A 57,671-nucleotide genomic window follows, 5' to 3' on the forward strand; every position below is an offset into this window, starting at 1 on the left:
ATTAGCCCGCGTGCCCGTGGCAGTTTTGTCGACCAGCCAGTGGTCACGTGGTGCCCAGCATGGGTAGGCGTCATGTCGGTCTTGGCCAGGTCTCTTCGATGATGCCCAGGCCGGACGGATCGATCAAACCGTTATAGGTGTAGCCGCTGGGCATGGCGGGGACTTAGACCAGGGCGGTCTTTACCGCGCGGCCAGCGCCATTTTTGAACGTGAGTCGGCGCAAGTACCGGCCCAAGGTTGAGGTATGGCCCCAGGCAGCGTCCGGCCAAGGGCGGCCCAAAGATTGACATCGGCTGACCGCCGAGGCTCTCACTAAGACGAACCTTCAGAGGCAGGTCACCAACTACAAGCTGGTTCGCCGGTAAACTGAGATGTGACCTTTGGATTCATTGGTGAACGCGCCCCTCGCCCAATCTCCCCAACGCTCCGCCAGCTCCAGCCCAACGCATTCGGCCATTGTATCGAGCTCCTGGTGATAAACGTACCGAACGCGTTGTGGTAAACGTCTGACGGATGTACCAGAAAACCAGAGGATGGTTGAAGTCAAGTTCTGGTTTACTGGGTCATGGAGTACCGCATTGACAAAGGTATTCTCATGATCAACGTACATCGTAGTAGTTTTCTGGCCGCCGACAAAACCGTCCAAGGGTGGAACACGAACTTCTATTACCACAACCCCCTTCTCTGTTAGCGCCTCCGCAGCCGATCGAAGGCAGGCTATTTGCTCTTCGCGCGTGGAGAGCAGGGTGAATGTGCCATAAACACAATAGACCAGATCGTAGCGTTGTTCTGAGCTGAAATCGGAAATGTCCCCCTTCCAGGCTTTGATCACATCAGTACGTTTGGCGAGAAGTTTTAACATGCTTTCTGAATTGTCGATGCCTTCGACCCTGACTCCCCGCTCGCTCAACGGCACCGCTACGCGCCCATTGCCAATACCGAGCTCAAGAGCCCCTCCTCCTCTGGAAAGTTGCTCGAGGAGGGCAGCAGTTTCGTCTGCCTCCGCAACTTTCCCTAATAAGCTGGTAAATTTTTCATATGTGGAAGCCCTACTCTCGTCATAGGCAAAAATGTCTGACATGCTATTCTCCACATTGAACCTTCGTTGTTTTTTACAAGTAAATTAAGGATGTTTTTCCGAGTTTTGCCAAATATGACCTCTTCGTTCTGGCTGTCGCACATCATTCAACGAACTTAATAGTCTTCGGATAATCAGAGATGTTCGTGTATGTTTGTGTTATTTCCTCGTCCGCCTTTATGTCTCTAATTGCTACAAGGCTGGCCCATGCGCCGGATTCTTCATCAGCCCAAACCGTTTCTGAATTAGGGTTCACAGAATGATTTACCAACGACGCGAGTCCAAAAACAACATAGCGCGCCAAAGGACCAATTTTTTGATTTTTGTCGCCCCGAACGAAGTAATATTGAAGTACCCCTGTGAGATCTATGACATTTGCTTGTCGATCGTCAAATTCCCACGTTGGAGCTCGCTCAATTAAATCTCCAATCTTAAAATTAATATTGGCGAATAAACCACGCCCTTTTCCGGGCACTGTCTTCACATAGAGAGCGTTACTGCGATCAAAAACCCTATCGACCATCGTGTGTACCTTCTTAATCCTGAGTTTGGAGCTGATGGGCAGCGTTGAGCTTCCGGACGCGATTCACCAGCAATTACTTCAACGAAAGTCGGCGGCGTGTTGACCGAGCGCTCAGCTACGAGGCCCACTGTTCTCGCCCCAAACCTCCTCCTCACGGAGGTGCCATTGAGGCCTCGACCAAATCCAAGTATACTTTCGCCACTTCGCGTCCTCTGATAACCGGCATCCCCACTAAGGAGCGCATCGGTGGGATCGGCAAAGCGCTTCTAGGGGACGAGGTTCAATGGCTCATTCCACAACTTGTTCTCCGTGAGAGAACATAGCTAGTTCTCAACCTCGTCATACCTACCAATATGCGTGGGTTCGTTAGTTGACTTACGTTTCGCTCCAACCAACCCGGTTCACGCATTCCAAGGCCGGGACCACGTACTCGAATGGGAACCGATCGGCGAGCGCATCAAAGACGCCTTGGGAAACGAGAACGATCTTGGGTACGAACGGCAGGCATTCTATCATCCGGCCCGAACGGCGATAGGATCGGCCCGATCGAACCAGGCGAGTTCCTTGGGACTTACAGCTTCCGATCTCACGATGCAGCATCTACAACGAGATTCATCACCAGCCAACAGCGAACTACATCTCGATCTATTCACACCCCTGTTGAGTCGTCGGCGTAATGTCGGGGATCTGAGGTTCGACTCCAAAGCCTCGTTTCGCGATGATATCTTTCACGCCTGGGTCGAGCGCAACGATCCGGTGCCGACCTCGGGGATGGCCCGTATCATTCTTTCGGCGAAGTCAGAATGTGGATACGTCTTCGGTCAGTCCGCTCGCCACCGGTCAGCGCGTTATTTCGGTGACTAACCTCACGAGGTGGGCCGCCGGGCTCACATCACCTCAAGTCAGCGACCCGCACGCGCCGCAAGGCCCCAAACGTCGCCTGCACCGAAATGCTTGCCGCCAATGACCTAGGCGGTGGTAAGCGGTGTTTCCTGACCACCTTTCGGGAGTGGTCGCGATCTGTGAGGTTGCCGATCCTGTATTGGGATCGGAGATCGGCTTGTGTCTGGACTTGACCTTACGCTTGACCCGGAGCGGCAGCTTCGGCGTTTCGAGGTGATCAACGGTGCCGGCGGTCGGCGTCACTGGTCGGTGGATGACAAGGCGCGGATCATCGCAGAGACGCTGGAGCCGAATGCGATCATTTCCGAGGTCGCCCGCCGTTATGGTCTCAGGCCGCAGCAGGTCTTCGCCTGGCGCCGCGAAGCGCGCAAACAGGTCGCTTCGGTGCAGCAAGATTCTCCTGCCTTTGTGCCGGCGGTTGTGGCGGCGGCGGAACCTGTAGCCAGCCGTTCACCGAAGCAGCGGAAACGGCAAGCCACCCGAGATGCCGGCATGATCGAGCTTGAGATCGACGGCGTCGCGATGCGCGTCGGCCGGGGCGCCGATACCAAGACGGTGGCCGCAGTGATCCGCGCGCTGAAGGCGACGTCGTGATCGGGCCGACGGGTGCGGTCAAGGTCATGGTGGCGACGAAGCCCGTCGACTTCCGCAAGGGTGCGGAGGGATTGGCGGCGCTGGTGCGAGAGACAATGGGGGCCGATCCGTTCAGCGGGGCCGTCTACGTCTTCCGGGCGAAGCGGGCTGACCGGATCAAGCTGATCTTCTGGGATGGCACCGGGGTTTGCCTCTATGCCAAGCGTTTGGAGGATGGGGAGTTCCGCTGGCCGAAAGTGCATGACGGCATGATGCGGCTGACGGCCGCGCAGCTCTCGGCGCTACTCGAAGGTCTCGACTGGCGGCGAGTCCACGAGGCGCGCCGGACCCGCGTTCCAGCCCAGGCGGGCTGACCCGCGACGAAGTGAATCAGCCTGGATTCCGCTGTCGCGGGCTGTCGGCGAATATGGTCTGATCCGCTCATGGCGATGACGGCTGACCAGCTTCCCGACGATCCGGACGCGCTGAAGGCGATGGTCCTGGCGCGCGACGTCGAGAATGCCCGTCTGATTCAGATCATCAAGGAATTGCAGCGTCACCGCTTCGGCCGGCGTGCCGAGACGCTCCCCGAGGATCAATTGCTGCTGGGGCTCGAAGAGGCCGAGCAGATCGAGGCCGCCGACGAGGAAGAGAACGAACAAGCATCTCCCGCAGAGCGCCTGGAGCGCGCCAGGAAGCGCCGGACGAACCGCGGCGCGTTGCCATCCCATCTGCCGCGGGTGGAAATGATCGTCGACATCGAGGACCATGCCTGCCCATGCTGCCGCAATGGCTTGCATCGGATCGGCGAGGACGTGAGCGAGCGGCTCGACATCGTTCCGGCGCAGCTGCGTGTAATCGTCGTGCGGCGGCCCAAATATGCCTGCCGCGCCTGCGAGGACGTCGTGGTTCAGGCTCCCGCGCCGGCCCGGCTGATCGAGGGTGGTCTTCCGACCGAGGCAACGGTCGCCCAGGTGCTGGTCTCAAAATATGCCGATCACCTTCCGCTCTATCGTCAGGCGCAGATCTACGCCCGGCAGGGTATCAATCTCGATCGCTCTACGCTCGCCGACTGGGTCGGCCGCGCCGCCTGGCACCTGCGTCCGGTGCATGAGCGGCTGCTTGGCAAGCTGAAGTCCTCGCCAAAACTCTTCGCCGACGAGACGACCGCGCCGGTGCTCAATCCCGGCCGCGGCAAGACTAAGACAGGTCAACTCTGGGCCTATGCCCGCGATGACCGACCATGGGAGGGGAGCGACCCGCCGGGCGTCGCCTATGTCTATGCGCCGGACCGAAAGGCCGAGCGTCCGATCGCTCATCTCGCAGGCTTCACCGGAATCTTGCAGGTCGACGGCTATGGCGGCTATCGCGTGCTGGCCGACAAAAGCGGCGTCACGCTCGCCTTCTGCTGGGCGCATGTCCGTCGGCGCTTTTATGAACTGGCAGCAGCCGGTCCCGCGCCGATCGCCAGCGAGGCGCTGAGACGGATCGCCGAACTCTACAAGATCGAGGATGACATCCGTGGCCGATCGGCCAACGAGCGCCGCGCGATGCGTCAGGACAAAAGCCGCGCCATCGTCGCCGATCTCGAACCCTGGCTGCGTGAGAAGCTCGGCCTGATCAGTCAGAAGACCAAGCTCGCAGAGGCAATCCGCTACACGCTCTCACGCTGGGAAGGCCTCTCGCGCTTCCTTGACGACGGCCGCATCGAGATCGACAGCAACACCGTCGAACGCTCGATCCGTCCGATCGCGCTCAACCGCAAGAACGCGCTCTTCGCAGGCTCTGACGGCGGCGCCGAACACTGGGCAGTCATCGCCTCGCTGATCGAAACCTGCAAGCTCAATGGTGTCGAACCGCTCGGCTATCTCGCCGATGTCCTCACCAGGATCGTCAACGGCCACCCCAACAGCCAGATCGACGATCTCCTGCCTTGGGTCTACATCAACAAGCTCGAGCTCAAGGCCGTGGCCTGAGAACACCGCTTACAGGCGGTGATGCCGAGCCCTTGGATGAACGACACGGGTTAGGCGAGCCCTTGCATCTCGGGGGCGGTAGGCTTTTGCTCACAAGCCGAGCCGAACCCTACTGCGGCACAGATACGCGGTATCGTCGAGAATATGGCAGCCGCTCCCGGGCTCCCCCATGAACGGCTGAACGACTGCGGTTTCGGAGTGATGTAGCCCGCAGCCCCTCGTCGATGAAGCGCCGCGCCAGCAATCCTCGTGATGCGGATACTGCGCAGAATGATACTTGGCGCACTGTGGGCCGTTAGCAAAAGGCACGAGGAGGCGATGAAGCTCTATCGCAGAATATACTCTGAACCGAAATCGATGACGTGCATGTGAAGGCCTTGTGCCCTCGCCCGAACCGCGTGATCCTTGTCAGTCGCGGCAACGATAACCTGCCCCCCTTCCTGCAAACGTCTGCGACGATATCGAAGAACTTGAGGTAATCTTGTCGGTCGATGTTCTGCTGGGCAGGCTCGTCGAAAACAGTCAGATTCGGATGGTTGCTTTTCTGGGAGTTATCACGGCTGGCGTGAAGGGCGAGCACGAAGGCCGTTATGATGCGGATCCAGTCACTAGCCGAGGTCCCGAAATCGGCCCGAACCCGCCGGTCACGATCGTTTACGATGACTCTCGGCATGAAAGAGCCCTCATCGATCACCATGGAGCCGATCTCGAAAGAATTGAAACCTAGGCGCCCGAGATAATCTCTGAACGTTCTTTGGAATTGCCGTAGAAGGCTTTGGTCGTCAGCGCTCAGGTCACTCCTCAGTTTCGAAAGCTTTCCAGCAACGTCAAGATACTCGTTCCAAATGTTCAGAAGAGCGGCAAGCTCGCTGCTAGTCTGGTCGAGCAGATCGCGATAGCTCCCTATCGCGTTCTCTATTCGCGCGATGTCGCGGGCACGCGCCATTAGTTCCGATGGAATTGCACCAGCCAGGCTTTTTTGGATTTCCGACTGCTGGGTCAGAGCAATACTGATTTCGTTTCCAAGCTGCTCTGATTCGACCTGGTGACGCTCACGCCTGGCGATCTCGACGCTAATGATGTCCTGCAAGAGGTTTCGTTGGTCGGTAATGTATTCGACATTTTCATCGATTGACATGGTCGGAAAGCTGCGCATCTGCGACAGTAGCGTGCCATCGATCGACTGCTCGCAAACCGGGCACGCACTTGTGATCGCCCATTCGTCCCGGTTGAACAACCGGCGGATTTTCAGCTCCTCCTTGTTCTTTTGCAGGTCCCGTGCGAGCACCTCCAGACGCTGCTGATAACGACGAACGTTGCCGCGAATGGCCGCTATCGCGTTGTCGAGCTCGCTCTTCCTGGTGACCAGCGCTGTGATCCTTTTTGAGATCTCGTCTATCCGACTTTGCAGGCTAGGATCTGGAGGCGTAAGATCGGCTAGTGCGATTTTGCTGGCGAGATCTGCCTCAGCGGCTGACAGCAAATCTGCCAGGGATTGCTGTTTTTCTCCCTCCGTCACTCTGAATATCTGCGGGCTGAATGAACCTACGCCGATGTCCGAGGGAATACCCTTAATTGAAAACTGTCTGCCGTTTACGTGACGTCTAACAATGGCGATTCCGGTGTCGTAGCGCGCCTTCAGCCGTTGCTCGTCCAGCCTAAGGGCATTCCGTTGCAGATTGTTCCTGATGTAGTCGAGTCCCAGAAGTTCGGCGATGGTGGATTTCTTGGGATCACGGACCCGATAATAAGGCATGTTCGCCATGATATCCGCCCATCCGCGCTTTTGTTCGATGAAAATCGCGGAGAATATGTATTCCAGATAAAGCCGCATCACGCCGTCGTCTTGAGAGATAACTTGAACCTCCGGGAAGCCGATGAACTCGGAGAGCAAACGGTGGAAACCTCTAGTGTCCGTGTAAGATCCTGACCCCAAATAATATTCCTCCAATCCGGCCTCGCTCCATTGGCTGAGCGGCCCGCGCCGAACCAGCATCCCGCGTGACAATTCCGGTTTGACGGATCGACGGATGGTCAAGAGTTCATTAGAAGCGTTGGCAATCTCGAGGAGAATTGCCGCTTCGACAATCCTTTGATCCCCTTGTGCGCCCCTCAATGTGTCCTTTACCAGAGCGGCAACATTGCCTTTCACGAGATCGTCTAATCCTAGCCCGACCGCGAGAGCGTTGACGAGCGTGCTTTTGCCTTGTGTGTTGCTGTCCGTCAGGATGAGGTTTGCGCCGGGACGAAGTTCGACCTCGCATGAGGCGAGCTTACCGTTGAAAAGCTTCGCCTCGAGGCGTACTCGACTATATCTGAGATGCATTTAGATGCCCTCCCTCATGACGGTCTGAACTTCGTTCTCAGAGATCCTGCCTACTTCCCTGGCCAGTGCAAATACGTCCAGCGCCAGTTGTTGGCTCCTGAGGCTTTTCACAAAGTCCGTTCCCTTATCGGTCAGTTCCACCCTAAAGCCACGCTGAACGTCCTTCTGATCGAGGAGACCCGCTCCCATGGCATAGTTCACACATCGGTTCAGGTAGGGGTCGGCAGACGGCGCAAGGATCCTTGGCGAAAATCTGACCGATCTGAACTCCATGTACGGACCTCGGAAATCCTCGTTTATGAATAGCGAATTGATAAAATGAAGCTGCTTGAACGATGCGGAGCCGGCGCGGCAGCATTCCGACACGGAGATGCAGACCATGGCTAGCCGCCGATAGAGCCTTAGGTCGGCGGGCACATCGACGGGTCGCTGGGTGAACTCGATTTCGATCTTTTCGGCAGGGTTCACTGCAGCGACCTTTTCCTCTTAAACCTCAAAGGGCAGCGAACCAGCCAGTCTGCAATCGTAAACTTCCTGATCCTGCTCAGCGTCTTGGTGCCGAGACGGCTGCCTACGACAGCGTTGAGACGGGCCTCGAGCGTCGTTTTAACGTGGGAGAATGAGTTCCAGGAGCCGACCGCGATGCTGCCCTGCTCGGCATCATTTTCGATGTCTGAACGAATTTCCTCAATTTGGCTGAAGAAGTCAGGTTCTCGGCGTTGGATTTCGCTGAGCTGAATCGAATTTTCCAGAAAGTTTTTCAATTCGAAATAGGCAAGTTGCTCAGCCTCCTCATCATTGTCCGTAATGAGACGGAACTTTTCATAGACGAGCTTAAAATTTTCATTTTGTCGCAAAACGACGAGCGCGGGGACGGGCTGATCCTCAACCGTGACTTCTATCCTGTCGTCGCGCCGTTTTTGATACTCCAGCCATTCCGTCTCAAGAAACGATGGTGTCTGAATGGATACTTGAAAGTCCGGATCTATGATGGAAAGGCCCCACGATTTGACCTCTGTCTCTTTTTGCTTTGCGTATCGATGCAGGTCGTTGTGGGGAGTTTCCTTGTTAAGGAGCAGGGCCCAGTTCCGAAGCTTCTTACTACCAATGATCGCGGCTATTTCGCTTTCGTTCAGTTGCAGCTTCTTGAGGTCAGTTCCGATCTTTTTGCGAACGCCGGATACTGGATCCTTGTTTTCAGGCTCCTGCCCGTACGCCTGGTATGCCGTACCGGCTCGTAGATTGAGCCCGTCCAATCCTAGATCGCCACCCTTGTCGCCGATGGGCTGATAATCCGTCCCGTATTTCGTGCCGAGGAGAACGTTGCAAATGCCTTCCCAAGCATCCCCATTATAATCCAGATACCAAAGACTCAATTTACCGCCCCGAATTCAGCACTGTTCCCGCGACGGTAGAAGGCACGTCGTCCTCTAAACAGCAAAGACATAACACAACGTCAGGCTGCAAACGTCGGACTATGCGTCGCGGAGTACCAGAAGATTCGTAAATCCGCCAACACGGCCTCTGCAAATAACGGAATACGGTCTGCTCATTCCTGCGGACGGCTAAGACTAGCTCTCTTCACGTCCGCGTCGTATCGCGCCGGCGTAAGACTTCGTGACGGATCAGGACGTATGTGTCAGGTGCGGCTCAACGCTTACAGACAATACGCCCGCGATGCAGCACCACGACCGTCGATGTGAACAGCGCCTCTTCGAAGCGGGAGGTGCCGCTGTTCATGTCAATTAATGTGAGCGCATCGTGTCGGCAGCCTTGTCTCCGCGCTCAAACGTGGTCGGCCGGTCCGGCGAAACCCTCATCCCGGCCGGAGTTCGCGCGGATCGGAAGCGAGGCCCTCGAGGTACTACCGTCCGTGAGTTCGAGTGTGCTCGATCGACCGCATCACCTCGAAGTGCCTGAACGTTGTCGAGAGGTGCAGGCAATTCAGGTTCTATCATAAGCTCGCTCAAAATTTCAGTCTTGCATGCTGCTACCGCATTTGCGGCGTAGGCGTTCAAGCCCTTTTACAAAGTTGGGACGCCTATCTGCGGGGTGTTCGTGAGGATTGATGGCCGCGCAGCCTATGTCAAATTCAGTTTGCATATGCTAACGATCTAGACGCAAGATGGGCGTTCAGACAGAGCCTGGGGTTGGCCGCCAAGCGACATTCTTCGCATGGTCTTGCCCCCCACGGGAACGGTGCCGTGCTCCAGTTCGGCAATGACGCGGTTTGACCTGCTGATGAGGCAAGCGCCTGAGCGCCCGCCCTCGGCGGCGCCAGCCTCTCGGCTGCCGGAACACTTGTTGTTTGCACGCATTGTCTGGTCCTCCGTTCGCCAATCGCGCCCTCCCCCCGGACGCGGGGTGGGCGAAAGCGACCGGAAAGGCCGCCGTAGAAGGCGGACCACATTCGAAAGACCGGAACGAAGAGGACCCGGAGCGGCCACGCAGTCGCGCTGCCACAAGAGACGCGGATGCGTCGCGCACGTAATCGCGAGGATAATTCAAGTCGGACTGGACGCGCCCCGTTCGCCGAAGAGCGCCTTAGCGAAGGCGGGATGCTTCCAGCTAGTGATCCGAGCGCACGAAGAATGGTCGGTCAGGCGCCACGTCGTTCAATAGCCGAAAGGCTGCCGCCCGTCAGCGGCGCGCTGGATGCCTGAGACGCATGAGCTTGCCGAAGAAGAGCCGGCGCTCCGCGGCAGCCGGTGCGCTTCGCGATCCCGCCGGCGCCAGCTATGATCGTAGGCTCAACAGGATCTCGCACGGGTCAGCGTCAAGGGCCGCGGTTACGTCGAGAAACTCAATGACATCGAGACGCCGCTCTCCACCCTCATACTTGGCCACGAAGGATTGCGGCCGGCCAAGCTTCTCGGCCACCTGCTCCTGGGCCATGCCTTTTGCATTGCGCAGCGATGTCAGCTGGGCCAGAAACCGCTGGTGGCGGGGAGATCGAAGAGATTTGGGCATGTAGGCGAACCGGTCAGGTGAAGACCGGCTCAGCCACTAATGTCGGTTTCGGATTATCCCATTTTGGGATATTTTGCCTTGAATCCAGCGATTAACATGCGAGGTTCACGGCAGACATGAATCGATCAACGGGAACAGATGGGACTCAAAGCTCAACACTGCGCGACGAAGTCCCCTGGTCAGACAGCATCACGGGCTACGACAGGCAACATCGCACCATTTACCTGCGCATCCTCGACGCCTGCGTCGATAATGCCAGCGTAGAGGAAATGGCCGAACTCATTCTCGGCATCGACCCGGCCCTTGAACCGATCCGTGCCCGCAAGGCTGTTCGCAGCCATATCGATCGCGCGAATTGGATGGTGACAACCGGTTGCAAGCAACTGTTCGCCGGCTGAATTACAGCGCGGGTTGCGACGCCTTTTTAGACGAGGAAATCTCGGTACCCGCTATTCATCAGCGCGTGACTACGAGAGACGGCGCGGCTGGCGCGATCGCGCAGATGACCGCCAGGATCCCTCAAATTGGCCTCGATGAGCCCTTCGTCGATCAGCGCCTCAACAATCTCGCGGTGGACGCGAGCGACCCGTCGAGGGCCCGAAGAACGAATGGCAACCGGGCTGCAAATTTTTGAGGGAAACAAGCGGCGGGCAGTTCTCCATCGAGACAAAGGGCATTGACCCATTCGAGCGCCGCGAAGCGATGCTTCGAAAGTGCTGCGGGCCAGATCGCCTCAGCACGCAGGCAAGCGGCCGCAGGATGTCCGCCGGGTAAATGCGAGCTGGATGGTGTGCCCAGCTTTGCGGAGAGGGACGTGCTGACACTGGCCGGTTCCCAGCAGGACTGTCGTCCGACATGACAATGACCTCATTTCGAAGGGAGTTGGCGACGCGGACGTCTGTTTCGCGACGACCGACAATACATGGGCGCACCGACGCACACCAGAACGACCGCACTGCGAGCGGGCGAAACAAAACTCCTAATTAGCGCGAGAGATCGCGGAGAGGCGATCACGTCGACAAGGGCTCCGCGAGACAGTGTATTGGCCTCCTGGAGCGCAGCGAGCAGAAAGCGTCGGAATGCCGGTTTGCGACGCAAGAACTCCCAGGCCTAGCCACTCGACGTCAAATGAGCGGTGAAGTCATAGGAGCAGCGATCCTGCCAGTCCATCGGCATCTGGAAGGGGCATCCGCCGACGCGGGCACGCACGATGACGGGGTCGATGCTCTGGTACTGGTGCTCGAGATAGCGCGCTGTCCAGGGCGCCGGATAGTTGGAGATCAGCCTGGGCTTGTCACCTGGCCGCGGCGGTAGCGAGAGATAGGCGAAGGCGAGCAGGTCGGGTTGTGAGCTCACATCGGCCAAGGCGCTGTGGAAATCGACCTCATCGACGCCTTCCGAAAGCTGTTCCAAAAACCTTCGAAGACAGATTGCATGTCTGCGTGTCAGAACCTTCACTGGGTCTCCGGCCACTTGCTTGGGGGTGGAAACAAGCCCGGGTCCTCGGCATCATAAGCGTGCCTTGCGGAGCATGGTTATTCGTCTCAATATTCATTCACTGGCGCGATGGTGGACCTGCTACGTCTCAGAAATACGCCCTGCCGGCGGGGAGGTGCGCCGGCAGGGCTTGCCGCGTAACGCCAGCGGTCAATGGGAGGACCGGACGACAGCGGCAAAACAAAGTCGTTTGGCGCTCACGAAGATTATACGGCCCTTCCGCCTTCGAAGCGGGGTACCTTGTGTCAACTGACTTCGCCGTCGCGTCGACGATTATGTCGACTTCGTATTCCTGGCGATGATCAGTGGCGGGGCAAAGCCGGGGGTATCGCTGTGCGGGCCCCCTTGCGGCAGCTCGCCTCAGCACCAGCGGGTACGTCGTCATGATCCAAATTTCTCCAATCGGCGGGACACGCTAGCTATACGGGTCACGAGCAGACGGGTCACGGAACTCAGATCGTGGCATATCTTAGCGAGATTGGGCATACCGGGCATACCGGGTATCGTTTCTTCAGTCGGACGGAGAAATTGCATAGTACATCAAAGCAAGGCCGGTGGACCGATACCTGGCGACGGTACCGTTGGGGAGCCTATGCATTCTCCTCTTGCCCGAGAATACGCACGACCATCCACTGTCACCTCGAGCAGTTGCCCTGGATCAATGCATATCATCTCGTCATACCATAGTGTCCACTCGAAGTCAGAATCTCGAAGATACGTGATGCCTGAAGCTAGAGGTGAGTCGTCTTTCTCGTTGACAAACTCATGCCACGACGTACCCCTGTGGTTGTAGTTTTGCTCGACGTCCGTGGGCTTAAACAGTTTGACTTCAGGCACGTAGTTCTCCTGAGTATTCGGGACGAATGGTGGGGTCTTTGTGCATGCTTACGATATCAGCCGTCACCGGCTGTTTTGCTGCAAACCATATTCGGCTGATGCAGAAAAAAAGCGTCTCTCTGACTTTCTGGGTTGTGTTAGCCGCGCTGCGACGAAGCAATGTCGAGCGCGAAGCGGCTGCTTTCCAATATATTCGGATGCTCAGCGCCGTCTTTCCTTCCAACAGCCGGAAAATGTCGCAAAGCATAGTCGGCCCTGTGGAGGGCAGGAGGCGCACGCAACCATCGACGGAACCGTCGATACCGCGGAGGAGCAGTTAATGAGCTCTCAACACGTTAAGGCGAGTAGGTCGAGTCGTGAGGTCACATAGGCCAAGGCGCTGTGGAAATCGACCTCATCGTCGCCATCCGAAAGCTGTTCCAAAAAATCTTTCGAAGACAGATTGCATGTCTGCCCTTGTCAGAACCTTCACTGGGTCTTCGGCAACTTGCTTAGGGGTGGAAGCAAGTGCGGGTGCTCGGCATCGTAAGCGTTTCTTACGAAGCATAATTGTTCTTCTCAGCATCCATTCACTGGCGCGATGTGGTGGACCTGCAACGTCTCAGAAATACGCCCTGCCGGCGGGGAGGTACACCGGCAGGGCTCGCCGCGCAACGCCAGCGGTCAAATGGGAGGACCGGACGACAGCAGCAAAACAAGTCGTTTGGCGCTCACGAAGATTATACGGCGCCTTCCGCCTTCAAGGCCCGGTACGTCGTGTCAACTGACTTCGCCGTCGCATCGACGATGATGTCGATTTCGGCCCGGGTGATGATCAGTGGCGGTGCAAAGCCGAGGATATCGCCATGCGGCATGGCGCGGCCGATGACACCGTTTTCAAGCAGAGCAGCGGCGGCACGCGCGCCGACCTGCAGCTCGGGCTCAAACGGTACGCGCGCCTTGGGATCCCGCATCAGCTCTACTGCTGACAGGATTCCAACGCCGCGAACTTCGCCGACAATGGGATGTCCCTCCAATTCGGCTTTCATGCGGGAAAGCCAATACGGCCCGACATCCTGGACATGCTCCAGGATCTTTCTTTCCTTAAGTACTTGAATGTTGGCAAGTGCGGCCGCCGCGCAAAGCGTATGCCCTGAATATGTCCAGCCATGGCCGAGAGGTCCATTCTTCTCGGTTCCTTCTTCCAGGACAGACCAGACGCGGTCGCCAATAATTGACCCGGAAATTGGGAGGTAGGCGGAACTAACGCCCTTGGCGATGGTGACGAAATCCGGGCGCATCCCATAGAGGTGCGAGCCGAATTTCTCGCCGGTTCGCGCGAAGCCACAAACGACTTCATCGGCGATCAGCAGGATATCGTGCCTATCCAGCACCTCTTGAATAGCCGCCCAGTACCCCCTTGGGGGCGGAACGATGCCGCCAGTCCCAAGTGCCGGTTCTCCGATAAAGGCCGCAACAGTTTCCGGGCCCTCGGCAAGAACAAGGGCCTCGAGTTCGTCGGCGCAGCGTTTGGAAAAGGCTTCTTCGGTTTCGCCCTCATGCGCCTGCCGATAGTAATGTGGGGTCGTTGTGTGGCGTACCAGATTCAAAGGCAGGTCGAAAAACTTATGAAAAAACGGAAGACCTGTCAGGCTTCCAGTGACCAGGCCGGAACCGTGATAACCGCGATGTCGCGAAATGATCTTCTTCTTTTCGGGACGCCCGAGAACGTTGTTATAATACCAGACGAGCTTGATATTGGTCTCGTTGGCGTCGGAACCGGAGAGGCCAAAATAAACTCTTTGCATGTTCTGCCCGAAATATTCCACCACGGCCTCCGCTAAGCGGGCAACGGGCTCCGTGCCTTGGCTGGCATAGACATGAGCGAACGGTAAGTCGTGCGCTTGCTTGGCAATGGCGTCAGCAATCTCCGTGCATCCATATCCCATGTTGACGCAGTAGAGCCCACCGAAACCGTCGAGGCTCTTTCGGCCTTCAGTATCCCAGATGTAGACGCCTTCCGCTCCGGCCATGATCCGGTTTGGCGTCTCGCCGCGGCTGTGTTTTGCCAAGTGCGTGGACGGATGAAAGACGAAGCTCCGATCCTTTTCTTGGACTTGCTTGGTTCCCAGATTGGTCAGGCTCATTGTCGCTCTCCCGTTTATTGCCCGGCGGAGAACACTCAGTCCCCGCTCGTCGAGAGCTACTATACCGACGGACACACTTCACGTTCCACGGCAATGTACGTCCGCGGCCGATGAAATCACGGAAGTTGCGTCAATCTCCGTGGAAAACACGGACAACTCAGCGTTGTCTTGGCGCGGACAAGGGAATCGGCGAATTGGATTTTACGGATTTCGTCACTATGAGGCTGTAATATTGATCGATCCCGAGTCCAACCTGTAGCAAACCCTCCATGAATTCCTGGTAGGCAGCCATAGAAGGAGCTGCAACGCGCATCAGGTAATCTACCCGGCCCCCGATCGCCCAGCAGTCCAAAATTTCGGAGATGCCTTGAATTGCCGTCTCAAAGTGTCTTTGGTCTTCGAGGCGGTGACGATCCAGCACGACCTCCACCATCACGAAAATCACGCCCCCGGTGAGGGATGGACTCAGCCGCGCGTAATAGCCTTCAACAATCCCTGTTGTTTCGAGTATGCGGAGCCGCTCCGAGCAAGCCGAGGCCGACAGATGGACGCGCTTCGCCAGTTCGCTCTTCGATATCCGACCGTCTGTCTGAAGCTCCGCGAGGATCCGAAGGTCCCAAGCGTCCAGGCGAACTGTGTTGAGTTTCGACTTCATGGGATTGCCGGGCTGAGTATGGCTTTACGTTTAGTCTGCGTAGGGTCTGCCGCCAATTGCGTCCATGGTCCAGTCGTGCCAGCCCAGCGTGCCTTCGTCGCAGGCGATGCTGGTGTAGGCATAAGCCCATGCGCACAGCTTGCCCGATACAAAGACAAAGCTTCTCACTGCCCTTTGATAGTCTACGCGTAGCCGACACAGGACTAATTGGCCTAACGGGAATAATTAAACGCCGATGTTGCGGGCGATCGTATCGGCGGCCATGCGCTTACGCCACTCGATTGGCCCGGAATTATGAATAGAGTTTCCTTCAACATCGACAGCCATGATGACTGGCATGTCCTGCACCTCGAATTCATAGATGGCTTCCATGCCCAGGTCTTCAAAGGCCACGATCCGCGCGGTCTTGATCGATTTTGAAATCAGGTACGCAGCACCACCCACTGCGATGAGATAGGGCGTTCTGTGTCTCACAATTGACTCGATGGCCGCCGGGCCCCTCTCGGCCTTGCCGACCATCGCATATGTCCCCGTCTCGGCGAGCATCTTTTCAGTAAAACTGTCCATTCGGCTCGAGGTTGTTGGGCCAGCCGGCCCGACAACCTCATCCCTCACCGCGCGGACGGGTCCGACGTAGTAGATCACGCGACCCCGCAGATCTACGGGAAGCTGCTCGCCGGCATCGATCAAATCGACCATTCGCTTGTGGGCGGCGTCCCGGCCCGTCAGCATCTTTCCGGACAGAAGAAGGGTTTCCCCGCAACGCCATGATGCCGTCTCTTCCTTTGTGAGCGCATCGAGGTTGACCCGCCTGACCTCAGCAGTGTGCAATTCTTCATTTCCGATCTGTGGCCATTCAGAAAGGTCAGGCGGCTGGAGCTGGACCGGCCCTGTGCCGTCCAATGTAAACGTCAGGTGCCGGTTGGCGGCGCATTGTGGAATGAGCGCGACTGGCTTCGACGCGGCGTGCGTAGGATAGGTTGCAACCTTGACGTCCACGACTGTTGTCAGGCCACCCAGGCCCTGAGCGCCGATGCCAAGCCCATTAATTCGCTCATAAAGCTCAATCCGTAGTGCCTCCTCCGCGCTTGATGGCCCCTTGGCTGTCAGTTCCAACATATCGATGGGTTCGTTCATGGCCTCCTTGGCCAGCAGCATGGCCTTTTCAGCGCTGCCGCCGATGCCGACCGAGATAAGGCCGGGTGGGCACCATCCGCTGCCAAGGGTCGAAACGGTGTCAACCACCCAGTCGGCAACGGACGCGCTGGGATTAAGGGTAGTGAAACGCGCTTTGTTTTCGGACCCGCCCCCTTTGGCTGCGATGGTGATTTCAATCTGGTTACCAGGCACGAGGTCCACGTGGACGACTGCCGGCGTGTTGTCACGAGTGTTCACCCGTCGGCCAACCGGATCCGAGACGATCGATGGTCGGAGGGGATTGTCCGGGTCGAGATATGCTTGGCGAACGCCCCTATTCACGAGGTCGGCGAAACTCGCCGCTGATTTAATGCGGACCCCCATGCCGACCTTTGCAAAGACCACCACAAGACCGGTGTCCTGGCAGATCGGGCGCCGTCCGAAGCCCGCCATGCGCGAGTTCAGCAAAATCTGCCCGATAGCATTCTTCGCCGACGGGCTCTGTTCGCGCGCATATGCCTGCGAAAGAGACCGGACATAATCTGGAGGATGGTAGTATGAGATATACTGAAGAGCGTCTGCAACGCTCCTTGTGATGTCCTTGCCAGCGATGATCCGCGCTCTATTTCCCACCGGATCTCATCCAAATGAGCCGAGGCCATTAACCATTTTCAGGCTTTGGAAGCTCCGCACCCCTTGCTCACCCCCTTCGTATCCATAGCCGCTCTGTTTAATGCCTCCATACGGCGCATCTGCCGAAACCCCCTTCAGGTAATTCACGCTGACAGCGCCCGCCGAAAGGCCATCGATCAGCGCCCGTTTCGCATTAGCGGCGCCGGTGAAGAAGTAGGCGGCTAAGCCATACTCAGTGGCGTTGGCTTCTTCGATCGCCTCCTCCATCGTGTCGAACGGCGCCACGGTGAGGATCGGTCCGAACGGCTCGTCATGCAGCACTTTGGCATCTTTTGGCACCCCTGTCAGGATGGTTGGCGGCCAGTAGAAACCGGGCTGGTCGAGGCGGGTGCCACCAGTCTCGATGCGGGCGCCGCGATCGACCGCATCTTGGGTCAGATGCTGCATGGCCTCAATTCGCCGCGCGTTCGCCATAGGGCCCATCTCCGTCGCGGGGTCGTCCGGTGGACCGATCTTGATCTTGCGGGCGACTTCCGTCATTCGGGATAGGAATTCCTCATAGAGAGACCGGGCGACGAGAATCCTGCTCGGCGCGTTGCAGCTCTGGCCCGCGCACTCGAACTTGTATTCCGATATCGCGCGGACCGCCTGTGCGAGGTCCGCATCCGCGCACACAACGACGGGGGAGTGTCCACCGAGTTCAAGGACGCAGCGCTGCAAATTATTCGCGGCGAGCGTGGCCAGTTGTTTTCCGACTGCCGTGGAGCCCGTGAAAGTCAAGACCTTCACGATTGAGGAACTGAGGAGATGGCGCGAAATAGGCACCGGTACACCGAAGACGAGATTGACTACGCCGTCCGGGACACCCGCGTGACGCAACGCTTCTACGATATGAACGGCGGCGCTCGGCGTCTCTTCCGCACCTTTAAGAATCACCGGGCAGCCTGCTGCCAGCGCAGGCGCGAGCTTGCGGGCGATGAGGACGGCGGGATAGTTCCAAGGCGTGAAGGCAGCAACGACGCCGAGGGGCTCCGGGACTATCATCCTGTTCGGGCCCAAAGGAATCGGGGCCGACAGCTCTTCGGCGTGGGTGCCGTTCCACTCCAGCGTTTCAACAGCGCGCGCGTATTCACCTGTGGCTTCGGCAATCGTCTTTCCTTGTTCGGCCGACAGATCCTTCGCTGCGGTTCCCACCTTCGTGGCGAGGATTCGGGCGGCAGCCACAAGGGTCTCGCCGCGCTCTTTTGCAGGCCGTGAGGACCAAGTCTTGCGGCTGCGCTCTGCCGAAGCGAGGGCCTCGTCGAGATCCGACACCGTCGCCGAGGCCACCGAGCCAAATACCTTCTCCGTTGCCGGGTTAACCACCGGCAACGTGGCTTTGTTACTAGCGGCTCGCCATTTACCGTTGATAAAGAGCTCATAGCTCGTGGCGTACGACATAGCGTGCTCCGCTTGACTGAATTCAGTGCGATACCAGCCGATATCCCGACATGGGCTCGCTTCCGTGTAGTTTCATCGCGATGATCCCGTCCGGTCAAATATGGAATGTCGACCAAAACCATCTCGAATAGAGATCGATAAAGCTAAGGGAACCGCGAAGAATCGCGGCGATAGTACTGGAAGAGCTTGGTTTGAGAATGGCCTAAGCCCGGTCCGGAGCCGTGGCTGACACCAGTGTCCGTTCTCGATCAATGTCTTGACGACCCTTGGGATCGGCTTGCGGCCGGCGGAGACGGCTGGAGGGCGCTCATCTTTCGGGCGAGCACAACGGAACGGGTGATCACTGGATCAATGATTTTGAGCGTTCGGACCTGCCCTTGAGACACGTCTTTCAGAATGGCCTACGGCCTAAGGATCGGAACACGCCAGGCGGAAACGCGTGCAGGTCGGCGAGCGGCTTTTCGAAGGCGGTTCACCTGTCGGCACACACCCGGTAAAACTCTTGGCGGGTCAGCACCGTCATTTTCCTCACGCTCTGGGCAGTGCGCAGTGGACTGCCAGATTGAAGCGGCCAGCAGCCATCCACTCCTCCAGCGGCCCCATCATGCCCTCGATAATAGTCGCGTGGGCGAGTGTCATGTGAACTCCTAGGGCGCAGACTCATAACTGCGTAGCCAGATGCGGACAGAAGCGAGTTTGATCGCGGCCATGAAGTTGAGCGGATCGCGGTCATATCGTGTAGCGATGCCTCTATACTGCTTGAGCTTGTTGAAGTAGCGCTCGATGAGGTTGCGCTGCCTATAGACCCAGGCGCTGACAGAGAAGCTGCCTGTTCTGTGCTTCTTCGGCGGAATGTTTGCCCAAACGTTTCGCTCTTTCGCCAGGGCGCGAATGGCGTTGCTATCGTAGGCGCGGTCCGCGAGCAGGATCGCATGTGGCTGGAGCGCATCGAGCATGGCGGCGGCAGATTTCCCGTCATCCGCTTGCCCAGCGGTCAGGTGGAGATCGATCGGCCGGCCTTCGGCATCCACGAGCGCGTGGATTTTGGTCGTAAGCCCGCCGCGGGAACGTCCCATGCAACCATCGTCACCACCCCCTTTTTTGCAGTGGCTGCGTGTTGGTGGACGCGGACACAGGAACTGTCGATCATGATGATGTCGCCATCGAAAGCCCGGGAAACCGCCGCAAGAAGCCGATCCCAGACCCCGGCTTGCGCCGTCGGACAAAGCGATTGTAGCAAGTCGTGCAAGGTCCATACCGTTCCGGCACGTCGGCCCAAGGCGATCCCGTGCGGAAGCGCCACAGAATACCATTCAGAACCTTACGGTCATCGACGCGCGCCACGCCCCGAACTTTGTTCGGCAGATTGGGTGCAATGATGCTCCATTCGAAGTCGCTCAGCTCATATCGCCGCATAAAGCCCCAAAAGGAGCCTTGAATCAGAACTCGCCTCAAAGCGATACCCAGTTTATGAGTCGGCCTAGCACTACTTTGGCAGATTTTTAGCGGAGAGGGTTCTGCGGCAGTGGGGGTAACGGATTGGGGGCGGCTGCGCGAGCGCGGAGAGGATGGCTTGCCTGACGGCGGGTAGGCTCGGTTGGGGCGGCGGGCCGAGGATTCTTTTTTCTCCCTCCCGCTTGTTTGAGGCGGCGAGATTGCAGGAAGGCGTAGGCGATCATCGTCAATCAGCGCGTGCCGGTGCAGGCCCGTCCATGAGCGCCCCTCGAAGTGGTCGAGGCCAAGTTCCTCCTTGAGCTGCTGATGCGCCTGTTCGCAGACCCAGCGCGCCTTGATGGCGCCTGCGATCTGCTTGAGCGGGTGTCGGGGGGCAAGTTGGAGAGGTAGTATTTGCGCTCGCCGGTCGAGCGGTGCTCGCCGATCACCCAGACCTCCTCGCCGGGCAGATGCTGAGCGCCCATGTCGCGGATGCGCTGGGGGTGGGCCATCTGCAACCCGGACACGGACAGCGGCGAAGCGGGCCGAGAGGCGGCCTTTGGTGCCACGCCGCCAGCTGACCGTCCGCCATTGGGCTTTTTCCAGCATCGCCTGCGCGGTCATCGACTTCACATCGGGGATATGCCGGCGGCGCGGGCGGCCGCGTCCGGCAACGGGGAAGATCATCGCCACGTCGGCGGCATAGACCTTCTGCTTGAACGGGATGCCGACGGCCCAGATCAGGCCGCGCTCGGTGAGCGCCTGCCGGAAGGGGGCACTCAAGCCATATCCGGCATCGGCGAGCACGCAGCCAAAGCGTAAGCCGGCTGCGCGAGCCCGGTCGATCTCGGCCAGCGCGATTTCGGGCTTAGTCCTGTAGGCACGATGGTCCTCGGGCACACCGGCACGGTCGAGCCGGGCGGGATCGGAAGTCCAGCTCTCGGGCAGAAACAGCCGCAGCCCCACCATGACCGGCACTTCGCCAGAGGCCAGCGTCAGCGACACCAGCGTCTGGCAGTTGGCGTTCTTGCCAAGCGCCGAGGCATATTGCGGCGCGACGCCGACCGAGTGGCGCCCCTTCTTGGGCAGCGCGGTGTCGTCCACGATCAGCCACGCATCGTTCCCGCCAACTTGTCTGTCGGCCTCTGCGAGCAGCACCTTCTCCAGCGGCGCAGCATCCCACACGCCGCTCGCAATGAAGTGGTGCAGTTGGTCATAGTTGACGCCCGCGTCGCGCGCCGCCATCGGTTGGACGCTCTTGCGATCCCCAAGGCCAATCAGCCCAGCAATATAGGCCGGACACATCCGCGCACGCGTCTTGTGCCTCAACGCCGAGACGAACGGCTCAAGCCACCGCTCCAGATCGAATTGCCAATCCCTGTTCATGGCCGGCTCCTCCAAAAGCCGACCTCTCATGAATCACGCAAAACCGCTCTTGGGAATCCTCAAAACGCTCCCAAAACCAAAATCTGCCAAAGTAGTGCTAGGTTGAAGAAAGGGCAACGGCAACTCGGAACTGGTACCTGGCGACACACTCGCAATTGGCATGCCACGAAGGGGGTTGCGAGCAGGGGCGCAAAGATCAGGGGGGCCGCCCTTGGCCAGCTTTAAATACTGGTCACCTGAATCTAAAGTTCGGCACTAGGTTTTGCTTCAGCTGGGTTCGCTGGCAGAACCGCTTAACGGAGGCGAGGATTTCGTCGGCAGATTTGATCCATCGATAGGGCTTGGGGTTTTCGTTATGCGTCTCGATGAAGGCGGCGATGTCGGCCTCCAGTTCGGCGGTGGAGCGGTGCACACCCAGATGCAGCTGCTAACGAATCCAGCTGGCCGAGGTCGGCGTGAAATGCACGTGCCAGTGGAGGCGCAGCGCGAGCCAGGCCTTGTCTTGCGAGTGGCGTAACTGTTCCATCATCAGATGCACCTCCGGCCCTTCCGGTATGGCCGCATCGATCTTCTTGAGAAATTCCAGGAAACTCGGTCGCCCGATGGAGCTTGTAGCATTTTCCGATCACCGCCCCTGTTGCGATTTCGAGCGCGGCAAACAGTGACGTCGTGCCGTGGCGGACGTAGGTGTGAGTTCTCCGCTCGGCCACGCCAGGCGCCATCGGCAGCACCGGCTGCTCGCGATCTAGCGCCTGGGTCGGGGACTTCTCGTCCACACACAATACGATGGCCCGGTTCGGCGGTGACATGTAGAGTCCACGATGTCCTGCACCTTGTCGACAAACAGCGGATCGGTCGAGAGTTTGAACGTCTCGCTCCGGTGAGGCTGCAGGCCGAAGGCGGTCCAGATCCGGCGGATGGTGGTATGCGACAGGCCTGTCGCCGCAGCAGCCATAGAACGGATCGACCAATCGGTGGCGTCCTTCGGCGTGGTGTTCAGCGTGCGCTCGGTCACCTCGGTCACCTGGGTGTCCGACACAGTGCGCGGGCGCCCGGGCGATACTCCTCAGTGAGCCCTTCGATCGGTCTTGCACGAAACGCCTGCGCCATTTGCCCACCGTGTGTTCATGCACGCCGAGCCGCTCGGCGACGTCCTTGCTCTGAAGACCCTCGGCGCAGAACAGGATCATCCGGCACCGGTCCGACAGCGAGCGCGCCGCCTTGTGCCGTCGACCCTGCGCTTCGAAAAGGCGCGCTCCTCATCGCTCAGCACCACTTCGTCCGCCACCTACCTGTCATCGCATCACCTCCCGACTGCTCGGTCAATGATACGAATTATAGTTCCGAGTGACTAGCGCCTAGAGATGTCTGGTTCTCAACACGGAATGTCATCAATCTGACTGACGCCAGAGTTGAGAATTGCGCGGGTTAACAATGGGCGATCGGCTTAGCTGGTCGGGGTCGCGCAGCCGTGCGTCCGTTGCTGTTAGCGCGGCGGCATAGGCCGCAGGGTGTGATATAGCCGAGCGCCGAGTGCTGGCGCCCCGTTCGTTGTATCCGGCGACCCATCTAGCGATCACCTGTCGCTCGTGATCGGAGGTCGTAGAAAGAGTGTCCCGTTCATTAGCTCGTCGCGCATGCGGCCGTTGAAGGCTTCGCCGATTCTGCATCAAATAGGCGCATGGAATCTCCAGCAGCTTGGGCGACAGCATCAAATGGCGGTCTTCCTGACCTTTACCCTGCTCGATGCGGATGACCATTCTCTGGCTGTCGAATCCGTGGGCTTCAGCTGAACCGCTTACAGAGCGCGACCTCCTGAAGAAGACCGTGTTCGCTACGCACGAACTCCCGGCCGTCTGTCAGCATGTTTCCTCCTGATCGATTGCTTAAAGCCGGTCTAAGTGAAGGTGGTGCCCGAGAGCCGATCGGGTAACTGTTGAACGCCTTCCTTGTTTTTTACCCCCTCGGCTATTCAAGACTCATTTCGCGAGCGATTGAGCTGGTCGAGAATCCAAGCCATCCTAAACGCGTCTCACCTCTGGCGGTTGCGAATTGGGTCTTGAAGGAAATTGGACCAGTCAATCAAGTTCAGCACATAAGGCGTGATCCGCATCGCCATCGGCGCACGCGCGAGGCCGAGCTCAATGTCCCGTATCAGACCGCCGTCGGCGTCGACCCCCATCCATTCGCGCAGCTGGTCAACGCGAGTAACAGCATGGCGCTCTTGCCATGCAGCGTCTGCGAACTCGTGCCTCACCTCATGCGCAATACGGCTCATCGGAACTTCGCTCCTGAAAAGACGAAAGATGCTGACCGCGTGGATGGCGCCCTCGTCAATCTGCAGTTTTTCGCGGGGACCTCCGACTTGAGGGCGGCAACAGCACAATCCGTTGAGCATGGACATGGAGGATTCTCCCAGTCGGTGAAGCGTTTGCCGATCTTGACGCATGAAGCGTGTCAAAGGAGATAGTCTTTTTACAACAACTGCTGTCGCATGTCCGACTTTGTCGGACATGCGACAGCGAGAAATCGTTGACCAACGCGAGAATTCCCGTCGCCTCCCTATCCGCGATGGGCGGCGATGAAACGCGGCCTTCCGCCTCTTTGATAGTCCGCGTGTGTCCGAACATACGTTCTCGCCGGCATTTCGCCGCGACCGCGGCGCACGCGAGTGAAAGACTTATAATCATTGTCCTGTAGACACGACTGAATTTATCTTACAGCCGTGAGCAGCCGGCCAAAATCTTTACAGTTGCAAATTGCTGACGTTTTACAAATTTGCGCGAATCCTGAAATCAGGCCTGGCCTAATGCCCTACACGTCGCAACGCAACGTCGGAGTCAAGACCGCATCCTACTTGAGGGTTATACATCGGACGTCGCCTTGCTATACATCCAGCATGGAATGAGCTTGGACGTCACCAAATTATACTGTTGGCTGATCTCGTTTTATATTGTAAGGCCTGCCGCTTTAAACATGATGGGAGCGGATCCGTCGGTCTCTCGCGATGGACGGCCATGGGGAGGCTTTCGAAGCCGACGTCGGTAAAGGACACGATGCCCTCGTCGTCCGGGTCAATGATCCAGATCAACGCCTTTCCGGCCTTGGCGAGAGCGTGACCACGCGTACGCTTATCGCGCGTCGGGACCATCTAGCTCCCAAGTTCTTTGACCCAGGCGCGGCTTTTGGCCTGGTGCGCGGCGCGCGTTGATCCCGCACAGGCCGTTGATCTCGCGCTCGACATCGAACAGGGAATCGATGCGTGCAGGGCTTCCACCGCAACTCGGCCTCAGCGTTCGTGCCAGCAAGAAACGCTAGCGGCGCGGCCCGTGACATGCAGTTTGAACACACCAACGCAAGATCAGACCGTTCCGGATGGTTGGCGATTTCAAGAATGGGGGTCGTGAGCTGCGGCGCAAAGGAGATCCGGAGCAAGTACGCGCTCATGACTTCGATGTCCCCCGCAATCCGCAAGGCGCTCGCTATCGTGACATTGCGGCCAACGCCGGCTTGGTCAATTCCGGCACCTAGCACAATACCGCGGCCTTCGCGGTGTGAGGCGTTCGATGCTGAGTCACCTTGGGCAAGAGCCGGCATCCGGCGCGACCATCCTTACCGCCGAATTGTGGCGGCAGCAATGGCTTTCGTGTCCGCTTCTTGAAACGCCAACTGCATAGCTTCGTGAATGAAACCGGACCTTCCGTTGATCTGATCTTCCCGGTCACGACGACCGGCAAACGCCGCCAATATCACATCCTGGACCAGCTGCCGGTCTTCTGCCGAGGTGATGCTGTGTGGTAGGATGCTCGACAATCGCACGCAATAATGCCAGGCGACGAGTTCTGGCTCGTCTTCGAAGCCCGATCATGGTCTGGCTTCACCGAAACTCCTTGATGATCATGATCGCCTACCCTTTCTCCAAGCCCGCCGCCTCAAAGCAGCGGGACGGAAAAGAGTCGGTGGACCACAGCCTGTCTCGCTGAAGAGTCACAGATCCGACTGCCCAAACTTTTGCCGTGGAGCTCGCACTCATCCATCGGAGCAAAGGCCGGCTGGCTGAGGGCCTCCCCGGCAGTTACATTGGAGACAAAATTGTTGCGAAAATTTAGAGAACCTTAATCCAAAGATAGCGCGTTTTGAGCAAGTATACTCCTGGAAGCGGTTGATTTCTGCGAGGGGGGCCCCAAAAGGAGGCTTCGTTTCGTGGACAGGAAGTGAACCGAAACGGCTTGAGTATCGGAGCGCCAACTCTGCAAAGTACTTCCGTTTCGGCGATCGGTAAGGCACTCCCACTGAAGTGCCTGAAGCTGTCTGACCAGCGATCGGGCTGCCTAATCTCCCGAAGACTGGCCAGGCTGGGGAGCTCAGGAGGCGATAGACATGAAAGTCATTCACTCGGAAGGTCATCGTAGTCACGATCCGCAAATGTTCATTTCTCACGGCAGGTTGCAGCCAAGCCCCGAACGGCCCGAACGCGCGGACGTGCTGCTTGCGTCGGCTCTCGCCGCCGGACACGAGGCGCTGAAGGCGAAGCCAACGGACGCCTCGGTGCTGAGGCGTGTGCACAGAGCGCGTTATCTCGATTTTTTGGAGAACGGCATCTATGAATGGCTTGCGCTGCCTCAGGCAGGTCCGGAAATCGTGCCCACTACACACCCCAACAGATTTGCATCACGTTATGCCAGTCATATTGTTGCGCGCGCCGGATTTCACCTCGCTGGCACGGCATCTCCCGTCGGCCGGGGAACTTGGGCTGCGGCTCGATCCAGCATAGATATCGCCCTCAACATTGGTCGTTCGATCACGAGCGGCGAGCGACGCGCGTATGGTCTCTGCCGCCCACCTGGTCATCATGCCTGCACGGACATGGCTTGGGGATTTTGCTACCTCAACAACATTGCGACGCTTGCCGAGTCACTACGGATGCAAGGAGCCGACCATATTGCCATTCTAGATATCGACATTCACCACGGGAACGGGACTCAGCAAATCTTCTATGATCGTGCTGACGTTATGACGGTGTCCGTGCATGCCGATCCCGACGGATTTCCGATCTTCTTTAGCGGCTATGCGGATGAGGTTGGATGCTGTGCGGGAGCAGGCTTCAACCTCAATTTACCGTTAAAGCTTGGCAGCGGTGATTCGGCTTTTGTCGATGCTATTTCAGTAGGCATGCGAAAGGTAAGAGATTTCGGGCCGGATGTCCTATTGGTTTCACTTGGCCTTGATGCGTACCGCGCCGATCCGCTCAGTGTATTTGACGTAAGCACTGATGGCTTTCGGAGGGCTGCCGAGACAATAGGTTCGTTTGATGGACCTGTCGCCATGTTGCAGGAAGGCGGATATCACTGTTCGGAACTCGGCGACAATCTTGTGGCATTCCTCGCAGCGATAGATGACTAACCTCAATCGCACTCTTTACGTTATCAGGGAGATCGGCCTTGGTAACTGGGAAAGGGCGCACTAGGTGCCTCAGCTCAGTCCGGGACATCTGCAGGCTTCGATTTTTCGCGACAGACGCAGTGAACCGTCCCTCGACCCCAACAAAATCGAAATCTGAAATCGCAAGACAGAAGACCTGCTGTTTCCTGCAAAGGCGAATCGCTGGAAGAAGCTAAAAACTGCAAGGATTTCCTGATGCATATCGACAGACTCTTTAACTAATTAATAATAATAACAAATATTTTACTTATAATTCACGCGGCTAAACGCAAAAGTGTGGACGTTACGACAGTACATTTCTAGATAATATATCAAACATGGAGAACGATCATGAGCGACGTGACCGCTACACATTCTATGTCTGAACTCGAATCGTACTTCAGCGACGATTACCTGCATTTTTCCGATTTAGTCAATCCGCCCGAGAGAAGTGACCGGGAGGTAGAAGCAATATGGAAGCTTCTTTCGCTTGGACACGGCAACTCAGTTCTTGAACTCGGATGTGGTTATGGGCGGATTGCCAACCGGTTGGCGGAAAAAGGAGCGCGGGTAACCGGCCTGGATATCTCGCCGATCTTGCTGAAAAAGGCCCAAGCGGATGCGGCTGAACGCCGGGTAAATGTTGAGTATACTCGTGGGGATATGCGCTCACTCCCCTGGCGAGATCGGTTTGACGCGGCCTTTTTGTGGTACACGACGTTTGGCTATTTCGATGAAGCTGATAATGAGAGGGTCCTCCACGAAGCCGCTGCTTCACTTCGAAAGGGCGGGCGTCTGCTAATCGATCAGATCAATCGCTTCTTTTTGCTTCGCGAGCAGTCGCCTACCTACGAGATTGTGCAGCGCAACAATGATCTAAGAATTGATATAATCAGCAACGACGCACTGACCGATCGTCGAAACTGCGAACGGATCGTCGTCCGCAATGGATGCGTTAGACGCATGCGTCTTTCTATCAGACAATATGGGTTTTCCGAATGCGTTCGCATGTTGCGAAGGGCGGGGTTCGATTCTGTTGAAGCCTATGGGCAGGAAGGCGAAGAGTTTACTTCTTACGGCCCGCGCCTCGTCGTCGTCGCATACAAGTAAATGGGCGGTCACGGCGATGCGTATTGCTACAGACCGTTATCGCGAACCGGTAGTACGAATCTGCGGGGTCGCTTGAAGAACATGAGACGTCATGTCCCGGATCGGAGATCGGTGGCCCGCCCTTTTCGTGCGATCAAAGACGAGGGTCGCTTCCTTATTCAACAGGTTGAAGTCAAGCGCTTGTTTAGCTTTCCGCTTCGCTGGCGCGTGACGTTTTCGCGGTGTCATGCTTCGTTACGGAATCGGCGCTCGACCGTAACGAAAAGCTCCCTTCGATTGTCGACCGCCGCTCCGTGGCAAGCGGCGCCAGCATCCGAAGGCGGCAATGCCTGTGGAGGCGCACGGCAAGAATGGTCAATGCCTCAACGGAGCGGCGGCCGCGCCTGGTGCTACCTGCCTATCGCCACCACGGATAATAGCGCACTCGGCATCGCCCTGATTAATACGTCGTTCCGCGCCGCGACCTGCGTCACAAACTCACCCTCAAACTGCCACCCTGCTAATTGCCACTGCAGCATGCCGCCAGGCCGAACCCAAAAGTCATAGCCGTCCCCGAAACCGCTTGCGACTATCGCTCGCAAATGAGGGGTGGCTCCGCTGCGACCCAAAACTGCGGCTGCCCCGCCGACGAATTGCCGACCATTCCGATGTCCCATCGCTCCAGGGCTGCCTCGCAATCCATTCGATCAATTAGGCACCATAGGGCCCGCCTTTAGTCATTGCTGTTCGTGCCAAAACTCGATGACGCCTTCCGAGCATCCGGTTCCCGGAAGATTGGCGCCGACGAAATTGTAACCGGCGTCAAGAAATTCTTTGGCAGCTTGGAAAGAAGTCCTGAAGAACCCCGCTTATGCCGGTGCCTTCGTCTATGGACGAACCAGGCCCGGTGCCACCCCGTGCGAAGGCGGTTCGCCGGCAAAGGTGGCGCGGCCGATCGATGAATGGCGGATCGTCGTGAAGGACCGGTATCCGCCTTACATCGACTGGCCAACCCATGAGAATATCCGTGACGTCGTGCGAGACAACCGAGCCGAATACATGCGCATCAAGACGAGAGGTGCTCCCCGCAACGGCGAGCTTCTGCTGCATGGCATCGTCTGGTGCGGGCGGTGCGGCCACAAGATGTACGTTCGCTACAAAGGTGGCGGAGAGTATGTGTGCAATCATCTGCGCTCCCACACTGGCTTGCCGGCTTGCCAGCACATCCGCGCTTCACGCGTGGATGCCGCTGTGGCCGACGCATTCTTGGCGGCGCTGGCGCCTGCCGAGATTGATGCGCTGTCGCGAGCCCGCCGGCGCAACAGCAGGTCGAAAAGGCCCTGCGCAGCAGCGCGGAACGTGAGCTTGAGCGCAAGCGCTATACTGCAGCGTTGGCCGAGCGCCAGTTCAACCGCGTCGATCCGGACAATCGTCTTGTCGCCGGCGAATTCGAGCGTCGATGGGAAGCGGCGTTGAGCGAGGTTCGCGCTGCCGAAGAAGCCCTTGCCCAGCAAGTTTCGGCCGAGCCCGTCATGCAAATGGCGCTGGGCAAAACCCTCAACAGCAAGGTCGTCACCCTTTCCGGTCGCCTGCCGCAAATCTGGGCGGACGTCGCCACGACGGACGCGCATCGCAAGGCGCTGTTGCGGTGTCTGGTCGAAAAAGTCGTTCTCGATCGCGGCGAGCACGATGTGGCTGTGGCCAGAATTGTCTGGCGAGGCGGCGCGGTCACGGAACTTGAGGTCAAGATGAAGGTCAACTCCGTCGCCAAGCTCACGCGCGGTGAAGAAATGCGTGCGCGTCTGCTCGATCTCAGACGTTGCCCTCAGCGCACGGATCACCGCTGCAACCGTCTTCGAATCCGCCCCACGACCCACCCTCATTGCGATGCCGTCGATCGTAAGCGGTGTTCTCAGGCCACGGCCTTGAGCTCGAGCTTGTTGATGTAGACCCAAGGCAGGAGATCGTCGATCTGGCTGTTGGGGTGGCCGTTGACGATCCTGGTGAGGACATCGGCGAGATAGCCGAGCGGTTCGACACCATTGAGCTTGCAGGTTTCGATCAGCGAGGCGATGACTGCCCAGTGTTCGGCGCCGCCGTCAGAGCCTGCGAAGAGCGCGTTCTTGCGGTTGAGCGCGATCGGACGGATCGAGCGTTCGACGGTGTTGCTGTCGATCTCGATGCGGCCGTCGTCAAGGAAGCGCGAGAGGCCTTCCCAGCGTGAGAGCGTGTAGCGGATTGCCTCTGCGAGCTTGGTCTTCTGACTGATCAGGCCGAGCTTCTCACGCAGCCAGGGTTCGAGATCGGCGACGATGGCGCGGCTTTTGTCCTGACGCATCGCGCGGCGCTCGTTGGCCGATCGGCCACGGATGTCATCCTCGATCTTGTAGAGTTCGGCGATCCGTCTCAGCGCCTCGCTGGCGATCGGCGCGGGACCGGCTGCTGCCAGTTCATAAAAGCGCCGACGGACATGCGCCCAGCAGAAGGCGAGCGTGACGCCGCTTTTGTCGGCCAGCACGCGATAGCCGCCATAGCCGTCGACCTGCAAGATTCCGGTGAAGCCTGCGAGATGAGCGATCGGACGCTCGGCCTTTCGGTCCGGCGCATAGACATAGGCGACGCCCGGCGGGTCGCTCCCCTCCCATGGTCGGTCATCGCGGGCATAGGCCCAGAGTTGACCTGTCTTAGTCTTGCCGCGGCCGGGATTGAGCACCGGCGCGGTCGTCTCGTCGGCGAAGAGTTTTGGCGAGGACTTCAGCTTGCCAAGCAGCCGCTCATGCACCGGACGCAGGTGCCAGGCGGCGCGGCCGACCCAGTCGGCGAGCGTAGAGCGATCGAGATTGATACCCTGCCGGGCGTAGATCTGCGCCTGACGATAGAGCGGAAGGTGATCGGCATATTTTGAGACCAGCACCTGGGCGACCGTTGCCTCGGTCGGAAGACCACCCTCGATCAGCCGGGCCGGCGCGGGAGCCTGAACCACGACGTCCTCGCAGGCGCGGCAGGCATATTTGGGCCGCCGCACGACGATTACACGCAGCTGCGCCGGAACGATGTCGAGCCGCTCGCTCACGTCCTCGCCGATCCGATGCAAGCCATTGCGGCAGCATGGGCAGGCATGGTCCTCGATGTCGACGATCATTTCCACCCGCGGCAGATGGGATGGCAACGCGCCGCGGTTCGTCCGGCGCTTCCTGGCGCGCTCCAGGCGCTCTGCGGGAGATGCTTGTTCGTTCTCTTCCTCGTCGGCGGCCTCGATCTGCTCGGCCTCTTCGAGCCCCAGCAGCAATTGATCCTCGGGGAGCGTCTCGGCACGCCGGCCGAAGCGGTGACGCTGCAATTCCTTGATGATCTGAATCAGACGGGCATTCTCGACGTCGCGCGCCAGGACCATCGCCTTCAGCGCGTCCGGATCGTCGGGAAGCTGGTCAGCCGTCATCGCCATGAGCGGATCAGACCATATTCGCCGACAGCCCGCGACAGCGGAATCCAGGCTGATTCACTTCGTCGCGGGTCAGCCCGCCTGGGCTGGAACGCGGGTCCGGCGCGCCTCGTGGACTCGCCGCCAGTCGAGACCTTCGAGTAGCGCCGAGAGCTGCGCGGCCGTCAGCCGCATCATGCCGTCATGCACTTTCGGCCAGCGGAACTCCCCATCCTCCAAACGCTTGGCATAGAGGCAAACCCCGGTGCCATCCCAGAAGATCAGCTTGATCCGGTCAGCCCGCTTCGCCCGGAAGACGTAGACGGCCCCGCTGAACGGATCGGCCCCCATTGTCTCTCGCACCAGCGCCGCCAATCCCTCCGCACCCTTGCGGAAGTCGACGGGCTTCGTCGCCACCATGACCTTGACCGCACCCGTCGGCCCGATCACGACGTCGCCTTCAGCGCGCGGATCACTGCGGCCACCGTCTTGGTATCGGCGCCCCGGCCGACGCGCATCGCGACGCCGTCGATCTCAAGCTCGATCATGCCGGCATCTCGGGTGGCTTGCCGTTTCCGCTGCTTCGGTGAACGGCTGGCTACAGGTTCCGCCGCCGCCACAACCGCCGGCACAAAGGCAGGAGAATCTTGCTGCACCGAAGCGACCTGTTTGCGCGCTTCGCGGCGCCAGGCGAAGACCTGCTGCGGCCTGAGACCATAACGGCGGGCGACCTCGGAAATGATCGCATTCGGCTCCAGCGTCTCTGCGATGATCCGCGCCTTGTCATCCACCGACCAGTGACGCCGACCGCCGGCACCGTTGATCACCTCGAAACGCCGAAGCTGCCGCTCCGGGTCAAGCGTAAGGTCAAGTCCAGACACAAGCCGATCTCCGATCCCAATACAGGATCGGCAACCTCACAGATCGCGACCACTCCCGAAAGGTGGTCAGGAAACACCGCTTACCGTCGATCTCGAGCTCGATCACACCAGCGTCTCGAGCCGGCTCCCACTTTCTTGGCTGTGGCCGATGCTTCGCCGCAGGCTTCGGAGGCGCTGCCATCACCACCGCCGGCACGAACATGGATTCCGATATCGCTGTCTCCCCCATCGGCCGACGAGCAGCCCGACGCCAGGTGAACAATTGCTGCGGGGAAAGTCCATACCGGCGTGCCACAGCACAAACCGTCTCGCCCGCCTCGTAACTCTCCGCCACTATCCGGGCCTTCTCCTCCGGCCGCCACTCACGCCGCCGACCCGAACCAGTGAAGATCTCCAGCCGACGGACCGGCTCCTCGTCCTTGGACTTAAGCGTAAACTCTGAAATCGTCATATGTCGAAGCTCTCAAAGGCCTCGAACATCGTCCCTTACAGATCCAACTTGCACCCATAAGGAAACATAGCTTGGTGACGTACTTCCAGGAGTCAATCTAGCTGGATAACTCGGCTGTCACCGCCCTTCCCAGTGGGGTCTGGTAGCGAACTCCACCGTTCTGGAAGGAACACCGATGACCCGACACAATGACCCTGCGCCTCCACTTACCGAGCGGCCAGCCCGTGATGCCGGTGCCGTGGCGAAGGTCAGCGACGTCGCGGCGACCTGGAGTTCACGCCGAATCCAGAGGCACATTGCCAAGTTCTCTGCTCGAGTTTGCTAAATCCGGTCCGGAGCCGTGGCTGACCAGTGTCCGCTCTCGATCAATGTCTTGACGACCCTGGGGATCAGCTTGCGGACGGCAGAGACGGCTGGAGAGCGCTCATCTTTCGGGTTGACGGCAAGGACAACGGACCGGACAATTACGGGATCAATGATTTTCACCGTTCGGACCTGCCCTTGAGAGGCTTCTTTCTGAATGGCCGACGGGGTAAGGATGGAATACGCCTTTCCTTCCATGACCATATTGATGATCGTAGAAAGGGAGTCGACTTCGAACCGTACGTCGAGCACACAACCGTGTTGCGCAACGACATCAGCCACCGAACGCCTGACATTGTTATTGCGCATCGGAACCGCCAGGGGAAACGCGTGCAGGTCGGTGAGCGATATCGAATCTTCGAAAGGCGGTTCACCCGGCGGCACGACCAGGCAAAACTCTTCGCGGGCGAGCACCGTCATTTGCCCCACGCTCTCGGCAGTGCGGTACAGGACTGCCAGATTGAGACGGCCAGCAGCCATCCACTCCTCCAGCGGTCCCGTCATGCCCTCGATCATTTTAAGCGAGATCCTCGGCAGTTCACTTCTTACCGATTCGAGCAGGGGGCCACTAAGCACGCGAGCGGCTCCGGACGGAATGCCAATGGTCACTTCTCCGGAAGGAGCAGCCACCGAGTTGGTCAGTTCCGCCTCAGTGAGCTGAATTTCCCTTAGGATGACCCGTGCTCGCTCAAGCAGCCTGTCTCCGGAGGCCGTGACGCTGACACCCGTCCTATCGCGAACTAGCAGCTGGGTTCCGAACCCTTCCTCCAGTTGACGTACATGCAGGCTTAAGGCGCTTTGAGCAACGTGAAGGAGCGCAGCGGCCTTCGTAAAACTGCCGGCTTCCACGACGCCGACGAAGTATTTTAACTGCCTGATATCCACGGCTTAACCCAACTAAGGTACTTTCCCAGTCCCTTCGTATTTATCTCGAAACTAGATGGCCAGCAAGTAATACCTGCCTAGCGCGTGGAAAGACACACGATCTCATTGATCGGAGGTAGGTTGGTTGCTTCCCGCGAGAGCCAGAGTGTCGTGGGCGCGCCTTACCACCGGCGGATCAACCATTTTACCATTCAACGAGAATGCAGACGCTCCGTGGGCGGCGGCATCGTTCTCCGCCGCGATCACATTGCGGGCCCACTCGAGTTCCTGTGCACTCGGCGAAAAAGCCTCGTTGAATATGGCGACCTGTTTCGGATGGATCGCCAAAGCTCCGGCAAAGCCAAGCCGCCGCGCATGCGCCGCGGTTTGACGAAGTTTATCAACGTCCGAAAATTCGGAGATGCTTCCAACAAAGCCCAGAGGAAGCAATCCGGCCGCACGGGCGGCAAATAGAACGGAAAGGTTCGGCGTCAGGAGAAGGTCGATTTCCGGCGTTCCGCCAACAGAGGCACTGAAGTCTTCAGGGCCAAGCGCCATTGCAACCATCCTGGGATGAGCCGACGCTATGGCGGCGAGCTTTTGCAGTGCTGCCGGTGTCTCGATTTGAGCAAGGAAACGGATGCGCTCCTGTACAAGATTTCTTTCTCGTTCGAGTTCCAATACGGCACTCGCGATCTCTGATACCCACTCCGCCGAATCCGTCTTCGGAAGGACCAGTGCATCAACACCTGCCACCACGGCTGCATCAAGATCCGCCGCCAACGCCCGCAAACCACGATTCACGCGGACCAACACAGATGCGCCCTTGCGGCCCACCCTTGCCACCGATTCAGGGAGCTGCCGCCGTGACTCAGCCTTTTCGTTCTGGGGAACGGAGTCCTCAAGGTCGAGTATGACGCCGTCCGCCCCCGTTCATGAGCCGTCCCAACGAAGCGGGAAACGTGAGCGGGAACGAAGAGCAGGGATCTCCAGCGGGGCAAAGACGTCGGGCGTTCAACGTCTGGAACGGTGTCCTTGATCACGGAGTGCCTCTGCGGCCGACTTTAGGGAGGACGGTGGCAGCCAGTTTGCCGAGTGCCCGCACTGGATGGCAAGGAACCGTCACGCCTTCTGTAAATCGCGAGCGCGTCCACCTACCGACACGATGCGCTCTCATGCTGACGCGGCCCTATCGCGCAAACGCCCCAGAACCTCTTCCCGGACAGTCTGCGTATGAGCGCCAAGAGCTGGAACCGGGCGAAGCGAGGGACGCTCCGCGTTGAAGATCGCCGCCGGCGCTATCGTCTCTATAGTTCCTTCGGGCGTACTAACGGCTACCCTGCGAACGTGGGGATGCCCAGAAACATCAGCTACCTCGTTTAGTCGGCCATATGCCAGACCGGCCGCCTCAAGCTCCTGCATTGCTTCGTGACAGGACAGTTCGGAAAAGCGTAGCGCGATGATCTCGTCAAGTTGCACCCGATTGTCGAGGCGCTCCATGTTGTCGGAAAAACCAGGTGTGCGTGTCAGCTCGGTTCGCTTGAGGAACTTCTCGCAGAAATTTACCCATTCGCGGTCATTTTGCACCGAAAAGACAACCTCTTTGCCGTCGGCACAACGATACGCGCCATATGGCGCCAGCGACGGGTGTTTCACGCCGGCGCGTACCGTGTGATAGCCGCTGTAGTCATTTTGCAGAACCGGCACGTTCATCCAATCGGCGAGGGCATCGAACAGTGACACCTGGATGCTGGTCCCTTCGCCGGTGACCTCTCGGTGATAGAGCGCCTGAAGAATGGCGCTGTGCGCCGTCATGCCCGCCGAGATGTCGCAAACCGAGACTCCGACACGTGCAGGCCCTTGTTGGTTGCCGGTGATCGCGCACAGACCCGTTTCCGCCTGAACGATGAGATCATATGCCTTCAAATGGGAATACGGGCCTGTCTCTCCGAAACCAGAGATGTCGCAGGTGATCAGCCGAGGAAACCGCTTACGGAGGTTCGCAGACCCGAAACCCAGTTTTTCTATGCTGCCCGGCTTTAGATTTTGGATGAAGACGTCAGCACCGGCAATGAGCGTGTCCAGGACGGAGCGGTCCGCTTCAGATCTCAGGTCCAGACAGACCGACTCCTTACCCCGATTGAGCCAGACGAAGTAAGCGCTCTGTCCCCGCACCAACCTGTCGTAGTTCCGGGCAAAATCCCCTTCGGGCCGCTCGATCTTGATGACACGTGCTCCAGTATCCGCAAGTCGCGACGATGCGTAAGGCGCAGCCACCGCCTGCTCCACCGCGACGACAGTGATCCCCTCAAGAGAGTTCTGCATGCGACACCGTGCTTTTCATCCAATTTTTTCGTCATGAGCCCGACGACGGTTCAGCATCGCCAGCAACCGGTTTTGTTCATTCCCAACAATTGAGAATGCCTCATCGACCCCCATTCCGGGCTTTGCAAGCATCATGTCCGCCTGGGTTGCCACGGATATGTGGACAGAAGCTTGGGCGGAGAGATCTGTCTCGGTACAGCTCCCTCCGACATACGCGCCCACTTTGTTTGCTTTGCAGAGAAGAACTGCACGCGCCGTGTCGGCAATTGAGCCAACATCGGGGGTTTTGATTTGAACGAGATGCGCAGCCTTCGCTTCGACAAAAAGCCGGATATCCTCAAGCGTATTGCATCTCTCATCCACGACAATGCGAGCGCTGGAACCCCGGTTGTCCAAGATCGATACGATCCGGGCATAATTCTCAATTTGGGCTTGTGTGGAACCAAAATCCGCCGGCGACTCAATGTTCAGTGCGAAACCCGGAACGCTGTCTGCAACCTTGCAGATAAAGTCGGCGATCCGTTGCGGTTCCAGACTGATTTCCTGGCCGATCCCGCCATACACATCGAAATGCAGCACCGGATGGTACCCCGGCCGGCCGATTTCGCGCGTGCGTGTTGCAACCCACTTCACGAAATCCAGGAAGGTCTGGCCGTTGACGCCGAATTTCTGCCGTGAGTTGATCAGTCCGTGCGGAAGAACATCCACCGCTTTCAGGATCATTTTGTCGACGTTGATTTCGCGAGCATCGCCGCTCTGACAGTAGATCGGAACTCTACGATTTGGCAGCGGTAGGTTAAATTCACTGCACACGATCTCCGCCATTGTTACACCGTGAAGATGGGCGGACGCGCGAAGAAGAGCCTGGCTGACGCCATACTCAATCGCGAGAGGTAACCGCTTGTGCTCGCAGGGCTCGAAAACGTTCGCGCAGGCATAAAGGTAGCGAGATGCATCAACATCGAGAAGCCGCGGGACCACAACCCGCGACGTCAAATCCGAGATTTGCTTGGTGTCGAACAGCGGATCGCGTCCGCCGGCACCAGAATACTGGACGTTCACCATGTCGCCCCAAACAACGGTCTCGTCGGCAAGCACGAGCCCGACGCCGAGTGAACATGCTGGAATGCGAATCGACTCGAATCCAGGCGTTGCGGGTGCGCCGACATAGATGAATCCGTCCTGTGTAGCGCCGGACCTAATGGCTTCCTGATCGTCATAGAAAAATGCGCCGTTGCCAGGCGCGAGCAGGACATCTTTGATCTGCACTTCACTTCGCTCTTTTTTGCGGACTGGGTTGACGGTGGTTTCAGTTCGTTCGTTTCCTGCCAAGTATGCGATACTTCGTGTTGAGTTCACCAATATAATGTTCCGGACGCTGCCATCGCGTTTTCAGATGGCCCGCGCCTTACGTAGAGGAATCGCCCTCGCAGCGACATCCCAGGTCAGCCTTTACAAACGAATGGCTAGTCAAGTCTGGCGGTGGCTCTGCAGCTTTAAACGGCAGCCGCGGCCCGCGCGCCTGCCCAGGCTGGTGGTATCGTCACTGGCTATTCATATTCGCAAAACAGCGCAGTTGCCCCTCATGTCTTGTGCGCACGAACTCCCCACTCTAGCAGTCACGTGCGACCTTCAAAAAATGCCTGAACAAACCCATCGAACAGAGGCGAAAAGGATAGGTGCGGTCACCGGCCGGGACATATTCGGTCGAACCATGGACCAGAGTTCGTGGCCAAAGCCGTGCTGAATTGCATTCCGATTGTGCTAACTGTCTCCGTCAAGCGATGATCAACGACACCACTTTGGCACAGCGGTGCCGTGAGGAGCGCTCACCCCATCAAACTAGGCTCATGACGGCGCTGAGGGACGGTCTCGACTGTTCGTCTAGCAGCCTTGCTAACGGCGCGCTCGCGAGCGGCTTCGTGCCCTGATGGAACACGACCTATTCCTTCCTCAGCGTTCTTGTGTTCACCCAAAGTCCATCCATGTCCGCCGTTGTCCGGTTGAGAACATTATGTTCGCATGCCGACACACGGAGGTGTCCGCCGGTGCCTCGCGACACAGGGATTTCACCTCTTGCTCGTACAACTTCTTCGGCGTCACGCCGATTGCGTGGGACCCGGTGAAGGCGCGGCGGTACAGACGAGCTGTTTCACCCAATCAGCCCAATCCGAGCGCCTGAACGGGGAAGCGGGCAAACATCCAAGGAGTAGCTCATGCGAGTAGCCGTCGTGTGGAACAATGATCGGACGGGCGAGATCAACCCGTACGGTCAGTCTCGTCCAGAGGACTACGATCGCAAGACGGGGGAAAAGGCGGTGCGAGAGGGCGATCGAAAAGCTTATGAAGGTGATAATGGGCTACTCCACCGCGACTCGCAAGCCGCTCCCCACTCCGTTCGACAACAATGATCTGAGGATGGCGCTCAAGCTCGCGATCGACCGCCGCGAGGTGCTCGACACGGTCGTGCGCGGCTACGGCCCGATCGGCAACGACTTTCCGATCAATGCTTCATATCGACTATTCCCTAAGGGCATCGAGCAGCGTGCGTTGGGTGGGCGGCGCATCGGTCTGATGGGCGGTTACGCCTTTGCCAAGGGCTGGCTGGAGGCCTGATGACTGGGAGCAATAGAAGTTCATAGGAGACATAAGGCAATGACTAAAGGATCTGGCCCGACGCTCGGTGTTGCTTTGATGGAATACAACAATCTCACTGCCGACTACGGAAGATTTTCTCGAGCCGACCGGGTCGGCCTTGGCTCAGATTGTATTGGCAGTATTGAATGCCCGGCATCGTGGCCCTTCGATACTGTCTATGCAGTCGCAAGAGGCGGAGGGCCGAGAGAGACGCTTGCTGGGGCGGACAGTGCGGTCCAGGGCGTCACTCGAGCCGTACACCGCTTGGAAAGCGAGGCCGATCTTGTAATCGCGAACTGCGGATTCTTCTGGTGCGGCTGGAAGTTGCTGAGAGGCAGCAATGAAACGCCAGCGCTGCTTAGTGGTCTCGATTTTCTTGATCTGGCGCTCTCGGCAACATCGGGCTTGATTGGGGTGCTCACCTTTTCAAAACCATGCGTCGAAGCGCTTCTTCATGATCAAAATGGAATTGAGCGCCTGCGGATTGTGGGTTTTAGTGATCTCCCGTCCTGGAAAGTTATTGAGGATCCTGATTGCTTCAAGTCGAGTGGCTGGACGGAAGAAAGTCTCCGCGAGGAATTTGTCACCCGTTTGAAAAGCGAGCTGAGCGATGGGTCGCTTAAGGATGTTCGAGCACTGGTGATTGAGTGTGTCGGAATGCCAAAGTGGCGATCCGACATTCGAAAGCTGACCAATATGCCCATCTTTGATCTGATGAGCATCGCAAAATCTCTTCTCGCTTGAGTGGATGGCCTACATTAACAGTAGCCTTCCATGAAGCCTGCCACCAAGCGCCTTGCGGCGGGCAGCTGCTGGCCTATCTCGGCCGCTAAACCCACCGCAACGCGATCGCCATATTTCTCGCGTGACAGCCGGCCGGCGGCAAGTCTCGTTCCGCTGAACGATAAACTTCACCGAGGCGAAGCAGATACAGGACGCTGAATGCGCACCAGTTCATTCGCCGCTTCCGCTGCACGCTCCTTGGGGGCTTTCATGGCATCCGCCATTATGGCTTCTCGTCAATGGCCACCGCGCCGCGAGGCTCGAACTGTGTCGCAATCTTCTGGCCAACTCGCACCTGAACGATATCCCCTTCGAAATCCGGCCGCCGCTTCTACGACCAGAGGTCGCGTTTTTTTTCGTAAACGGGGGAGGAATTGCCGTTTTGTTGCGTTGTAAGGGGCACAACGCGCGCAAATCGGCCGCATGGCGTGGTTGAATGAACAAAGCAAAAAGCCGCATCGCCTACACAACGAAGGTGACAAGGAGCATCTCAATGTCGCAGGAATTCGATGACATCAGCCGCCGTGTCGGCTCTAATGAGCTTCCGGCCGGCGCCGCGCAGTCGCCGCGCCTGGCCGCCAAAACGCTCATCCCTGAACGTCGTATTTCGATTGGCGGCATCGGGTCGACCTACTATGAGACGGGGGCCGGTCGTCCAATAGTGCTTCTCCACGGGGCGTCCCCGGGTGGAATCTTAGATGCGAGGTTAAGCTGGATTTGGCAGTTGCACGGGCTATCCGATCGTTTCAGAGTGATCGCACTTGATCAACTCCAGTTCGGAGGAACGGACGACCCTACTCCTGGGAACTATGTTAACCGGCTCGGCCGCGTAGACCATGTCATTGCTTTCATCGAGGCAATGGAGTTGAAAAAGATTACGCTCGTAGGTCATTCAGAAGGATCATTCGTTGCTGCGCGTCTCGCGATCGTCCGCCCAGATCTTGTTTCGAAAGTCGTTCTGCTCACATCTAGCGCTGTATCGCCTCCAATTGGACCAGAGCCATTTGGGGACGAGCGTGACGATGCGTGGCTCCATGCCGCCACCACGTTGTATGACTATACCGGACAGATGCCAAGTGAAGAGGAATACGTGCGGAAAGGCGCGATCGCCTATGAGCCGGATGCATATGAGGCGGAGCTGGAGAACTATCGTCGAATAGCTTATCGACGCCCCGCGACACGCGCAAAATGGGAGGTCCGGAAGCGCCTGCCTTTAGAAGAAACGGATATGAAACAATATATCCTGTTGCAGCAGAAGTACATCTTTCCCTACATTAATCGCCTGCAGCGCAAGACAATGCTTATCTGGTCTGCGGACGACGCCACCGTGGCGCCAGAGCGCGGGTGGAGGCTAGCAAAGATGATCGAAAATTCGGAATTCCACCTGCTGAAAGCAACTCACATGATCCAACGAGACCAGAGCGAGGCCCTGAATTGGCTCATCGGTCATTTTAGCCTTACCGGAGGCGCGTCGTAATATGTTTGAGACAGTAGCCTGCGCCCAGAGATTTATGGGAGGTACGAGGCGCGGCCGTATCTGCGAACGCTCGCCTCCTCCGCATTGATGGAACAAGCAGCACAAGCAGCGCAGTCGACACGCAGTTCGTCGATAAACGCCCCCCACGGCGGCGTCTCACCCGGCGGCGTGATTCTGAAGTGGTTCGAGCTTCTGTCGATCAGGCGCTTCACCTCTTCGAGATTGGTGAACTGTCCCACAATTTTCCCACAAAGCTGCTCTTGCTTGCGCAATGCTGCCACAGGCGCCAGAGCTCCTGAAAGCTCGTCGGTTTTGAAGGAAACGTAGTCGAGTCTCCTCATCTCATCGAAGCCGGAAATTTGTCGTTGGAAGAGCGGGTGGCTTGGTCCGCAAAAGAAGCCGAAACGCTCACGATAAAGCAGGGTGTATTCCAAGTCATCGAGCTTTTCCTGCGCGAGGAAAATGCCGAGTGCGGCTTCATTGTTGAGCACGGCTTCAGCGGCGGACCTGCTGGACTATCAGAGATCGCGAACGCCGTATTGGAATTCGATCGAGAAAGAAATCTTGTCCAGGGACGCATCCGTTTCCTTGCCCAAATCGAGACGCCCGCAGCACTGCAAAGGTTCGCGGCCATAGCCTCGGCTCATCCCAGGATGCTTGCAATGGCTGCTGACGTCACGTTTAGCAACCTGGAAATAACATCCTCGATATTAAATCGTTCTGTGGGAGTCCTCAGGCTGAATACGGCGGTGCATATCAATAAGCCTGCCGGAGGTCGCACCCGATTTGAGGGCGAGGGTTTCAACATCCTGGGTCGCGCAAACAACCATTCGCTTGACTGGCGTTGAATGCACGCGAGACGAGCCGAGTGCTCGATCAAAACGGGATCATCCATGCAGGGTGGGGTGAATCTCGCACAAGCCAACCGCACGCGGTCGCGTCTCGTTGCTTGTGCTTCAACATTCAAACCGATGGCCCGTGCGGGCGATCTCGTTGGTGAAGCACCAGGCAGACCAGGACTGAATGCCCTTCGTTTGGCGAACTTTACAACCAATGTATGGCAATGTTCGCTATCGTCGCCGGATTACCGGAACTGATGGAGAAGGATCGAAACCACATCTCCGGCCATGTCGATATGGCTTCGCCAGTCATGTCGAATGCCCCTTCCTCGATACTTTCCTTGCCGACTTCCACAAGGCCCATCCGCGCATCGCTTTTTCTACCACGGTTTCGGTCACGCAGACTTTGATAGAGGGCAAGCACTGGTCAGCCACGATTCCCGACTAGGAAATCCCAAGCCAAGTTCCTCCAGTGCTAACGCTGTTCGCAGCTGCGTGAGCGGTATCATTCTGGATTCGAGATGGTCTTGGGCGACATTCGATATTTGACCGCATGCGCCTATCGCGATGAATCGTAAAGGAGCGAGGCACGGTTCGGTCTGGCAAATTATCAACAGCGACTCACAGAAAGCAGAGGCCTTATATGTCCAGAAATCCCATCCGCCGCGTCCGCGCGAAGGGCGACGCCTTCTCGATCGGCTTCGTCATCGGTCAGGCCACCGCCTCCAGCTTCCGCGAGCGCGTCTTTCGCGAGGGCGTCTTCATCAACGAGCAAGATCAAGGCTTGAATGCCCGCTGGCGGGGATCGGACTATCTTAAGACGCTGGAATCCGCCTCGCGCACGGCCTATCCCGGCTACGTTCGCGAGATAGAGGGGATCGCCGCTGGGGCCGGGCAGGACTTTGAAACGGTCTTCCTCTGGCATTGCATGACTGAATTGATGCTTCCCGAGGGCGTCTGCCCGGCGACGAATAACATTGACCGCTGCACTTCGCTGCTGATTCCGGCGGAAGGCGACGAACCCGCGGTCATCGCGCATAATGAGGACGGCGGGGCGCAGTTTCTCGGTGCCTGCCTCTGGGTCGAAGCCGAACCGGACGAGGGCCCGGCTTGGAGCGGCTTTATGATTCCCGGCATCCTGCCGACATACTTTGGCGTGAACGAGGCCGGGATTGTCCAGGCTAACAACAACATCAGACCCAACGATCTTAAGCCTGGCGTGCCGCGGGAAATCATTAGCCGAGCGATCCTCAGTGCGAAAGGGCTGGACGAAGCGATCGAAATCCTGAAGCGCAAGGACCGCGCCAGCGGCTACCATCACAATCTCGGCGAGGCGAAGACGGGTCGGCTCGTCTCTGTAGAGGCGCCGGCCTCAGGCTGCGTCGTTCGGGAGGTCGCCTCGCCGCGAGCCCACGCCAACCACCTGCTGTTCGGGGAATTCGACGGCCTGGAGCAGACGATCTCCGTCTCTTCGCGCAATCGGCAGGAGGCGGCGGACCGGATGATCGCGGAAGGCGCGCTTGCGGAGGGCGCGGAGGCGGTGCTCTTCGACGAGACCACCCCGATTTATGCGAACGGCTCGGACCAGACCCTGGCCACGAGCGTCTTTGCGCTCTTCCCTGACCGCGTCGAATGGCGTGTGCACGCGGCGCCGGACGAGCGCGACACATTTAGCGGAACAATCCGCGTGGTCTAATGAGGCGCAGCGCCAGCTTCCGTCTGAAAGCGGCCCGCGGCGCGAACGTTTTGCGTCAGCATCACGAGGTTGCAACATTAGGACGTTGTCTTCGGCCTAGCTAGGGCGCAGACTCATAACTGCGTAGCCAGATGCGGACAGAAGCGAGTTTGATCGCGGCCATGAAGTTGAGCGGATCGCGGTCATATCGTGTAGCGATGCCTCTATACTGCTTGAGCTTGTTGAAGTAGCGCTCGATGAGGTTGCGCTGCCTATAGACCCAGGCGCTGACAGAGAAGCTGCCTGTTCTGTGCTTCTTCGGCGGAATGTTTGCCCAAACGTTTCGCTCTTTTGCCAGGGCGCGAATGGCGTTGCTATCGTAGGCGCGGTCCGCGAGCAGGATCGCATGTGGCTGGAGCGCATCGAGCATGGCGGCGGCAGATTTCCCGTCATCCGCTTGCCCAGCGGTCAGGTGGAGATCGATCGGCCGGCCTTCGGCATCCACGAGCGCGTGGATTTTGGTCGTAAGCCCGCCGCGGGAACGTCCCATGCAACCATCGTCACCACCCCCTTTTTTGCAGTGGCTGCGTGTTGGTGGACGCGGACACAGGAACTGTCGATCATGATGATGTCGCCATCGAAAGCCCGGGAAACCGCCGCAAGAAGCCGATCCCAGACCCCGGCTTGCGCCGTCGGACAAAGCGATTGTAGCAAGTCGTGCAAGGTCCATACCGTTCCGGCACGTCGGCCCAAGGCGATCCCGTGCGGAAGCGCCACAGAATACCATTCAGAACCTTACGGTCATCGACGCGCGCCACGCCCCGAACTTTGTTCGGCAGATTGGGTGCAATGATGCTCCATTCGAAGTCGCTCAGCTCATATCGCCGCATAAAGCCCCAAAAGGAGCCTTGAATCAGAACTCGCCTCAAAGCGATACCCAGTTTATGAGTTTGCGGCCTAGACTAGGGATCACTATTGAAAGAAGTAGATCGTTTTCCCGTGGCGTTCTCTGGGCGCCGTTGATGGGCTGCTTTGTGCTTTCTTCTCGTTCCAAATATGAGAGGATTGGGTGTGTAACAAACTCATGGAAATCGAAAAAGCGATTGGGGGAATTCGTGACGGGATGAGCGTCATGATCGGTCGTTTCGGTGTGCCGGGAACGCGTGCCTGTCCCGGGCGCTGCCAACCATCGACCGCCAGTGCGCCTCCGGCCTCGCGGCCAAACGGCACATGCCATGCCGGCGCGGTCCAGCAGCAGCCGGGCCGTATTGTGCGCGGGCGAATGGATCATTCTCCTCGCAGAATCAGCACATGAACAGGTACCGAGCGTGCCCCGGTCATCGAGGCATCTTACCCACTCTACTTGTGTCGATGGTGCGGACGGCCGAGCGGGTCGGCGAAACCTACGGCATCACCCGTGAACGTAAGGATCATTGCGCAGTCCATAGCCAGGAGCGCGCGCATTGCGCAGCGGCAGAGAAGGTTCGATGCGGAGTTCGGTCCGGTTGACGTTGCGCCCAAGCTTTATCCAGTTTGAGTTCGCTCCAGCTGTTCTTGTGGGCGATTTCTTGCTTAAAATCGCGATTGGTCGACGCGGCTAGCCGCCCGTCGAGGGGCTGTCCCGGCTGTCACCGATGCGGTGGACCGCGCGCCCTTCCGAACACGCAAAAAAACGGATGGATCTCGATTGGCATTTCACCAATCTCGTCGAGGCGCCCACGTGCGGTCCCCCCTGAGCAGTCATCGCGGGAACAGGATGCCTTTGAGTAAGAACTTGACGGTTCTGGTTGCGCTACCGGCTCGAGGGTCGTCGCGCCACTTCGGCGTCGGGGTCGAGTGTAGGGTGCCATCGAGCAAGTATACCGCCCCCTATCTTCAGCTCCTACGGCCAGCCTTGTTGGGTCGACGGCTGCGCATGTGACACCGCTCGAGCAGCCGGTACAAGTCGGCGAGTTTCCGGCCCCGCTCGAGATCTCCAGCCCCGTGGCGACGTGGCGTGGCAAGGGCTACTTAGCTGACGGACACAGTCGTGGGAAACGGCGCTAGGTCCCGATTTGCCCAGGTCGCAATCGACAACGTGTGCTGATTCCGAGTTCCAGAATGATCTCGGCCCCTGGTTCCGAGATGATACCGCCCCTGTTTCGGGCCTGTTTCGGCGCGGTGGTCAGGGTGTGCCGGCGCGTTCAGGTTCGCTTCTTTGGCTTTGTCCGGAGGAGGAACCAGATGCCGGCGGAGGGAGTGACCAAGCGACGTACCAGCGAGACTTTGCGATACCGATTTGAAGGGGGCCTTTGTCACAAGGGGATCTCGTACGGGTGGGTGCGGACCTCGTCTGTGCGCAAGACGCTGCGACGCGCCGAGGCTGCGAGCTCATCTGGCCGTTGGCGAGAAGATCTCCGACGCGGTTCTGGAAGCCGCGCCCCTCCCATCGCAGCGTCGCGCGCGCCGAGTCCCTATGTCCATCGCGAGCTCAAGCACAAGCACGTACGCTGCGGATACTTGGGACGATATATCGTGCGTCACTGGGACGGCTATCGCTACAGCAGCTTCGTCACCTCGGCAGGTGCCGCTCAAAACGGGCGGCGGTTCAATCTGGCAACGGCCTTTGCGGATACGGAATACAAGTTCGAGTGCGCGGGGCAGAGCCGCAAGCCGCCTACGACAAATCGGGACGCCCGGTCTTTGGAGGCGAGATGTCGAATGGCTGCGCTACTCGAACGGTCACCTCAGTTGGCCATCTCAAGGCGAGATAGTCACCATATTGATTCTGTTCTTGCCAAGTCCACCGACCTAGCACCTATGATTTCAAATTCAAAGAAGAGCAGGTCGTGTCAATTAGGGCAGGTCCTCATTGCCGACCAGTCAGGATGGGACGCGCAACAGCGGACTGTAACTTTGAGGGAGGGCACAATGGACGAGGGGTCGCTTAGTCGTCGCGCCATAATGAAGGCAATGGTGGCGGGATCTATTTCGCCGTGGGTTATGCGTTCAAGGGCGTTTGCCGGATCGTCGTGCGACGATCACGTGGTGCGCGTCGGCGGAATTGTCGCCCCTGACACGATGAATCCATTTGCCACCTGGAGCTCGTTCTGGCCGACGATATACACATATGACTTTCTGGTCGGCGTTGATGCCCAGCGCCATTCCGATCGGAGAGGATTTGCCAAGGAGTGGTCGGTTGCCGACGACAAGCTCACCTGGACCTTCAAAATGTGGCCCGGGATGAAGTGGTCTGATGGGCAGCCTGCGACGGCCAAGGATGCGGCGTTCACCTATAACTACCTGCTTGGCTCGATAGGAAAGCCCGAGGAACTTAATATCGGCCAGAACAGCACTAGCGGCCTGCAGCAAGTTGAAAGTGTCAGTGTGGTTGATGACGAGACCTTGCAAGTCGTGACCAAGGTTCCGACTCTCTCGCTGCTCGACCTGCCCATTCTGGTGGTCCCCGAGCACATCTGGAAGGACATCAGCTACGCCGATGCGCGCAGCACCTTCCGCAATGATCCACCGCTGGTGGGCACGGGGCCGATGATTATCCAGGAGTTTCAACAGGGCCAGTTTGTCCGCCTCTCGCCTAACCCGCACTTCCGCACTGGCAAACCGGCTACGAGCGGCATGGTTTTCAATTTCTTCAGTACGGCCGATCCTATCGCGCAGGGTCTCAAAAGCGGCAATCTCAACTTTGGCTTCGGCCTGACAGTTGCCCAGTGGGATGACCTCTCGAAAGACCCCGATATTGTGGTTACAGAATCGCGAACTGAGCAACGGAATTATTTGGCCTTCAACACCGCCTCCGGACAAGGCGCGGGCAATACTAAGGCCCTCCAGGACCCGGCGTTTCGGGATGCTATCGGCTATGCGATCGACCAGAAGACGCTCGTTGATCGCGCCTTCCGGGGGCATGCCGACCCTGGCGTGGGACTGGTCATGCCGTCGGCCACTGAATACTACTCGGATTTGAGCGACATCAGGCGCCACTACGATCTCGCCGAGGCGGGCCGCCGGCTCGATGCGGCCGGCTATCGCGATGCGGACGGTGACGGCGTCCGGGAAGACAAGGAAGGAAACAAGTTCCAGCTCGACTTGATAACGGGAACGAGTTCAGGTGCCCTCGAAATACCGATTGCGGCGGTACAACTAATCGCTGGCTGGTTGGGACAAATTGGTATCCCCGTATCAGTCACCCAGCTTGACTCAGGGGCACTCAATGCCCATACGGCGGCGCCGGCGAAGGGCGGCGGGGGCTGGGATCTGGTCGTTGGCGCCGGTTGGCTTTCACCCTCGCCCCACGATCTGCTCAGCATTGGCAGCAGCCAGGCGGACAGTCAGTATAACCCTGCGCTTTGGAAGAATGAAGAATTCGACGAGTTTTTGTCGGAGATCGACCGCACCGCCGACCTGAACAAGAGCAAAGAGCTGGTGGACCAGGCTGCGCGCCTGATTTACACCGACGCGCCGTACATCATGCTGTGTTACCCAAAGATGCTCCAAGCCTACCGTAAGGATTGCTTAGAGGGCTGGGGAGAGGACTTAACGCTGTGGAGTTACTCTCCATTCGATCGCTTGAAGCCGATTTGAGATGGTCTTGATAGAAAGCGAGGCCAGATGAGCAGGCGCATCGTGAGCATCCTCATCAGGGCCATCACAACCCTTTTGATGGTGGCGGTTCTGAACTTCGTCCTGTTCCGGGTCATTCCGGGTGATCCTGCATCACTTTTGCTCGGCGGAGCACGCACCAGCGTAACAGCCGAGCAGATGGAGGCGCAGCGTCAGAATTGGGGCCTCGACCGGCCTCTGTTTCCGGATCAGGTGCTCGACTACCTGTCGGCAACTTTCCAGGGCGATTTTGGCTACAGCTTCAAATTCAGGGGCAGGCATGTTGCTGACCTGATTTTGGAGCGGCTACCAGCCACCATTGCCCTGGTCGGTTTAGCCCAATTTGTCGCGATCCTATGCGGTGTCATGCTTGGGTTATATGCGGGTTGGCGCAGAGGAGGAGTCGGCGACAATGTCGCCACGGGAGCCTCTCTGGCACTCTATTCTACGCCGGCTTTCTGGCTCGGCATGATCCTGGTGGTGATCTTCAGTACGGCATTGGGCTGGCTTCCGGGCTATGGTGCGCATTCGCCCGGCGCAATTACGGGGTCGCTTGATTGGGTGCTCGACTACTTGCGGCATCTAGCGCTCCCGGTCACCGCGGTGGCCCTTGGACTAATCGGCCAATACGTCGTGGTCGCTCGTGCTGCGATGAGCGACGTCGTCACCGAGGATTACATGGTGACCGCAAGGGCCAAGGGACTGACCGGCCGACAGATGCTGATGCGTCATGCATTTCGCAATGCAATGCTGCCGGTCGTTACCTTGATTACCCTTAATCTCGGCTACGTGGTGGCAGGTGCTATCACCGTCGAAGCCGTATTCGCCTGGCCGGGGATCGGTGGCCTGACGGTAGAGGCTCTCAATGCTCGGGATTATCCTGTCCTTCAAGGCATATTCCTGCTGCTTGGCGCCTCGATTGTTCTCGCAAACCTCGTAGCCGATCTTGCCTACGGCGTGCTTGATCCGAGGGTACGACAGTGAGTGAAAGTCCAGGTCGGTATTCTGGGCGTAGCCGGGCGCGTGCTACCAAAATCTTTCTAGGCCGGTTTCTTGGCTATGGGGGACACAGCTTGGCCTCGTATGTCTGATATTATTTCTTGTTATGGCAGCGGTGCCCAATATCCTGGTGGGACCGCTTCAGACTGCGATCAATGCAACCGGTGATTTCCTCGCATCACCATCAAGCCAGCATTTGTTGGGGACGGATGAAGTCGGGCGGGACGTGCTCAATCTGGTCGTCCACGGTGCCCGGATCTCGCTCACGATCGCGCTGCTGGCGACTGTGATCAGCCTTATCGTCGGCACCACGGTCGGGATGATGGCTGGTTACTATAGTGGCAGGATTGACGTCTGGCTGATGCGCTTGACGGACTTCTTTTTTGTCATGCCGTCTTTCGTGCTGGCGCTGGTCATCACGCCCGTGGTTGTCGAGGTGATGGGGCGGGGGAGAGAAATCCTTGGCTTCCGTCCTTCTCTTTTCGTGATCCTTGTCGTTATCGGGATAACAAGCTGGGCGTTCGTCGCACGCATCGTTCGCAGTCAGACCCTGTCGCTTAAGGAGCGAACATTCATCGATCGTGCGCGGGTTGTGGGCAGCAGCAATTTCAGCATTATGGTGCGTCACATCCTACCCAATCTCGTACCGCAAATCGCAGCCAACGGTGCCCTGGTCGTCGCGGGCGCGATTTATGTCGAGACGTCGCTCTCGTTCCTCGGCCTTGGCGATCCATTGCAGCCCTCCTGGGGCACATTGCTTTCGCTTGCACAGCGCGCCGGTGCGGCCAGTTCAGGCGCCTGGTGGTATCTCGGTGCACCCGGCGTATGCGTACTCACGGTTTCGCTTAGCTTCGTCCTGATTGGCAATGCCCTCGACGACACGTTCAATCCACGGCGGCGCGTGATCCCATGATAGACTCTTCCCACCAGGCGTCGCTTCTGGAAGTCGACGGCCTCTCTGTCGACTATGGGCTCAAGGGCGTTTCATCGCGTGCGATCGACAGAGTAAGTTTCGCGCTCCGGGCCGGTGAGGCCGTTGGCCTCGTCGGAGAATCGGGCAGTGGCAAGACCACGACCGCCATGGCGATCGCGGGTCTGCTATCACCCCACGCGCGGGTCAGCAGCGGCGAGGTCCGTTATCGCGGTAACCGACTGCCGATCGATGACGATGCGGCGATGCGGCCACATCGCTGGAGTGAAACCTCCGTTGTCTTCCAGGGTGCAATGAGTGCGCTCAATCCCGTTCACCGCATCACTAAGCAAATCGCCGAGCCATGCATGCTGAAGCTCGGCATGTCGCGTGACGAGGCAACCGCGCGGGCAAGAGAACTGCTCGAGCTTGTCGGCATTCCGGCCGATCGCGGCGCTGCCTATCCCCACGAGTTGTCGGGCGGTATGCGCCAAAGGGTGATGATTGCCATGGCGCTGGCATGTCGCCCTTCGATCGTCATCGGAGACGAGCCGACTACGGCGCTCGACGTCATCACCCAGGCTCAGATCCTCAAACTGCTGGGTGACTTGCGATCGCGGCTTAATCTTGCCCTGATCTTGATCACCCACGATCTTTCTGTGGTGGCTGAGGCTTGTGATCGGGTGATGATCATGTATTCCGGCCGCATCGTCGAAGACGATACCGTCGCCGAGATATTCGCCAGACCTAAGCACCCCTACACCCGTCTGCTGATCGACTCGATCCCGAACCCGGCGAACGGCAAAAAGATGATCCGACCAATACCCGGTGATCCCCCTAACTTGGTGAATAGACCCTCAGGCTGCGCCTTCCATCCGCGTTGTCCGTCGGCGATGGCGATTTGCGCGACCGAAATCCCCAGTCTCGATAACTTCGGGCTGGGACGCGTCGCCTGTCACCTTCACCGACCCTCGCATGAAGACAAGGTTGCAGTCAATGCCTGACACCGCCGATATCCTGCGTCTTGAGACCCTGCAGGTCCATTTTCCTATCCGGGGCGGACTGTTCGACCGTGTCCTAGGCCGACCTGCTGGCGCGGTGCGAGCGGTGGACGGGGTCGACCTCAATATCGGACGGGGCGAGATCGTCGCCCTGGTCGGGGAATCGGGAAGTGGCAAGACGACGGTGGGCCGCGTCATCACCAAGCTTGCCCAGCCGACAGGCGGCAAGTTGCTGTTCGAGGGCGAGGATATGACCTCAGTGCGCGGCTCCTCGGCACTCCGTCCTTACCGGCATCGCGTGCAAATGATCTTCCAGGACGCCTATCAGGCACTCAACCCGCGACACACCGTGTTCGACATCGTGGCGGAGCCGTTGCGGTCACTTCGGCTGGTCGACAAAGGGAAACAGCTCACTGACCGTGTGAGCGAAGCGCTTGTGTCCGCCGGGCTCAATCCTCCCCACGATTTCTTCGCCCGCTTCCCGCACGAGCTATCTGGCGGGCAGCGGCAGCGCGTGGTGATCGCCGGAGCGCTTGCCGTGAAACCGGAGCTCATAGTCGCTGACGAACCTGTCTCGATGCTCGATGTCTCAATACGCGCACAGATTCTTCAGGTTCTGGTTGACTTGCGCGACAAGCACAATATGGCGCTGCTGTTCATCACGCACGACCTGCCTCTTGCCTGGTTGATCGCCGACCGGATTGCCGTCCTCTATCTTGGAAAATTGGTCGAGATCGGTAACGCCGATGAGATCACATTCAACCCCCGCCATCCCTATACTGTTGCCTTGCGGAACGCCACCCCGGAGATGGGGGGCAATGCAGGTCGCGCCGAGGTGCCGGCCCTACAGGGCGAGGTTCCAAGCGCCGCCCGTGTGCCGAAAGGCTGTCGGTTCCATCCGCGTTGCCCATTGGCCTTCGATCGTTGCCGGCAAGAAGAACCACCAGCTATCGAGGTCGGACCAAAGCATTTGGCCGCGTGCTGGCTCGCGAATTAGGCGCGTTCGATGCTTGTTATGCATGCCAATCGCGGTTGAGCGAAACTGAGAGAGTTGGGAGACCGGCAGACAAGGGGACAGATCGAAGTTGACATCGAGGCCGGGTACTCGGCGTACGGTGAACATTGCCTACGACATCCTTCTGGGCCTGCCGATGCGAGCACGGCAAGACCGCACCGTGATGCTATCGACGCAGCTCATCAACGGGTGGCTGCCGAAGGTACGAGGGTGAATCTCTGACGCCAAGAGGAATGATGCATGAAATTGCAGGAATATGCCGCCCACGACGCCACCGGGCTGGCGCAACTGGTAAACAGTCGCGAGATCAGCGCCATCGAACTTGTCCGATTGGCGCGTGAGGCTCACGACCGCATAAACCCAACCATCAACGCGGTGGTCGAGTTCTACGACGACGCGGAGTCCGTGCCGGGTTCAGACACGGGGCCATTTGCCGGCGTGCCGTTCCTGCGCAAGGACCTGGGGCCCACCGAGGCCGGCCGACTTCAGGAGTGCGGAAGTCGGCTCTTCGCCGGCTGCCGGCCGACTGTGGACAGCTACTTCATTCAGCGCGCGCGCGCGGCAGGGCTTCGTGTCTTGGGCCGCACCACCACGCCCGAACTGGGGATCGGGAGTAGCGAGTCCGTATTGTGTGGAATCACCCGCAACCCGTGGGATCTTGAGCGGACGTCGGGGGGCTCGACGGCGGGCTCCGCGGCCGCTGTCGCTGCCGGTATCGTGCCGATCGCCAGCGGCAGCGACGGCGGAGGCTCGATCCGCGTACCAGCATCGTTCTGTGGTCTCGTCGGCCTTAACCCCTCACGTGGCCGCATCTCCGGCGGCCCACACCAACAGGAAAGCGGCCTCGGTCGAAGCCGCAGCTTCGTTATGTGCCGCACCGTTCGCGACATGGCCGCCGCTCTGGATGTGTTCAGCGGCGCTCATCCGGGAGATCCGTTCGTTATTGCTCCGCCGGAGCGGTCGTATGTGCAGGAGCTTCAGCGTCCGACCGGTCGGTTGAGGATAGGTGTGGCAATGTCGTCGTGGGTGGAAGGCGAAATCAAGCCGAGCATCTTTGAGGCCGTGCTGCAGACCGCACAGCATCTTGAGGCCATGGGGCATCAAATCGAAGAGATGCGTGCACCCTACGACCCCGTGCTCTATCCAGAGGTCGCCGCCGCCATGTACCACATTGGGCTCTCGAATCTCGATGCGACCGCTCGTGAGCTCGGGCGCGAGGTTAACGCGCAGACTCTGGAGCCAGTCAATCTAAAGCTGTACCAGTTGAACAAGCAACGCCCGCTCACCTACGCTGGGGAAGTATTCCAGCGCGATCGCCAGTTTCGAGCCGATGTGGGTGAAGCTATCAAGAACTTCGACATTCTCGTGACTCCCACAATGCCCTGCCCAGCATTTCCCCACGGGACATTTTCGACTCTTGACGAGAACCTCACGGTCGAAGATTTTCTACATGGCGCCGACGTGGCAATGCACCAGTATATGCACATCTTCAACGTCACCGGTCACCCATCCGTCTCACTGCCGCTATTCCAAGGCGAGGACGGTCTGCCCATCGGCATTCAGATTGTGGGGCGCTTCGGTGACGAGGCAGCCCTTGTTCGTATCGCCCGCGACCTGGAGGAGACGATTCCCTGGACAGCGCGACGGCCGCCCGTGTTTGCTGGGTCCTGAATAGGAGTCTTCTTCAGGCCTCCTCGTGTCAAGTCAAGCCGTGTCGTTATGGCTAGGTCTCATCGCGCGGGCCTGAAACGCGCGGATAAGTTCGTCTGAGTTACCGAATCAGGTGCGTGAGACAGCGGTCCGAGTGATCATGACAGTTGCCGAAATAGACCAGCATCGTGCAGCTTAAGATCACAGCCGAGAACGGAAACAACCACATGGTGGGCACCATTAGCGTCGACAGTAGATCAGCTTGGCGTTGGCGGTCCCATTGGCGATTAAGCAATCACCCAATAGCCGAGACGTATCTGTCATGCCTTCGAGAAATTCATCGAAACAAAGACCACTGAACAGTACCGGCAGGGCCGCGCAACCAGCATAGGTCTGCGACGGTTTCAGTGAACTGGTCAAAATCATGAGTGCGATGGACGCGTTGGAAAATGCGTGTGGGAGAGTAATGTGCGATGGGCCTGTTAGTCGAACCCGTTCCAAGCGAAAACCGGCTACCTTCGAAAGTTGACGTAGTTGTTGTCGGCGGCGGCATCGTTGGCGCGAGTGTAGCGCTCTTTCTGGCGAGGCGTGGCGTTAAGGTGGCGTTATGTGAGAAAGGGAATATTGCAGGGGAGCAGTCCAGTCGCAACTGGGGCTGGGTAAGGCAGGGCCACCGTGACCTACGAGAACTCCCTCTGATGATCAAAAGTCTGCGTCTCTGGGAGCGCATGAATGAAGATCTCGATTCTGAGACGGGATTTCGCCGCGCCGGTATATTATTCGCGGCCGATAGCGATGAGAACGTTGCTCAAAATGAAGCATGGCTCGATAAGGCGCGCCAGCATCAAATTGACGCTCGCATGGTTTCTGGCTCAGAGCTTCAGAGGCTTGTACCCGGAGCGGACAAACGCTGGAAAGCCGGGCTTTTTTGCGCAACCGATGGGCGGGCCGAACCACTCTTTGCGACGAGCGCGGTCGCAATAGCTGCCCGCCGCAGTGGCGCTTCGGTGCTCACTAATTGTGCTGTGCGGGGACTGGAGCTGAGCGCCGGCAGGGTATCTGCCATCGTTACCGAACATGGCCGAATTTTCTGCTCAACTGTCGTCATAGCGGCGGGTGCGTGGTCTCGTCGCATTCTTAAGGATCTGAATATTACATTGCCTCAGTTGAAGGTTCGAGGGAGTGTGATGCGCACATCCCCAGTTGAGGGCGGCCCAGAGGCGGCGCTCTGGAGCACCGAGTTTGCGTTGCGCAAACGCATTGACGGCGGCTACAGCATTGCCAATGGATACGCCAACGTCGTCTCGATTGTCCCGGATAGTTTCAGATTCCTCGTCAACTTCTTGCCGGCATTGCGGTCGGATCTTAGAAGCTTGAGGTTGCGCGTCGATGATCGATTTATCAAGGAATGGTCGGAATCGCGCCCCATGCCGCTCGATGAGATTTCGCCATACGAGAGGACTCGCGTCCTCGATCCAGCGCCAGATAGCGCTTATCTCCGTATAGCATTCGATCGGTTGAAGAAGGCGTTTCCGGTCTTTGCTTCGGCCACGGTCGTTCAAGAATGGGCGGGGTTGATGGATGTGACCCCGGACGCAATCCCTGTCATTTCACCGGTTGAAACTATTCCGGGCCTCATTATCGCGACGGGGTTTTCCGGCCACGGTTTCGGAATAGCACCGGGCGCAGGGCGCTTGGTTGCGGATCTCGTTACGTGCACTCGACCGCTCGTAGATCCCACGGAATTTCGGTTTTCTCGGTTCACCGATGGGACGCGTTTAGGGCCGCCGTCTAGCCTTTGAAGGAAGGTGCTGCATTCGGCATGGTGCCCGCGTTTTCGTGAAACTCTCCGCCTTGTCACGTCGAACCCGGCGCCAAGGCCGATCAGGACGACGGCAAGCGGATCGTCGTTGGTCGCGAGTGCTTCCATGGAAGTCGTGTCAACACCCCAACCTACCCAAGAACATTGATTCCCCGATACGCTGACTTTCGCGCGCTCGTGGTGAAGATCCGAGCGATTTCCTACGCAGCGATTGGGCTTGCCCTGACGGCTGACGGAGATCGGCGGGGGCGGAGACCGGAGCGGCCATGGCGAGAAAAAACGCTGCCGCACGTGCATAGCGACGGCTATCGCGACAGTTTGGAAGACGCGGCGAATTACCCATCCCGACGCTGAGGAGGGGAACGGAACAATGAAAGGGTTGTGTAGCCGGCGCTCTCCTTGAGGCCACAGCCGATGCGGGCGACCCGCTTATCAGCCCGCCGGAAGTCGGCTGATCATTCCCACTCTATGCCGGATAGCACGGCGACGTCTGTCATGACCTACAACAGCAGCCGCCGACCCGATCTCAAAGCCAGATGCCCACGATACACAGACTGAATTTGACCTATGCTCCGAGCTGGCATGAAATCTGATGAAATAGAAAAAAGCAGAACCGCCACTGATCGCCTCACCGCTGGACAGATCATCACGAAACCCGTCGAGAATTTCGAGCGCCTTAGCCGCAGCGCCAGCCGGCTCGCTGCGGACCTTCTCCGAAAGGTCGGAATGTCACCGGATATGATGCACAAGCTCCCGTCTGAATTGTCGGGCGGTCAGCGCCAGCGGCTCGGCAGCGCGCGCGCCTTGTCGCTCATCCCCTCGCCCATCGTCGCCGACGAAGCGGTGTCAGCCCTCGACGTCTCCGTGCAGGCACAGATCCTGAACCTGCTCCTGGATCTCCAGCAGCAGATGGGCATCGCCCTTGTCTTCATCTCGCACGACCTTGGCGTGGTGAGCATATCGGCCATCGCGTGGCGGTTATGAAATTGGGACGGATGGTGGAACTCGCGCCCTGCGAAGCGCTCTTTACCAAGCCGGTCCACCCACACGGAGGCGCTGATCGCGGCAGCTCCGGTGCGAGACCCGATCCGGGCGCGGCTGGCGATGCCTGTTGAGGGCGAGGTGCCAAGCCCCATCAGCGCTCCTCGAGCGAGGGCGATCCTTCGGCTCTTTTGGTGCAATAGGTCGTCGCCAGAGCGCGCGTCTTGAACTTGAACCCGTTCCACGGGCTGCGAGCATCATCCAAATACAGCCAGAAGAGGAAAAGGACTATGAAAGAACATACACACCAGAGCAGCTCTGGTCTGAGCCATCATGAAAATTACGATACGGTAGGGTCGATTGCAACGAACGTCGCGGACGGCTTTACGATGGTCGCGGTTGGCGACCTCATTCTGTCGCGGCCGCTGGCCAAAGGTCACCATCCCGGCTTCGGAGACATCGTCAAGGTCCTCCATGATGCCGATGTTACATTTGGCAATATGGAAATGAATATCTTCGATATCCGATCGTTCGATGGAAGTCCGCAGGCTGAGTATGGCGGCGCGTTCCACGTCAGCCTACCTGATGTCGGACCTGATCTGAAGTCGATGGGGTTCAATCTGATGAGTCGCGCAAACAACCATACCCTTGACTGGGGGCTGGAAGGAATGCGCGAGACGAGCCGGGTGCTCGATCAGAGTGGGATCGTCCATGCAGGGGCGGGTGAAAATCTCGCACAAGCCGGCGCCGCCCGATTTTTGGAAACCGCGCGCGGTCGCGTGTGCTTAGTGTCGCTTGCTACATCGTTCACTCCAATGTCCCGGGCGGGCGGTCCCGCCGGCGAGGCACCTGGCAGACCCGGGCTCAATGCCCTTCGTTTGGCTCAAAGCGTTGTGGTCCCGCCCGAGAAGCTGGATACCTTGAGGCAGATACGCGATGCGTTGCCCGACTCCCGCCCGGACGGTCGATCAGCTCCG

General features: G+C 58.5%; 39 protein-coding genes and 9 pseudogenes (1 of these 48 running past the window's edge). 22 read left to right on the forward strand and 26 right to left on the reverse strand.

The genetic code is table 11. The features are described 5' to 3' along the window. Nucleotides 1-343: 343 nt before the first annotated feature. Both EJ078_RS09260 and EJ078_RS09265 read right to left on the reverse strand, forming a co-directional pair. Complete coding sequence (locus EJ078_RS09260; protein WP_091598019.1) at nt 344-1,081, reverse strand: class I SAM-dependent methyltransferase; 738 nt, start codon at nt 1,079-1,081, stop codon at nt 344-346. 100 nt (nt 1,082-1,181) lie between these two features. Next, complete coding sequence (locus tag EJ078_RS09265) at nt 1,182-1,601, reverse strand: SET domain-containing protein-lysine N-methyltransferase (RefSeq protein WP_091597921.1); 420 nt, start codon at nt 1,599-1,601, stop codon at nt 1,182-1,184. A 1,062-nt stretch (nt 1,602-2,663) separates the two neighbouring features. On the opposite strand from EJ078_RS09265, the gene EJ078_RS09270 reads away from it, so the two are divergent. The 3 genes from EJ078_RS09270 to EJ078_RS09280 all read left to right on the forward strand — a co-directional run bounded on the left by EJ078_RS09270 (nt 2,664) and on the right by EJ078_RS09280 (nt 5,053). Continuing rightward, a complete protein-coding gene (locus EJ078_RS09270; RefSeq protein ID WP_024505581.1) occupies nt 2,664-3,098 on the forward strand; it encodes a transposase in 435 nt (144 codons plus the stop codon). Further along, on the forward strand, nt 3,095-3,451 hold the full coding sequence (gene tnpB / locus EJ078_RS09275; protein WP_024505580.1) for an IS66 family insertion sequence element accessory protein TnpB: 357 nt from the start codon (nt 3,095-3,097) through the stop codon (nt 3,449-3,451). The genes EJ078_RS09270 and tnpB (EJ078_RS09275) overlap by 4 nt, the downstream gene beginning before the upstream one ends. 69 nt (nt 3,452-3,520) lie before the next feature. Next, on the forward strand, nt 3,521-5,053 hold the full coding sequence (locus EJ078_RS09280; RefSeq protein ID WP_024505579.1) for an IS66 family transposase: 1,533 nt from the start codon (nt 3,521-3,523) through the stop codon (nt 5,051-5,053). Nucleotides 5,054-5,348: 295 nt separating this feature from the next. On the opposite strand, the gene EJ078_RS09285 is transcribed toward EJ078_RS09280, so the two are convergent. The 4 genes from EJ078_RS09285 to EJ078_RS09300 all read right to left on the reverse strand — a co-directional run bounded on the left by EJ078_RS09285 (nt 5,349) and on the right by EJ078_RS09300 (nt 10,349). Next, a complete protein-coding gene (locus tag EJ078_RS09285) occupies nt 5,349-7,379 on the reverse strand; it encodes a hypothetical protein (RefSeq protein WP_208721220.1) in 2,031 nt (676 codons plus the stop codon). Then, a complete protein-coding gene (locus EJ078_RS09290) occupies nt 7,380-7,847 on the reverse strand; it encodes a hypothetical protein (protein WP_091597927.1) in 468 nt (155 codons plus the stop codon). Continuing rightward, nucleotides 7,844-8,755, reverse strand: coding sequence for a hypothetical protein (locus EJ078_RS09295; RefSeq protein WP_127313403.1), 912 nt, complete (start codon nt 8,753-8,755; stop codon nt 7,844-7,846). Before EJ078_RS09295 ends, EJ078_RS09290 begins: the two co-directional genes overlap by 4 nt. Nucleotides 8,756-10,115: 1,360 nt before the next feature. Further along, complete coding sequence (locus EJ078_RS09300; RefSeq protein ID WP_127313402.1) at nt 10,116-10,349, reverse strand: helix-turn-helix transcriptional regulator; 234 nt, start codon at nt 10,347-10,349, stop codon at nt 10,116-10,118. 116 nt (nt 10,350-10,465) lie between these two features. Between EJ078_RS09300 and EJ078_RS09305 the strand changes: the two genes are divergently transcribed. After that, on the forward strand, nt 10,466-10,747 hold the full coding sequence (locus EJ078_RS09305; protein WP_091597932.1) for a DUF2285 domain-containing protein: 282 nt from the start codon (nt 10,466-10,468) through the stop codon (nt 10,745-10,747). A 712-nt stretch (nt 10,748-11,459) separates the two neighbouring features. On the opposite strand, the gene EJ078_RS09310 is transcribed toward EJ078_RS09305, so the two are convergent. The 11 genes and pseudogenes from EJ078_RS09310 to EJ078_RS09365 all read right to left on the reverse strand — a co-directional run bounded on the left by EJ078_RS09310 (nt 11,460) and on the right by EJ078_RS09365 (nt 23,898). Next, nucleotides 11,460-11,762 (reverse strand): autoinducer binding domain-containing protein, encoded by a 303-nt coding sequence (locus EJ078_RS09310; RefSeq protein ID WP_245459154.1) that lies wholly within the window; start codon nt 11,760-11,762, stop codon nt 11,460-11,462. Between the two features lie 1,640 nt (nt 11,763-13,402). Next, on the reverse strand, nt 13,403-14,809 hold the full coding sequence (locus EJ078_RS09325) for an aminotransferase (protein ID WP_128284838.1): 1,407 nt from the start codon (nt 14,807-14,809) through the stop codon (nt 13,403-13,405). 157 nt (nt 14,810-14,966) lie between these two features. Continuing rightward, nucleotides 14,967-15,464: an Lrp/AsnC family transcriptional regulator gene (locus tag EJ078_RS09330; protein WP_091597942.1), complete on the reverse strand. Its 498-nt coding sequence runs from the start codon at nt 15,462-15,464 to the stop codon at nt 14,967-14,969. A 225-nt stretch (nt 15,465-15,689) separates the two neighbouring features. Beyond that, complete coding sequence (locus tag EJ078_RS09335; RefSeq protein ID WP_208721224.1) at nt 15,690-17,234, reverse strand: fumarate hydratase; 1,545 nt, start codon at nt 17,232-17,234, stop codon at nt 15,690-15,692. Between the two features lie 6 nt (nt 17,235-17,240). Further along, a complete protein-coding gene (locus EJ078_RS09340) occupies nt 17,241-18,674 on the reverse strand; it encodes an NAD-dependent succinate-semialdehyde dehydrogenase (protein ID WP_208721226.1) in 1,434 nt (477 codons plus the stop codon). 647 nt (nt 18,675-19,321) lie between these two features. Further along, nucleotides 19,322-20,090 (reverse strand): annotated as a pseudogene (locus EJ078_RS09345) (IS5 family transposase). A gap of 330 nt (nt 20,091-20,420) precedes the next feature. Further along, nucleotides 20,421-21,524, reverse strand: a pseudogene (locus EJ078_RS09350) (IS701 family transposase); the annotation flags it as partial. Between the two features lie 202 nt (nt 21,525-21,726). Continuing rightward, nucleotides 21,727-22,782 (reverse strand): annotated as a pseudogene (locus EJ078_RS09355) (IS630 family transposase). A gap of 221 nt (nt 22,783-23,003) precedes the next feature. Further along, nucleotides 23,004-23,151: pseudogene (locus tag EJ078_RS30255) on the reverse strand (transposase); the annotation flags it as partial. A 28-nt stretch (nt 23,152-23,179) separates the two neighbouring features. After that, nucleotides 23,180-23,316: pseudogene (locus EJ078_RS09360) on the reverse strand (integrase); the annotation flags it as partial. 210 nt (nt 23,317-23,526) lie between these two features. After that, nucleotides 23,527-23,898, reverse strand: coding sequence for a hypothetical protein (locus tag EJ078_RS09365; RefSeq protein ID WP_208721233.1), 372 nt, complete (start codon nt 23,896-23,898; stop codon nt 23,527-23,529). A gap of 1,976 nt (nt 23,899-25,874) precedes the next feature. Here EJ078_RS09365 and EJ078_RS09375 point away from each other — a divergent pair. The 4 genes from EJ078_RS09375 to EJ078_RS30260 all read left to right on the forward strand — a co-directional run bounded on the left by EJ078_RS09375 (nt 25,875) and on the right by EJ078_RS30260 (nt 29,953). After that, the gene (locus tag EJ078_RS09375) at nt 25,875-26,897 is read left to right on the forward strand and encodes a histone deacetylase family protein (protein WP_208721237.1); all 1,023 of its coding nucleotides are present in this window, start codon (nt 25,875-25,877) and stop codon (nt 26,895-26,897) included. 369 nt (nt 26,898-27,266) lie between these two features. Continuing rightward, complete coding sequence (locus tag EJ078_RS09380; RefSeq protein ID WP_208721239.1) at nt 27,267-28,025, forward strand: class I SAM-dependent methyltransferase; 759 nt, start codon at nt 27,267-27,269, stop codon at nt 28,023-28,025. Between the two features lie 813 nt (nt 28,026-28,838). Next, nucleotides 28,839-29,480 carry a recombinase zinc beta ribbon domain-containing protein gene (locus EJ078_RS09385; RefSeq protein ID WP_245459156.1) on the forward strand — a complete coding sequence of 214 codons (642 nt, stop codon included), beginning with the start codon at nt 28,839-28,841 and terminating at the stop codon, nt 29,478-29,480. After that, the gene (locus EJ078_RS30260) at nt 29,477-29,953 is read left to right on the forward strand and encodes a hypothetical protein (protein WP_245459159.1); all 477 of its coding nucleotides are present in this window, start codon (nt 29,477-29,479) and stop codon (nt 29,951-29,953) included. Before EJ078_RS09385 ends, EJ078_RS30260 begins: the two co-directional genes overlap by 4 nt. Here the strand turns inward: EJ078_RS30260 and EJ078_RS09390 are convergent. The 7 genes from EJ078_RS09390 to EJ078_RS09425 all read right to left on the reverse strand — a co-directional run bounded on the left by EJ078_RS09390 (nt 29,917) and on the right by EJ078_RS09425 (nt 37,578). After that, nucleotides 29,917-31,449 (reverse strand): IS66 family transposase, encoded by a 1,533-nt coding sequence (locus tag EJ078_RS09390; protein ID WP_024505579.1) that lies wholly within the window; start codon nt 31,447-31,449, stop codon nt 29,917-29,919. The genes EJ078_RS30260 and EJ078_RS09390 overlap by 37 nt on opposite strands. Nucleotides 31,450-31,518: 69 nt before the next feature. Next, nucleotides 31,519-31,875 (reverse strand): IS66 family insertion sequence element accessory protein TnpB, encoded by a 357-nt coding sequence (tnpB, locus tag EJ078_RS09395; protein ID WP_024505580.1) that lies wholly within the window; start codon nt 31,873-31,875, stop codon nt 31,519-31,521. Beyond that, on the reverse strand, nt 31,872-32,306 hold the full coding sequence (locus EJ078_RS09400) for a transposase (protein ID WP_024505581.1): 435 nt from the start codon (nt 32,304-32,306) through the stop codon (nt 31,872-31,874). Before EJ078_RS09400 ends, tnpB (EJ078_RS09395) begins: the two co-directional genes overlap by 4 nt. Nucleotides 32,307-33,078: 772 nt before the next feature. Further along, entirely contained in the window at nt 33,079-34,005 is a 927-nt protein-coding gene (locus EJ078_RS09410; protein WP_208721243.1) for a LysR family transcriptional regulator, read from the reverse strand. A 102-nt stretch (nt 34,006-34,107) separates the two neighbouring features. Further along, nucleotides 34,108-34,899: a CoA ester lyase gene (locus tag EJ078_RS09415; RefSeq protein WP_245459236.1), complete on the reverse strand. Its 792-nt coding sequence runs from the start codon at nt 34,897-34,899 to the stop codon at nt 34,108-34,110. A 258-nt stretch (nt 34,900-35,157) separates the two neighbouring features. Then, the gene (locus tag EJ078_RS09420) at nt 35,158-36,309 is read right to left on the reverse strand and encodes a CaiB/BaiF CoA-transferase family protein (RefSeq protein WP_208721245.1); all 1,152 of its coding nucleotides are present in this window, start codon (nt 36,307-36,309) and stop codon (nt 35,158-35,160) included. Between the two features lie 15 nt (nt 36,310-36,324). Beyond that, entirely contained in the window at nt 36,325-37,578 is a 1,254-nt protein-coding gene (locus tag EJ078_RS09425) for a methylaspartate ammonia-lyase (protein WP_208721628.1), read from the reverse strand. 1,125 nt (nt 37,579-38,703) lie between these two features. On the opposite strand from EJ078_RS09425, the pseudogene EJ078_RS09430 reads away from it, so the two are divergent. The 3 genes and pseudogenes from EJ078_RS09430 to EJ078_RS09440 all read left to right on the forward strand — a co-directional run. Continuing rightward, a pseudogene (locus tag EJ078_RS09430) lies at nt 38,704-38,859 on the forward strand (peptide ABC transporter substrate-binding protein); the annotation flags it as partial. Between the two features lie 105 nt (nt 38,860-38,964). Continuing rightward, nucleotides 38,965-39,690 carry a hypothetical protein gene (locus tag EJ078_RS09435; RefSeq protein ID WP_208721247.1) on the forward strand — a complete coding sequence of 242 codons (726 nt, stop codon included), beginning with the start codon at nt 38,965-38,967 and terminating at the stop codon, nt 39,688-39,690. A gap of 475 nt (nt 39,691-40,165) precedes the next feature. After that, nucleotides 40,166-41,206 carry an alpha/beta hydrolase gene (locus EJ078_RS09440; protein WP_245459161.1) on the forward strand — a complete coding sequence of 347 codons (1,041 nt, stop codon included), beginning with the start codon at nt 40,166-40,168 and terminating at the stop codon, nt 41,204-41,206. Between the two features lie 32 nt (nt 41,207-41,238). Here EJ078_RS09440 and EJ078_RS09445 read toward each other — a convergent pair whose 3' ends face one another. Next, the gene (locus EJ078_RS09445; RefSeq protein WP_208721249.1) at nt 41,239-41,697 is read right to left on the reverse strand and encodes a hypothetical protein; all 459 of its coding nucleotides are present in this window, start codon (nt 41,695-41,697) and stop codon (nt 41,239-41,241) included. A 177-nt stretch (nt 41,698-41,874) separates the two neighbouring features. On the opposite strand from EJ078_RS09445, the pseudogene EJ078_RS30265 reads away from it, so the two are divergent. Together EJ078_RS30265 and EJ078_RS09450 are read left to right on the forward strand one after the other, a co-directional pair. After that, nucleotides 41,875-42,243, forward strand: a pseudogene (locus tag EJ078_RS30265) (CapA family protein); the annotation flags it as partial. 445 nt (nt 42,244-42,688) lie between these two features. Beyond that, the gene (locus tag EJ078_RS09450) at nt 42,689-43,741 is read left to right on the forward strand and encodes a C45 family peptidase (protein ID WP_208721251.1); all 1,053 of its coding nucleotides are present in this window, start codon (nt 42,689-42,691) and stop codon (nt 43,739-43,741) included. Between the two features lie 100 nt (nt 43,742-43,841). Here EJ078_RS09450 and EJ078_RS09455 read toward each other — a convergent pair. Beyond that, nucleotides 43,842-44,610: pseudogene (locus tag EJ078_RS09455) on the reverse strand (IS5 family transposase). A 2,020-nt stretch (nt 44,611-46,630) separates the two neighbouring features. Between EJ078_RS09455 and EJ078_RS09460 the strand changes: the two are divergent. From EJ078_RS09460 to EJ078_RS09500, 9 genes and pseudogenes are all read left to right on the forward strand, one after another. Further along, the gene (locus EJ078_RS09460) at nt 46,631-48,298 is read left to right on the forward strand and encodes an ABC transporter substrate-binding protein (RefSeq protein WP_208721253.1); all 1,668 of its coding nucleotides are present in this window, start codon (nt 46,631-46,633) and stop codon (nt 48,296-48,298) included. Nucleotides 48,299-48,325: 27 nt separating this feature from the next. Beyond that, nucleotides 48,326-49,300: an ABC transporter permease gene (locus EJ078_RS09465; protein WP_208721255.1), complete on the forward strand. Its 975-nt coding sequence runs from the start codon at nt 48,326-48,328 to the stop codon at nt 49,298-49,300. 121 nt (nt 49,301-49,421) lie between these two features. After that, nucleotides 49,422-50,228 carry an ABC transporter permease gene (locus EJ078_RS09470; RefSeq protein WP_245459164.1) on the forward strand — a complete coding sequence of 269 codons (807 nt, stop codon included), beginning with the start codon at nt 49,422-49,424 and terminating at the stop codon, nt 50,226-50,228. Further along, nucleotides 50,225-51,229, forward strand: coding sequence for an ABC transporter ATP-binding protein (locus EJ078_RS09475; RefSeq protein ID WP_208721257.1), 1,005 nt, complete (start codon nt 50,225-50,227; stop codon nt 51,227-51,229). Before EJ078_RS09470 ends, EJ078_RS09475 begins: the two co-directional genes overlap by 4 nt. Further along, entirely contained in the window at nt 51,222-52,223 is a 1,002-nt protein-coding gene (locus tag EJ078_RS09480) for an ABC transporter ATP-binding protein (protein WP_208721259.1), read from the forward strand. The genes EJ078_RS09475 and EJ078_RS09480 overlap by 8 nt, the downstream gene beginning before the upstream one ends. Before the next feature lie 258 nt (nt 52,224-52,481). Further along, nucleotides 52,482-53,912: an amidase gene (locus EJ078_RS09485; RefSeq protein WP_208721261.1), complete on the forward strand. Its 1,431-nt coding sequence runs from the start codon at nt 52,482-52,484 to the stop codon at nt 53,910-53,912. 452 nt (nt 53,913-54,364) lie between these two features. Continuing rightward, nucleotides 54,365-55,693, forward strand: a complete 1,329-nt coding sequence (locus tag EJ078_RS09490; RefSeq protein WP_208721263.1) for an FAD-binding oxidoreductase — start codon at nt 54,365-54,367, stop codon at nt 55,691-55,693. 644 nt (nt 55,694-56,337) lie between these two features. Next, nucleotides 56,338-56,859: pseudogene (locus tag EJ078_RS09495) on the forward strand (ABC transporter ATP-binding protein); the annotation flags it as partial. A gap of 125 nt (nt 56,860-56,984) precedes the next feature. Then, nucleotides 56,985-57,671 carry the start of a CapA family protein gene (locus EJ078_RS09500; RefSeq protein ID WP_208721265.1) on the forward strand. 723 nt of this gene lie beyond the right edge of the window, so only the first 687 of its 1,410 coding nucleotides appear in the window; the start codon lies at nt 56,985-56,987; its stop codon lies off the right edge, out of view.

This window comes from Mesorhizobium sp. M1A.F.Ca.IN.022.06.1.1 (genome assembly GCF_003952605.1).
Taxonomy (GTDB): domain Bacteria; phylum Pseudomonadota; class Alphaproteobacteria; order Rhizobiales; family Rhizobiaceae; genus Mesorhizobium.

Bases quoted from the DNA above. Each gene is read 5' to 3' on its own strand.
- EJ078_RS09460 (WP_208721253.1), top strand. From the start codon at position 46,631: ATGGACGAGGGGTCGCTTAGTCGTCGCGCCATAATGAAGGCAATGGTG.
- EJ078_RS09435 (WP_208721247.1), top strand. From the start codon at position 38,965: ATGACTAAAGGATCTGGCCCGACGCTCGGTGTTGCTTTGATGGAATAC.
- EJ078_RS09260 (WP_091598019.1), bottom strand. From the start codon at position 1,081: ATGTCAGACATTTTTGCCTATGACGAGAGTAGGGCTTCCACATATGAA.
- EJ078_RS09420 (WP_208721245.1), bottom strand. From the start codon at position 36,309: ATGCAGAACTCTCTTGAGGGGATCACTGTCGTCGCGGTGGAGCAGGCG.
- EJ078_RS09330 (WP_091597942.1), bottom strand. From the start codon at position 15,464: ATGAAGTCGAAACTCAACACAGTTCGCCTGGACGCTTGGGACCTTCGG.
- EJ078_RS09465 (WP_208721255.1), top strand. From the start codon at position 48,326: ATGAGCAGGCGCATCGTGAGCATCCTCATCAGGGCCATCACAACCCTT.
- EJ078_RS09380 (WP_208721239.1), top strand. From the start codon at position 27,267: ATGAGCGACGTGACCGCTACACATTCTATGTCTGAACTCGAATCGTAC.
- EJ078_RS09440 (WP_245459161.1), top strand. From the start codon at position 40,166: ATGAACAAAGCAAAAAGCCGCATCGCCTACACAACGAAGGTGACAAGG.
- EJ078_RS09475 (WP_208721257.1), top strand. From the start codon at position 50,225: ATGATAGACTCTTCCCACCAGGCGTCGCTTCTGGAAGTCGACGGCCTC.
- EJ078_RS09485 (WP_208721261.1), top strand. From the start codon at position 52,482: ATGAAATTGCAGGAATATGCCGCCCACGACGCCACCGGGCTGGCGCAA.
- EJ078_RS09265 (WP_091597921.1), bottom strand. From the start codon at position 1,601: ATGGTCGATAGGGTTTTTGATCGCAGTAACGCTCTCTATGTGAAGACA.
- EJ078_RS09450 (WP_208721251.1), top strand. From the start codon at position 42,689: ATGTCCAGAAATCCCATCCGCCGCGTCCGCGCGAAGGGCGACGCCTTC.
- EJ078_RS09340 (WP_208721226.1), bottom strand. From the start codon at position 18,674: ATGTCGTACGCCACGAGCTATGAGCTCTTTATCAACGGTAAATGGCGA.
- EJ078_RS09305 (WP_091597932.1), top strand. From the start codon at position 10,466: ATGAATCGATCAACGGGAACAGATGGGACTCAAAGCTCAACACTGCGC.
- EJ078_RS09365 (WP_208721233.1), bottom strand. From the start codon at position 23,898: ATGTCCATGCTCAACGGATTGTGCTGTTGCCGCCCTCAAGTCGGAGGT.
- EJ078_RS09325 (WP_128284838.1), bottom strand. From the start codon at position 14,809: ATGAGCCTGACCAATCTGGGAACCAAGCAAGTCCAAGAAAAGGATCGG.
- EJ078_RS09280 (WP_024505579.1), top strand. From the start codon at position 3,521: ATGGCGATGACGGCTGACCAGCTTCCCGACGATCCGGACGCGCTGAAG.
- EJ078_RS09470 (WP_245459164.1), top strand. From the start codon at position 49,422: ATGGCAGCGGTGCCCAATATCCTGGTGGGACCGCTTCAGACTGCGATC.
- EJ078_RS09375 (WP_208721237.1), top strand. From the start codon at position 25,875: ATGAAAGTCATTCACTCGGAAGGTCATCGTAGTCACGATCCGCAAATG.
- EJ078_RS09300 (WP_127313402.1), bottom strand. From the start codon at position 10,349: ATGCCCAAATCTCTTCGATCTCCCCGCCACCAGCGGTTTCTGGCCCAG.
- EJ078_RS09480 (WP_208721259.1), top strand. From the start codon at position 51,222: ATGCCTGACACCGCCGATATCCTGCGTCTTGAGACCCTGCAGGTCCAT.
- EJ078_RS09285 (WP_208721220.1), bottom strand. From the start codon at position 7,379: ATGCATCTCAGATATAGTCGAGTACGCCTCGAGGCGAAGCTTTTCAAC.
- EJ078_RS09390 (WP_024505579.1), bottom strand. From the start codon at position 31,449: ATGGCGATGACGGCTGACCAGCTTCCCGACGATCCGGACGCGCTGAAG.
- EJ078_RS09490 (WP_208721263.1), top strand. From the start codon at position 54,365: ATGGGCCTGTTAGTCGAACCCGTTCCAAGCGAAAACCGGCTACCTTCG.